This is a genomic window from Streptomyces sp. NPDC005266 (assembly GCF_040607655.1).
Lineage (GTDB): Bacteria > Actinomycetota > Actinomycetes > Streptomycetales > Streptomycetaceae > Streptomyces.
Genome location: NZ_JBEXHC010000011.1, coordinates 1 through 53809 on the forward strand (window position 1 = coordinate 1; position 53809 = coordinate 53809).

The window sequence follows — 53809 nt, forward strand, 5'->3', positions numbered from 1 at the left end:
GGATCGGCGTATACGGCAACGCTCGCGATCCCGGCATCCCGGCAGGCACGGGCAACACGGACAGCGATCTCGCCACGGTTGGCGATGAGCACCTTTTGCATGCTCTCTCTTCCCTCTTCCAGAAGTATCCGTCCCGGTCGAGGACGGTCGAGGACGGTCAGGTTGCTACCCCAGGGCCCGCTTGAGGAAGTTCAGTACCACGGTCGCGTATGCCTCGGGGTCGGTCCGCAGCCCGAGCAGATGCCCGGCCCCCGGCAGGACGTGCGTCTCGGCCTGGGCATAGCGCTCGGCCAGCGCGTCCACCGAGGAAGGCGGCACGATGGCATCGTGCTCGCCCGACATGAACAGCAGCGGGATCTTGGCGAACTTGCCCGTCGCGGGCGGGGGCCACTGGGCCCGGAGCATGGCCGGACCCACCGCGCACAGGGTCCGGGTCACCACCGACCGGGACGGCTCACCGCTGAGCAGGGCGGGCATCGGCAGCGCCTCCGCCTCCAGGAACTTGCGCAGCAGCGGCGGGACGTCGTGCCCCGGCCCGCTGTCGCACACCAGTGCGTCGATCTCGAACCCGTCGTGCGTCAGCGCCCACATGGAGGAGAAGCACGAGAAGGAGAAGCCGTAGACGGCTATGCGCGCCGAGCCGTAACCCTGGCGTTCACGAAGGTGTGACACCACCGCGGTGACATCGCTGGCGAACCGGTCGCCGAGGCCGAGCAGCGCCCGGTCGTCGCTGCTGGCCCCGTGGTTGCGATGGTCGAACAGACAGACGGTGTACCCGGCGTCGTGCAGGAACTTCGCATGGCCCAGGCTGTGGTCCTTGCCCGTCCCCATGCTGTGCCCGAGCACCACCACCTTGTCCGTGGCCCCCGGGCACAGCCAGACGTGGACGTACTTGCGGGCCGCGAAGGGGACCTTCAGCTCCGTGCAGGGCAGCCCGTGGTCCCGCGGATGGTCCTGCTGTGCCCGGCTCCGCGGATGGAAGGCCAGATACGCCAGCGAGGCCCCGTACAGCGGGGCCAGGGGCAGCGCCGCGAGCGAGAGGGCGAGGGCCCCCAGCGGGGTGCGCCGCACCGACTTCTGGTGTGGCTCGGGCATCTGCGTCCTCCAGGAGGGGAAGGAGTGTCCGTCGGCGGTCAGGGCGATCTCGTCTCGGTCGGGACGGGCGGGCGGTCAGGGGGGCACTGTGTGAACGAGCGGACGGCCGAAGAGTCAGCCACACCCCCCGGCATGGCCCTGATCACCCGATCGGGTGACGGCGAAGTCCGTACCGGCCGGTGGCTCGGGGGGCGGCGTATCGCGGGAGCGGGTGCCGGAACCGGAACGGGGCTCCGGCCCGGACCCGGAAGCGGAACGCGAGCGAACCACCTCGGCGAACACGGACAGCCGGTCCACCCCCCAGAACTTCTCATAGCCATGGGTGAAGAACGGAACGCCGAACGCCCCGTCGTCGCTGAGCGCGAGCAGGGCCTGGAGCCCCCGCCCGCCGCGCAGCCCGTCGTCGTCGGCCGCGCCCGCCATGGGGTCGGCCGGAAGGCCGAGCTCCGTGGCGATGGCGGCGATCGTCGCGCGGTCGCAGACGTCGCGCCCCTCCAGCCAGCGCGCCCGGTAGACCCGCTCGATGTACGCGGGGCCGCGGCCCGCGTCCAGCGCGCGGAAGTACGGCAGATGCGGCACCTCCCAGACCGGATCCAGATCCACCGGCCAGGTGACCGCGAGCCCGCGGTCGGCCGTCAGTCGGCGCACATCCTGGAGGATATAGAGATGCTTGTCCCGTGACATCGCCGTGTACGGAAAGCGTCGCCGGTGTTGGGCCATCCGGCGCTCACCGTCCGCGTCCGGTTCCCACCACGGGTGCCATTCCACCACCTGTGCGAGATCCGGATAGCGGTCCATCAGGTCACGGTAGGCGATCCAGCTGTAAGGACTGCGGAAATTGAAATAGAAGCGCGGCGCTTTGCTGCGCTTGGCTGTCACGTCCGTCCCCCTCCCTCATCCGTCTGGTGCGTCAGAGGACGATGCCGCCGTCCACCTGGAACACCGCGCCGGTCACGTACTCCGCCCCGACCAGGTACGCGACCATGTCGGCGACCTCCTCGGGGCGGCCGAAGCGGCGCAGCGGGATGCGCTCCCGCACCTCCTTCCGCACACTGTCGGACAGCTCGGCCGTCATATCGGTTTCGACAAAGCCCGGCGCGATCACATTGGCCCGGATGCCGTACCGTCCGACCTCCTTGGCGAGCGACTTGGTGAAGCCGATGATCCCGGCTTTGGAGGCGGCGTAATTGGTCTGGGTGGCATTGCCGTGCACACCGGCGACCGAGGAGATGTTGATGAGGCATCCGGACTTGCGTTTCATCATTCCGAACACAACGGAACGGCAGAGGTGGTAAGTGCCGTCGAGATTGACGGCCATGACGTCCCGCCACTCCTCGTCCTTCATCAGCAGCAGCGGATTGTCGCGGGTGATGCCCGCGGAGGTGACGGCGACCTCGACGGGGCCGAGCGCCTCCTCGGTCGAGGCGATCAGCTCGCGCACCGCCTCCGCGTCGCCGACGTCCGTCTGCCGGCCGATCACCCGCCCGCCGCCGAGCCGCGCCGCCTCCTCCTCCAGCGCGCGGGCGGCGCCGGAGTTCGAGCGATGGCAGAACGCCACATCGAAACCGTCCCGCGCCAGCCGCAGTACGGTGGCGCGGCCGATGCCGCGCGAGCCGCCGGAGACCAGCGCGACCCGCCGCTCGCTGTCTGGGCCCGGCCCGGGGCCGGGTATTCGGTCGGACATGTCCAACATCAGCGAGATCTCCTCCCTCAGGCGCCGGTCAGCTCGGCTGCCGGACGCATCGTCATCGTCAGCCGTCCGACGGTGAGGACGGTCTCGTCCCCGACCAGGCTCTCGCCCTCGAAGACGTAGGTGTCGCCGACCTGGCGGGCCAGCCGGACCTGGTGCTCCACCACATCGCCGGGGATCACCGGCCGGTGGAACCCGGCGTCCGTGATGCCGCCGAGCAGCATCGCCTTGCCGGTACGCACGTCCGGGTTGGGGCGGTCCCGGGCCACCAGCACCCCGGCCACATGGCACCAGGACTCCAGGAGCACCGTCCACGGGTAGTGGTAGGCATCCTCGGGCGCGCTGTCCGGCACGCTCTCGTACCAGGGCTCATTGCAGGTGACCGCCTTCAGCCCGCGGGCCCGCTCGCCCGGCACCAGCTCGGTGACCCGGTCGACCAGCAGCATGGGGTAGCGGTGCGGCAGTATCCGCTTGATCTCGCCCACGGTGATCACGCGACGGCCTCCCGGCGCTCGAAGCGCAGCCGTATCTGCGCGACCGGGCCGCTTCCGGTCCCGGCCGACGCCCGGCAGCGCCAGGCCCCTTCCGTCCGGGACCAGACGAACTCGCAGCTCAGCGTGGATCCGGGGAAGACTGGGCTGAGAAAGCGGGCGGACTCGACGGCCGCCAGGGCCCACCGCCCGCCCGGTGCGGGCAGGGTGGCGAGGGCACCGCGCTGGACGTACTCGACGACACACACCCCGGGGAAGATGGGGAACCCCGGGAAGTGGCCCGCGAAGACCTTCTCCTCCTTGCCGACCAGGACCTCGCAGCGGGCGGGACGCTCGCCCGGAATGCCCGGGTCGAGGACCGCCACGGCGCCGTCGACCGGTCCGCACGCGGCCGCCGTCATCTCACTTCTCCAGCTTCGAGGCGAGCAGGTCGTAGACCTTCCGCAGACAGGTGACCTCCTTCATCTCCTGCTCCTCCAGCTTGACGGAGTACTTCTTCTCCAGGACGACCATGACCTCCAGGGCCATGAGCGAGTCCACTCCGAGCGTCTTGATGAAGTCGGCGTCGTCGGTGACGTCCTCCTCGTCCACATCGAGCACATCCGCGACGAAAGTGCGCAGCTCTTCCTTGTCCAGAGCGGCGGTGGCGTCAGCCATGCGGGGGTCTCCTTCCGCTGTCAGCGGTCTTGGGGGTGATGAGCCGGCCGTCGTATCGGCCGGCGCATTGTGCTGCCTTGTGCTGCCTTGTGCTGCCTTGTGCTCGTGGACCGACCGGCCCGTCAGCGGATCCGCAGCAGGGCCGCGCCCACCACGCCGTCCCGGTCGGCCGTGGTGACCAGGGCGTGCCCGCCGGGGGCGATCTCCCCGCGCTCGGCCAGCGCGAGGACGGCGGCGATCTGGAAGGCCGCCGAGGCGGCGCAGGTGTCCCCGATCGTGTCGGCGGCCGTGATCGTCGGCGGCTGATGGCCGCCGAGGGCGTCGGCGAGAGCGGCGCGCTCGGCCTCCCCCTCTGCGCCGGGCGCCCGCGAGTCGGCGACGGCGCGGATCTCGCCGGGGGTCACTCCGGTACGGTCCAGCAGCCGGTGGATCGCGTCGCCCAGCACCGTACGGGCCGCCGCCGGGTCCGGGGCGCAGCCGAACTCCAGGCCCGCGACCTCGGCGAGGCCGCCCCGGCCGTGCTCGCGCGCGGAAGCGTCCGGCTCCAGCAGCCAGACGGCCGCGCCCTCGCCGAGTACGGCGGCGCGATCGCCGTCGTCGCGGGCGTGCCACTCCAGCCAGGCGCGGGCGGAGGAGAACTCCTCGACCGCCCCGCACAGCACCGACTCCGCCCGCCCGGCGCGCTGCAGCCGCAGCGCGTACTGGAGCGTGAGCAGCCCGGTGGCGCGGCCACCGGCGATGGTGGTGTTGGGGCCCCGGAGCCCGTGCCAGATGGCGGACTGCCCGGCCGCGCAGTTCATGACCGTATTGGGGAAGCGTGCCGGGTCCACGAAGAAGGGCTTCTCGCCGACCAGGGAGTCACGGGTGAAGTCCATGATGCTCTGGGCGGATCCGGTGCTGGTGCCGAGCGCGAGACCGGTGTGCTCGCCGACGCCGGGCAGTCGCGCACCGGCCCGCTCCTCCCCCCGGTCGCCCCCGCCGCCCCCGTCGTCGCCGTCGAGCAGGCGGCGGAGAGCGATGACGGCGAGACCGGTGGCCCGGTCCATCGAACGGGTGCCCTTACGGCCCAGGATCTGCCGGATGTGGAAGTCGGGCACCAGGCACGCCTCGCGGAACGGCGCGGACCACTCCTCGGGATCCAGCGGCTGCCCGGCGGTGCGGCCCGGCCTCAGCCCGGCGGTGAAGTCCGCCCCGTGCGGTCCCAGGGGCGATACGGCGGTCCAGGCGGAGATGACCGGGCCGGCCGCGGCGGGTGCGTTGACCATGGGTCCGTGGGCTCCTTCGGTGATGGCGTCCGTAGTACGGAGGCCGTGGGCGGTGGGCGCGGTCACAGGAACCACACCTGTTCGTAGGAGGGCCAGCGCGCCGCGAGGCCGCCGCCCTCGACGACGCGTACGCCCGGCAGCAGCCGGTCGGCGGCGGTGGGCCCCAGCGCGGCCAGATCGGCCTCCTCCACCAGGACGGTGACCCCGGCGGCGAGCAGCTTCCGCACCGAGGCGCGCGGATCGGGCACGGTGTCGAGGGTGCGGGCGCCGATGCGCGGCGACGGTGGGGGGCCGGCGTCCAGGGCGTAGCCGACGGCGGGGCCGCGCAGCGCCAGATCGCAGCCGCCGCTCCGCCGGTGCAGATCGGGGACGCAGTACAGCGCGTCGGCGAACTGGGTCTCGACCGAGCCCCGGTAGGCCTTCTCCACGATCAGCAGCCAGCGCGCCTGGGGGGCCATGGCTCAGCACACCCCCATGACCAGGCTCTTGTCCGCCGCGTCGACATGCTCGGCGAAGACGAACGGGGCGCGGGTACGGACCTGCGGGATCTGGGCGGCCACGCCGCGCTCCTCGGCGCAGAAGCGGCAGACGTACCAGTACAGCCGGTCGGGGTGGTCGGCGAGCAGCCCGCGTACGAGACGGGCGGTGGAGGGGTGCGTGCGGCCGAGGTCGGTCAGGTCGCGCGGTTTGGTGTCGCCGAGGGTCCCGCTGGTCAGCCGGGTGGCGTCGCCGCAGGTCCAGATCTGCACCCGGGCACCGCGGTCGAGCAGCGCGGTGGCCAGCCGCAGCGCCGAGGTGACCAGATCGCTCTGGTGGGGGGCGCCGAAGAGGTTGAGCAGGACATCGGTGCGCGGTACGGGCCGGGGCATCAGTGCCACACCGCCCTGACCTGGGGCTCCAGCAGCTTGGCGGCCACATCGTCCATCTCCACCAGCCGGACGGCGGGCAGCAGGTCGGCCGCGGGCAGGGCGCGCTGGGCGGCCGAGAAGGCGTCCACCCACAGCTCACCGCCGCCCGCCAGCAGGGTCTTGACGCCCCGGGAGGCGCCGGGCAGCGCGGCGGTCACCCCGTTCTCGACGAGGAACAGCACCACATGGTGGCCCCCCTCGGCCAGCCGTACCGCGTCGCCGACGAACCGCTCGCAGGCGGGTCCGCTCTGCGGTCCGCCGCTTTCGATGAGCAGATGGTCAGTCATGGCCCGTCCTCGTCCTCAGGTCAGCAGCTCGCCGCCGTCGACCCCGATCACATTGCCGGTGATCCAGGACGAGTCGGTGCGGGACAGCAGGGAGACGGCCTCGGCGACGTCCTCGGGCCGGGTCAGCCGCCGGTGCGGATTGAGCTCCTCCGCGTACGCGGCGAGCCGGTCGCTGTCGGGGATGCGCTCCATGGACGGGGTCCGGGTCACCCCGGCGCGCAGGGCGTTGACGGCGATGGACGAGGGGGCCAGCTCCAGGGCGAGTTGGCGCACATGGGACTCCAGGGCGGACTTGGCCGCGGAGACGGCGCCGTAGTGCGGCATGACCCGCGTCCCTCCGGCGCTGGTCATCGCGTACACCTTGGCGCCCCGGCGGAGCAGTCCCGCGGTGAACAGGTCCTGCGTCCAGTAGACGAGGGAGTGCGCCATGACGTCGAGGGTCATGTTCATCTGGCGCGGGGTCAGCCGCCCCTCGGGGTCGGGGCCGAGGTACGGCAGCAGGGTGCCGAAGGCGAGGGAGTGCACCAGGATGCGGATGCCCGCTCCGCCGGTCAGCCGCTCGAACTCGGGCAGCAGTTCCTCGCGGGTCCGGGTGGAGGCCGCGTTGGCGTTGAAGAAGTGCGCCTGGACGCCCTGGCCGCGCATCTCCTCCCGGGCGACGGCGGCCTTCTCCTGGCCGTCCGCGGTGTCGAAGTGGACGCCCAGGATGCTGACTCCCGTGCGGGCCAGCTCCTGGGCGATGGCCAGGCCCATGCCGCTGGAGGCGCCCAGCACCAGGCACCAGGAGCCGTCGAGTGAGGTGATCATCGGTCGCTCGCCCTCCGTTTTCCGCTCATCGGCTGCTCGCTTCCGCGGTGCGGATATCGCCCGGGGTGACCAGGCAGACGGCGGTGTTCCCCTCGGCCGCCGCGGTGACCACGGCGTGGGCGTGGCCGGGCGGGCCGTCCAGGGCGGCGGCGGCCCGCGCGATCGGCTCCAGCGCGCCCGCGCCGGCCGGGACCCGCTCGGTCCTCCCGTCCTTCCCGTCACCGAACGCGCCCCGGAACGTCTTCTCCTCCAGCGCCGCCGCGACCGCCTCGCCGACCGGGGAGCCGTCGAGCACGGCGGTCACGGTCAGGGGCGTGCCGGGCCGGTGGCCGAGGGCGTCGAGCGCGTCCCGGAGCAGCGCCCCGGTCCGCTCGGCCCCCTGGTCCGGGGCGGCCAGGTGGGGCGGCAGGAAGAACGAGCGGACGCCGAGGCGGCCGAGCGCCCGGCCGCCCCGGGCCGCCACGGCCGCCGCGGGCTCCAGCATCAGGGCGACGGCCCCTGCCTCGGAGCGCTCCGCCCCCGGCTCGTCCTCGGGCAGCGCCTCCTCGGTGGCGCCGGCCAGCAGCCGGCGGGCCCGCCCGGCGGCGACGGCGCGCTGCCCGGTCCGGAGGGCTTCGAGACCCGCGATCCGGGGGCTGGTGAGGGTGAGATTGAAGCCCTTGAGGTCGTGTTCGATGGCCAGCCGGCTGCCGAAGAGATTGATCGAGAAGTAGGGCGCGGTGACCGGGGACAGATCGCCGGCTCCGGTCCCGGTGACCGTACGGTCCATGGCGTGGTGCAGGGCGACGGCCGCGCTGTTGGTGCCCACCGCGGCGGCGCGCTGCTCGGGCCCGACCGCCTCCAGGGCGTCCGGGCCCGCCGCGGCCAGCGCCCGCTTGGCCGCGGCCAGGAAGTACTGCGCGGCGGCGGGCAGGTACTTGTAGCCGCGCCGGCCGAGCGCCGTACGGAAGTCGAAGCCGTCCGCGCTTACCGCCCCGACGCCCGTCACCACCAGGTCCCCACCGCTCATCAGGCGGCCTCCCCGAAGACGAGCGAGATGTTGTTGCCGCCAAAGGCGTACGCGTTGACCAGCCCGTACGGGGCGGTCATGGGGGCGGACGCGAGCGGCAGCGGCACCGGGCAGTCCGGGTCCCGCGCGCCTATGGGCACATTGGGCGGCAGCGTCCTGTGGTGCAGCACCAGGACGGCGGCCAGCGCCGCGAACGCGCCCGCCGCGCCCCCGGTGTGTCCGATGAGCGCCTTGAGGCTGTAGAGGGGCGTACGGCAGGCCGACGCGCCCAGCACCGCGGCCAGGATCCGGCTCTCCACCACGTCGTTGAGGCCGGTGCCGGTGCCGTGCGGCAGCACGAACCCCAGCCCGTCCGGCCCGGCCCCGGCGCCCGCATCCCGCAGCGCCTCGCGCATCGCGCGCTCGATCTGCGCGCCGCCGGGCTCGGGGGCGGTCGCGTGGTGGGCGTCGCAGCTCCAGCCGGTGCCCGCGAGGCGCCCGTAGACGTGCGGCACGCCCCGCGCGCGGGCGTGTGCAGCGGACTCCAGGACGAGGACGGCGGCGCCCTCGCCGAAGACCGTGCCGCGGCGCTCGGCGGCGAACGGACGGCACCGCTCGGGGTCGATCGCGCCCATCCGGTTGAAGCAGGCGAGCGCGGTCCGGGAGTACGCCTCGGTGCCGCCCGCGATGACCACGTCCGCCTCGCCCGAGCGGATCAGGTCGGCGGCGACGGACAGCGCGTAGCCGCTCGCCGCACAGGCGTTGCTGAGGCAGGTGTTGGGCCCCTGCGCGCCGAACCATCCGCCGACCACCGAGGCCACCGGGTAGACCGGCGCCCAGCGGCCGGCCGCGGGGGCCTGCCCGGTCCACCAGCGCTCATGCAGTTCCGTGTCGCCCATACCGCTGCTGAGGGCGACGGCCACCCGGCGCGGGTCCGCGTCGGTCCGTCCCGCGAGCCCGGCGAGCCCCGCGTCCAGGGTTGCCTCGCGCGCCGCCGCGAGCGCGAACCGCGAACCGCGCCCCAGCGGCAGCCCGTCCCACTCCTCGGGCCCGGTCGGCAGATCGGCCTCGGGCACCAGATACATCCGCGGGTGGTCCATATGGGCGAGCGGGTCGGGGACCCGGACCGGGGCGGTGCCGGCCGTGTGCAGGCCGCGCCAGAAGGCGTCCGCGCCCGAGCCCAGCGGGGACAGCGCCCCGACTCCGGTGACCAGTACGTCATCCATCAGGTGCCGCTCGGCTTTCCGGCGAGCGCGTCCAGCACCCGGCGGTCGAAGGGGACCAGCCGCCAGTCCCGGCGGTTCTCTATCACCGCGTAGCCGTGCACGATCCGGCCGGTGGCGGTCTTGACCAGCTTCCCGTCCCGCGGGACATAGGCGTCCAGGCGGGAGGTGTAGGTGAACTCCTTGAAGACCTCCTCGACCGTGTAGACCAGGTACAGGTCCTCCTCCATCAGCGCCTCGTCGAGGATGCGGAGGTCCGAGCGCGGCACCACGGGGATCCACTTGCGGTCGTCCAGCAGTGTCTTGATGGAGATGCCACGGTCCGCGACGAAGCGGTCCTTGGCCTCCTCCATCAGCCGCAGATAGCCGCTCATCTGGAGCCGCTCGGTGAAGTGGCAGTAGGGGTAGGGGATGGTCCACTTCCATCCGTACGCGTTCTCCCCGGCCGTCAGCCGCGCGAGGATGTCCTCGCCCTCGATGGCCGGCGGAGCCTCGGCCGCCAGGTAGGCGCCCAGCCGCTCCACGGCGTACGGGGCGACGTCGGCGGGCACCGCCCCGGCGGCCTCCAGGTAGGTGTCGATGCGCAGCGACGCCCGGACCGTGGACGTGACGGCCTTCAGGGTCTGGCCGCCCCGCTCGATACGGATGGTGACCTTGAAGCCCAGGGTGGCGTCGCCGTCCTTGGTGAACGGCACGACCTCGGCCTCGGCCAGGTCGTCCATGTGGAACGCGTGCAGAATACGAGTGTCGAGGGAGACGATGTCCAGGCCCAGGCCGTATTCCTCGTACAAGGCGCGCGCCGGGAGGCCGGACTGGCAGAAGTGGTCCAGGACCGCCTCCTCAACCAGGTAGTTGACGTGCTTGAACCCGATCCAGGTGCAGATGTTGGAGCCCTCGTAGCGCGGGCGCAGCCGCACGGTGGTGGTATCGGCCAACAGGGCCTTCGTCGATATCGGCGGGGCGGCGGCGGTCATCGGGAACACTCCATCGCGGAAAGGGGGTTGCCAGGGCTGGGCGGGTGGGAGTCGCGGTGCCGCCGGTCGGCCGGGCGGCGCAGCAGCAGTCCGGCCACGGCGTCCGTGGTGTCGTCGCCGCTGGTGAGCAGCGCCTCCCCAGGCCCACGCCCGGCCTCGGCCAGCCAGCCGACCGCCGCCGCGCACTGCAGGACGCCGAGCGCGCCGGAGGCCCGGCCGACCGTGGTGGTGACGTCATACCGGGGCACGGCGTCCGGCACCGGTTCGGGGCCGCCGCCGCTCTCGTGGCGCTCGGGCGTGAACCAGACGCCCGGGGCGGCGGCGCCGCCGTGATACAGGGCCTCGACGCACCGGGCGAGCCCCGCCCGCCGTTCGTACGGGCCCAGCACGGCGGCGACCCGCGCCCCGCGGTCCTCCGCCCACCGGGCGCCCTCGACGACGAGGGCGGCCGCGCCGTCGAGCAGTTCACCGGCCGGCCGGCCCAGCAGGTCCGCCACGACGGTGTTGTGCGTCTCGACGCCGATCACCAGGGCGCGGCGGACGCGGCCGGCGGCCACCAGCGTCGCGCCCCAGTGGACGGCGTCCAGCCCGGACGTGGCCCCGTTGCACAGCATCAGGTTGGGGCCGCGCAGACCATGGCGGATCGCCACCCAGGAGGCGATCACATTGCTGGAGGCGTTGGGCAGGCTCATGGGGCTCAGCCCCATGACCGACTCCCGCGCGATGGCGGCGGTGGTCAGACACGCCGTGTCCAGATTGCCGAGGTTGGAGCTGGCCACCACGCCGACGGTCTCGCCGGGCACCGTCAGCTCCTCGCCGTCGTCCGGGAGCAGGGCGGCGTCCCGCAGCGCGTCGAGCGCGGCGCACAGCGCGAGCCGGGTCGCCCGGTCCTTGTAGCGGTGGCCGCGGCGGCCGATCCGGGCGCCCGTGTCGAACGGCTCGGCGGCGGGGCCGCAGACGCCGCGCAACAGCGCGCCGGGCGTGCTCGCACCGGGCAGGGCCAGCCCGACGCCGGATACGACGACTCCGCCGGGGCCTTGGGTCATCGGCCGGCCCTCTCCACGATGGCGACCGCGTTGACGCCGCCGAAGCCGAACGCGTCGATCTGGGCGACCCGCAGGTCGGGCTGATCGTCGCTTCGTTCGCGGACGAAGCGGAACCCGGCGGCCTCCGGCAGCGGGTCGGTCAGGCCCAGGGTCGGCGGCACCCGGCCGGACGCCAGGGACTTGAGCGCGACGATCAGGCTGAGCAGACCGGAGCCGCCGGCGGTGTGGCCGGTCATGGACTTGATGGCGGTCATCAGCGGCCTGCGGACCTCGGGGCCGAAGACCTCGGCGATGGCGGTCGCCTCGGCCGAGTCGTTGAGCTGGGTGCCGGTTCCGTGCAGCAGCACGAGATCGATGTCGCGGGGTTTGACGCCCGCCCGCCACTGCGCCTCGTGCACCGCCCGGGCGATGCCCTGGGGGTCGGGCGCGGTGACATGACGCGCGTCGCAGTTCATGCTGACGGCGCGCAGCCTGCCGAGCACGCCGGGGTGAGCACCGCCCTCCCGGCGCAGGACGACGGCCGCCGCGCCGTCACCCATCAGCACCCCGCGGCGCGAGCGGTCGAACGGCCGGACACGATCGGGCGGTTCGGCGTTCACCCGGTCCAGCAGCCCGTGCATGGACTCGGTGAGGGTGTCGACACCGGCCACGACGACGGTGTCCTCGGCACCGCTCGCCAGCAGGTCGCTGCCGAGCGCCAGCGCGTAGAGCGAGGCCGAGCAGGCCCCGGCGAAGGTGTGGGTGCGGACCGCGCCGAAACGTGTCCGCAGCGCGGTGCCGAAGTGCAGCCGGCCGGCGTCGAAGGGGACGCCGTCGCGCCAGGCGAGTTCCGCCGAGCGCAGCTCGCGCAGCCCGGTGCCCACCAGCACCGGCACCTCGCTGAGGTCCTCGCCGAGCCCGGCCTGGGCGGCGGCCTCCCCGACCGCGCGCAGCAGCCAGCCGGTGGCCCGGCCGGGGATGTCATGGCCCGGGGCGGGGCGGTCGTCGATCTCGTAGGCGTGGCGGGCCCGGTAGCGCTCCGGGTCGAAGCCGCGCAGGGCGCCCCGTCCGCTGGTGCCGGCGCACAGGGCCCCGAAGACCTCGTCGACGCCCTCGCCCACGCTCGCCACGGCGCCCGCGCCGGTCACCAGCTGACTCATGACCAGTCCGCGCCGCGCTTGCCGAAGATGACGACGGCGTTGTTGCCGCCGAAGGCGAGGCCGTTGTTCTGGACGATCCGCAGATCGGCGTCCACGGCCTGATTGGGTACGCAGTCGAGCCCGCACTCGGGGTCGGTCTCGACATGGTTGATGGTGGGCGGGATGAAGCCCTCGGTGAGCGCGAGGGCGCAGGCGATGGAGGCCAGCGCCCCGGCAGCGCCCATGGAGTGACCGATCATCGATTTGATGGAGACCGTGCGTGGTGGGGCCGCGTCCCCGAAGACCTGGCGGATGGCGCGGGCCTCGGTGATGTCGTTGGCCCGGGTGCCGGTGCCGTGCGCGGAGATGAGGTCGACCTCCTCCGGCTTGACCCGGGCGTTGTCGAGCGCGAGCCGCATACAGCGGGCCACGCTGTCCTGGTTGGGGGCGACGGGGTGGTCCGCGTCGCAGTTGAGGCCGTAGCCGAGGACCTCGGCGTAGATCCGGGCGCCCCGGGCCAGCGCCGACTCCAGGCTCTCCAGCACCAGAATGCCCGCGCCCTCGCCGGTGAGGATGCCCTTGCGGTCCTTGTCGAAGGGTCGGCAGCGCTCGGGGGCTATGGTGCCGAGGCGGTAGAAGCCGGTGAAGGTCTTACGGCACAGGGCGTCGGCGCCACCGCACAGCGCCATGTCCACGTCCCCGGCGCGGATGGCGTCGAAGCCGTAGCCGACCGCGTAGTTCCCGGCCGCACAGGCGGTGGGGAGGGTGACCGCCTCGACCCGGGTCAGCCCGAACTCCCGTGCGATCGCGGCCGACAGCCTTCCCGCGGACACCCGGCGGGCGACGGCGGGCTCCATCCGCTCGGGCCCCATATCCACCTCCACCTCGACCAGATGGTCCAGGTCTCCCGACTCCCCGTCGGTCGTGCCGACGGAGACCAGACAGGGGGCGTCGCGCAGCGCGCTCTCCGCAAGGCCGGCGTCGGCCACCGCCATCCGCGCCGCCGCCACCGAGAACTGGCTCGCCCGGCCCAGGCCCCCCACGTCAAGATTCCGAATCCACCGCGCCGGGTCGAAATCCTTGACCTCGCACCCCGTCGCATGGTCGAAGCCCTCGGTGTCGAAGACGGTGATCGGCCCCGCCGCGCTCTTCCCCGCGCGCAGCCCGGCGAGGAATTCCGCCGCGCCGACACCTATGCCGGACACCGCCCCGAGGCCCGTGACGACGACCCTGCGACCCGGCTCACCACGCATATCGCCCTGCCTTCCGAGGAGTACTGCGAGGGGGTACGAGGACTACGGGGCGTACGCCGAGAGCTGCCCGTCACCAGCCCGCCGCGTCCGAAACCACCTCGTAGACGCCTCGCAGGTTCACCATCCGGCTCAGCTCGGACTGGTCGATGACGACATTGAAGGTTTTCTCCAAGGCCGCCAGGATTTCAATGGCCCGCAGTGAATCCGCGTCGTGCTCTTCCTTGAAGAGACTGGTCTCGGTGACCTCGTCGGGCTCTATCTCAAGGATATCCGTCACGATTTCCTTGATGGTTTCCCGACGCTCTTCGACGATGGCGGACATTACCGCGCACCTCCATTTTTGGCATGGGCAAAGCGGCGAAGCTGCCGTTGACGCTATGGGCCGCTTCCGGAGCCGACAACCCCAGAGTCCACTACCTGTCACACACCCCGCCGACACCACCGATCAAGAACCACGGCTGTCATAAAGCTGCAATGGACAGCCGGTACCGAGGGGGCAGTGCATGGAATCTGCAGGAAGATGTCACGAAGACAGCAAACGGCAAGCAGCCCACGCCGAATCACTCCGGAAAGCGACTGCCCAGCCCTGCGGCGACTACTCGGGATCGGCCTCCATGAGCCCCGCGCGCACGGCGCGCACTCCGGCCTGGAACCGGGATTCGACGTTCAGATCCCGCATGATGTCGGCGACATAGCGACGGTAGGTACGCACCGAAAGGCCCAGCTTCCGGGCCGCCGCGTCGTCCTTGTAGCCCTCCGCCATCAGCGTCAGCACCTCACGCAGCACCCGACCGCGCGCCCCGCCCTCGAAGGACAGCGGCCGCATCGGGCGCTGTGCCGTGTCCCACATACCGCACAGCAGTCGGTGGAGCATGTCGGACACGGTCGAGTTCTGGATCATCGAGGCCCGGGAGCCGCCGGGCTCGCCCGGCGAGGCGTCGGGCGCGATGACCGCCGCGCCGTCCACGACCACCAGCTCCTGCCCCACGCCCTCGAAAACGCGCAATTCCAGCCCCGCCACCGCCCCCACCGAGCGCTGCCACGCGGCCCCGCGGATCACCCGCGGCGGGCAGAGCATCCGGGTGCGCACCCCCTTGCCCGCGAGCTGGGCGAGCGTCTGCCCGATCAGCCGGGCATGCTCCTCGCAGGTCACCTCGGGCAGGCTCCAGATCACATCCCGCTCGGCGCGCAGCACCAGCCGCGCCACCCATCCGGCCACCGGCTCGCCGGACACCGGCAGTTCGGCGGTGGCGCAGGCGAGCGTGGAGCGCCGGTGATGGTGCACCGCGGACTCCAGGAGGCGTAACGCCTGCCCCAAAGCCTCTTCCAGATTGTCCGACCTCACGTCCGGCTCCCTGTGAACCGCTCCCCTCGCGCCCGCCTCCCCGTCAAAACCGTCAATAGGCGCACGGTCATTTGGTTGAATTACGAAATGGCTCAAAGGGCACCCCCGGCTCCTTTGCGGAACAGTAACGAGCCACCTGCCGGACGGCAAGGAAGATGGTTCGACAGGGAACAGTTCTCGCCGGGTAATACCCTCGTGTGCCGGCCGCTGAACCGCCCCGGACGCCAAGGGGGTGCGCCCCGGCTCGGCCGATTGGTAACTTCCTCTTGAGCCAGCAAGCCGTCCCTTGCCGTACGACGCGGACCCCCGCACTCCCGTGGTCCCGAAAGGCGCCGCCCACATGGCCGCACAGAACGCCGCGACGACCGATGCCACTCCGGCCGATCCCACGCGGTCTCCGACCGGCCGCCAATGGCTCGCTCTCTCGGTACTGGTCCTCTCCCAACTGGCGGTGTGGCTGGACAACACCGTCCTGAACGTGGCGCTCAAAACGCTGTCCGACCCCGACGAGGGGCTGGGCGCGACCCCCAATCAGCTCCAGTGGTCCATCAGCTCCTACACGCTGGTCTTCGCCGTTCTGCTGTTCACCGGCGGGGTGCTGGCCGACCGTTATGGCCACCGCCGGCTGTTGCTGACCGGCATGCTCGTCTTCGGCGCCGCCTCCGCCTGGGCCGGATACGCGGGCTCGGCCACCGAACTCATCGTCGCCCGCGGGGTGATGGGCATCGGCAGTGCCCTGATCATGCCGGCGACCCTCGCGCTGATCGCCCAGGTGTTCGACGAGCGGCACCGCGCGACCGCCATCGCCATCTGGTCGGGTTCCAGTGGTATCGCCATCGCGACCGGACCGATGCTCAGCGGAGCGCTGCTCGACCACTTCTGGTGGGGATCGGTCTTCCTGGTGAACGTTCCGATCGTGGCGCTGTGCGTGGCCGGTTCGTTCGCCTTTCTGCCCGGTGTCGTCACCCGGGTGCGGCAGAAATTCGACCCGCTGGGCGTGGTGCTCTCCACCGCCGGTCTCTTCGCGATCGTCTGGGGCGTCATCGAGGGCGGCCATCGCAACGACTGGACGGATCCGGCCATTCTCGGCGCGCTCGCCGGCGGCGCGGCCCTCGTCGTGGTCTTCGTCCTCGTCGAGCTGCGCGTCGCCAACCCCAGCTTCGACGTCCGGCTGTTCCGCGACATCCGCTTCACCGGCGCCAGCGTCGCCGTCATGCTGACCTTTTTCGGACTCAACGGCTCGATGTACTACACCAGCTTCTACCTCCAGGGCGTCCACGGCCAGACGCCGCTGGAGTGCGGGCTGTCCATCGCCCCCGTCGCCCTCGGCGTCCTGGTGGGCGCGCCGCTCTCGGCCAAGCTGGTCCGGGCCCACGGGGTGCGCCGCGTCGTCGGAGCCGCCATGCTCATCGCCACGGTGGGCTTCTTCTGCTACGTCTTCCTCGACGAGCACAGCGGACTTCCGCTGTTCTGGGTCTTCCTCGTCCTCCAGGGGCTCGGCATGGGCGCCGCCGTCGCCCCCACCACCGAGGCCATCATGGCCGTTCTGCCCGCCGAGCGGACCGGCGCCGGCTCCGCCGTCAACAACGCGATGCGGCAGATCGGCGGCGTCCTGGGGGTGGCGGTCCTCGGCTCCGTCCTGGTCAGCGTCTACCGCGACCGGATCACGCCCAAGCTCGGCGGGCTGCCCCCGCGCTCGGCCGACGCGGCCGCGGAGTCGCCCGAGGCCACCCGGCTGCTGGGCGCCAGGCTGCGGCTGCCGCGGCTCTCCGACGCCGCCGACCAGGGGTTCGTCCAGGCCATGCATGTCGCCTCCGTCGTCGGCGCGATCGCCGCCGTGGCGGGAGCCGTGATCATCTGGTGGACGTTCCGCCGGTCGTCCCGCACCACGTCCCCCGAGCCCGGCTCCGGCCTCTGATCCAGGTCCAGCCTCTGATCCACGGTCCAGCCTCTGTTCGTTTCCTTGTCTCCGTGGGCGCCGGGCACAGCCTCCGGATACAACTCCCCCCACGCGGAAGGCGGTTCCCGGAACGGGACGAGCAGCGGCTGGCCGCCAGCGCCGCGGCCGGCGCCGACGCGGCCGTCACCCCAGAGAACATCGCCGATCTCCCCACCGCGGACGTCGTCTTCGTAACCATCGCGCCCAAGGAGGCCATCGCCTCCGTACTCGCGGCGGTCGCCGACGGCGCCACCATCGTCCTCTTCGGCGGCGGCCCCGGCGGCCCGCCCGGGGCCGCCGGGGCCGCCGGAGCCGCCGGCCCGCCCGCCGAGGTGCCCGGCTATGAGGTGCACCGCCGTCAGCTGACCGTCACCGGCCCCTTCAGCCATGAGCCCGACGACTGGCGCGCCGCCACCGAGCCGCTGCGCGGCGGGGAGCTGACGGGGCCGCTGGCGACACTGATCACGGCGCGGTACGCGCTGGACGAAGTCGAGAAGGCGCTCCAGCAGGCCGCGGAGACCCCGGTGTACCGCGTGGTCGTCACCCCGTGAAGCGATCTTTCCAGGGGCTCCGCCCCGGACCCCGCTCCTCCGTCGGCCCGCCGGACCGCTTCCGCTGCTGATCGGCGGCGCCGGGCGGCGGCGGGCGGCTGAGCACCGGGCGGCGGCGGGCGGCTGAGCACCCGCCGCCACGGCGGCGTCACGACTTGGGCAGGTAGCCGTTGTCGTAGGCGTCCTCGGGGGCGACCATCTTCTCCAGCAGCCCCTGGTTGTACATGAAATCGGCCATCCGGGACCAGGTCTGCGGGTCGTTCACGCCCACCTCGCCCTGATCGGTCTTGAGCAGCGGCACCGTGGCCTTGAGCACCGCCCGTGCGTTCTTACGCTGCTTGTCGCCGCGCAGCCCCGGCACATACTTCTCGCTGAGCTTGATGGCGTCGTCCGGGTGGTCCATCACATAGCGCAGCCCGCGCAGCGAGGCGTCCACGAACTTCCTGATGTCTTCGCCGCGCTTGTCGAGCGTCTTCTCCTTGGCGCCCAGGCCCACGCCCACCAGCGGATCTCCGGCGTCACCGGAGTCGAGAACGATCGACCGGACCTCCTTGCCGGCTTCCTTGAAGGAGATGGCGTCGTTATTCAGATAGCCCATCACGCCCTCGACCCTTTTTCCGGTCAGGGCCGCCTGCTGGGTGAAGCCGATGTTCTGCACCTGGGCGTCCTTGGCGGAAAGTCCGCCCTCCTTCAGGAGCGCCAGCAAACCGAAATAAGTCTCACCAAAGGGACCGGGTGTGCCAATCTTTCGGCCCTTGAGGTCGGCCGGTTTCCGGATGTCGGAATCCTTGGGCACGATCAGGCCCACCGGGTATTTCTGGTAAAAGGTGGCGATGTCCACGACCGGCACATTCTTGGCGCGGGCCTGCAGCATCTCATCGCCGCCCGCGTAGACCACATCCTCCTTGTCCGACGACAGGGCGCCGAAAAGGTCTTCGGCGGCGCCATGGTGACGCAGAGTCACCTTGAGTCCGGCGTCCTTGTAGTAGCCCTTTTCGGCCGCGGCGTAGAACGGCGAGAACTGGATGTTGGGCGTGTACGTCAGCCCCACTGTGATGCCTTTGCCGCCTTTGCCCTCCCCGTCCTTCGGCTCCTCGGCGCATGAGGTCAGGGTGGCCAGTGCCACCACGGACGCGAGAGCCGCCCCCACGACCCGCTGTCTGCGAGCACGCCCCATGGGCGTCTGCACGAAACGCACGTACTTCTCCTCCTCGAATGAAAGATGTCAGTCGCGCTGAACGAGCCGCTCTACCAGGCGGACCACTCCGTAGAGGCCGGCGGCGAGAAGGGCGAGCATGACGATCGTGGAGAACAGCCCGATGGTGTCGGCCTCCTGGCGCTGCACCGACAGCAGCTGCCCCAGCCCCTCGCCGCCCATCACGAACTCGCCGACGACCGCGCCGGTGATGGAGAGCGTGAGGCCGTTGCGCACCCCCGCGAGGACGCTGGGCAGGGCGAGCGGAAGCTCGATGTACCAGAGCATCCCCCACCACCCCACGCCGTCCACCCGCGCGGCCCCCATCACGTCCGGGTCCAGTGAGCGCAGGCCCAGGACGGTGTTGACGAGGATGGGGAAGAAGACCAGCAGTGCGCACAGCACCGCGATGGGCAGCAGCCCGTAGCCGAGCCACAGGGCCAGGAGCGGGGCCAGCGCCACCGCGGGCACGGCCTGAGAGGCGGCCACATACGGCTGGAGCGCCGCGGCCGCCAGGTCGCTGCGGGCGATCAGATATCCGAGGGGCAGCGCCACCCCGATCCCCATGCCACCGCCCGCCATGGCTTCCCACACCGTCTGCTTCGTGTACTCCACGAGGTCACCGTGGAGCAACTCGTCGGTGAAATGCCGCGCCAAGTCGGCCGGGCCCGGCAGATAGAACTCCGCGACGGCGCCGGTCCGGGTGACGGTGTCCCAGACGGCAAGTACCAGCAACCCGAATGCGAGCGGCGGAAGGACGGCGCGCGGCAGCGTTCTCCGCCGGGCGTCGGGAGACCGGCGGCCATGGCCTCCGGGGTTTTCCCGCCCGGTCGCGCCATACCTCGGCTTTTTGCCGTTCTCGCGGGTATCGCCGGTCTTTCGCGCCTGTCCCGGGCGGGGTGAATGCGACGGCGCCGTGTCCGGCCCGCCGCCCGCGCCCGCCGTGGCGGTCGCGCCCCTTCCGTGCCCTACGGTCATCCCCAAATCCCCTTGCATTACCGGCTGTTGCCAGGTCACGGCACGCCCGCCTGCAACCTATCGCCAGCACGCTCCGGATCACAATGTCGATCGGGAAAACGAAATTATCACCTCGAGATATTTCCACGTTAAAGCGCAGGCGGGAGCGGAGGTACGGGGAGGCCGTCCCACGGCGGTCAGCGGTCGCCGAGGATGCCGAGCTCGGTGGCGCGTACGCCCGCCTGGAAGCGGGAGTTCGCCGCCAGCAGCTCCAGGATTCCGGTCACATAGCGGCGGTACGTGCGCACCGAGATCGCCAGGTCGCGGGCCGCCGCCTCGTCGGTGACCCCGTCCCGCAGCCGGGCGAGCACCCGGCGCACCATCTCGGTGCGGGCGCGGTTGCCGAAGTCGAGCGGGCGGGCGGCGGGCACCGCGCCGCCCCAGATCGAGCCGAACATGCCGTGCATCGTGGCGACCACCACCGGGTCCAGGACGACCGAGGTCTGCCGTCCCTGCGCCGTTTCCGTGCACACCAGCGCCGTCCGGCCGTCGGCGATGACCGCCGTGGGCAGCGGCACGGCCGCGATCCGCACCTGGGGAAGGCCCGGGGCAGCGGGCGGGGCTGGGACCCGCGCCTCGAGGTCGGCCGCCGGCCCCGGGATGGGGACGGGCGCGGGCCCCGGGATGGGGACAGGCGCGGGCCCCGGGATGGGGACGGGCGCGGGCCCCGGCGGCGGCACCGCGGCGGGACCGGGGCCGGGTCTGCCCCGCAGCACTCGCACCCGCACACCGGCGTCCCGATCCTCCAGCAGCGCGGTCAGCGCCGCGTGCCCCGCCGCCATCCGGGCCGAGGGCTCCGGGAACACGGCGTCCAGGCTGCGCCCCGCCTGGCCGATCACCTGCTCGGCGGCGGCCAGGAACGCGGCGTCCTCCCGCCCCACCTCGGCGAACTGCTCGCTCCGCGAGCGGCGGGCGCGGTGCTGGACCACGGTGGACTCGATGAGGCCGCGCACCTCCCGCAGGGTGTGCTCCAGCGCGTCCACCGGGCTCGCTGGCTCCGGCCCCGGATCGCGTCCGCGGTCGTCCATGTCCCCATTCCTGCCCCGTGACGTGGTCGGAAATCCCGAGCGCCGTCAGGGACGGCTGGGTAACAGCCCCATTTCCACCGCCCGTACCCCCGCCTGGAACCGGGAAGTGGCCCCCAGCTCCCGCATGATCTCCGCGACATACCGGCGATAGGTGCGCAGGGAGACCTGCATATCGCGCGCCGCGACCTCATCGGTGTGGCCGGTGCGCAGACATTCCAGAATCCGCCGCGCCGACTCCGGGCACAGCCGTCCGCCCAGCCGCGGGTGGTCGGCGAGCGCCACGGCGTTCCCCCAGGTCCCGGCGAACATCAGCTCCAGGGCCTGCACCGTGGCGGGGTCCTCGACCAGCGACGCCTGCCGGCCGCCCCGCACCGGGTCCGGCTGTCCGTTCGTGACGTAGACGATCTGTCCGTCGACCAGCAGCGCCTCGGATAACCCGCCGTCGCAGACCCGGGCCTGGCAGCGTGGATCGGTGCGCGCGAGCGCCCGTATCCCGCTCGCGGCGGCCGCCCGCTCCCCGCACAGCAGCCGGACGGCGACGCCCCGGCGGTGGCCCGTCACCGGTCGGGCCAGCGCCGCGCACACGGCGTGCGTCTGCTCCTCGCCGCCCGAGAGGATCACGCTCACGGTCCGTTCCGCGCCGGCGATCAGAGTGTCGACGACCTCCGCGAGCGGCACCTTGCCCAGAGCCGCCCCCGCCCAGGAGTCCTGGGCCAGCTCCCGCCGGTGTCTGATGACCGTCGACTCGATCAGGTCATGTGCCGCCAGAAGCGCCTGCTCGACATAGTCGCCGGCCGCCGTCGAGGGAGCGGCCGCGCACTCAGGAGAAGGCTCGGACATCCTGACAAGACCAACCATGACTTCCCCCGCAGGGCGACAGTGACCTAGTTTTTCGAATACCGGCCTGGTTCGTGATGTCACTGCCTCCCATACGCACGGGCAGCATGGTGCGAAACCTCGACGACAGTAATTCGCGCAGAGCGACGACGTCAACGCGGCGCGTGAGGTAAAGAGTTGGCCAAACCCCGGGTGCGGGGGCGGGACGCGTCGCCGTGGCGCCGGCGCGCCGGGCGCATATGTCAGCAAGTTGCGGGTGCTCGCCCCGTCGAGCCCCGCGCGGACACGGAGCGCAAGGGATCCGCATCACTCGACGACAGCCCGTGCACGAGGGTGTCCGGTAGCTGCCAAGCGCCGAGCTCCCCCTGACCGGGATTTGGTGTCAGCGGCGCGCGGTCACTCGCGCGGTCATTGCGGACCGAAGCTGATCGGTCCCTGGAAGTCCCGGCCCTGGATGACCGGTCCGGTAATCCGGGCGTCGCCGGAGACGGAGTTGTACACGGCGCCCGGCTCCGGTTCCGCGCCGCCGTGCTCACGCATCCACGCGGCGAGATCGCGGCCGAACTCCGGGTCCTGCCGGGCACGTTCGGCCAGCACCTCGGCCAGTTGGCGCAGCCGCTGGGGGTCGTCGTACGGAACGGTGACCGGCTCGGGCCCACCGCCCGGGTCGCCGTCGCCGCGCCGCAGCACTCTGCGGGCCAGCGCGCCGAGCGACTCCACCGCCCGCCGGCCGGCCTCTCCCCCGGCGCCCGAGACCGCCGCGTTGACCGTCGCGATCAGCGCCCCCGCTGTCACCGGATCCATGCCTCGCCCTTCCGTCCGTCGGCCGACCGCCCCACGCTACCGGCGGCCCGGGTCACGGTTCCACCGCTTCGGCATGGAGGGTGAACCAGACCGTCTTGCCGGTCGGGGTGCGATCCGTGCCCCACTCGTGCGCCGTCTTGCTGAGCAGGAACATCCCGCGTCCGCTCTCGGAGAGGAAGTCTGGCTCCTTGACCACGGGCAGCGCGGACTCGGTGTCGCTGACCGCCGCGTATATCCCGTGGCGCAGGTTGTGCAGGGTCAGGGCGCACTCGGGGGAGGCGGCGTGCTTGTGGACGTTGGACAGCAGCTCGGTGACGCACATCCCGGCAGCGGTGATCAACTCTTCGCGCCCCCACAGCCGTAACCGCGCGCCGACGGCGCGCCGTACGTCGGCGAGGGTCTGCGGATGGACGCGGAGGCGCAGTTCATATCGCTGCGGGATGTTCTCAGCCATGTGGTTCCGGGCCCCTCCAAAGCACGGCGCACTGCCGTGTCTCCTGAGCGATCCTGGCTCATGCGCGTCGCACTCGCAATGTTTCGACCCAGTCAGGCAAGACTGGCATATGCCGCCTGGCAGGCGTAGTTGGCGATACGACAGACTGGCGACATGTCCTACCAGCCAGTGCCCACCGTTCGGCGCAGGCGCCTGGGGTCCACGCTGCGCAGGCTGCGCACCGAAGCGGGGATGACGCTGGACGCGGCGGCCGAAGCCCTGAACGCTGCGGGAAACGGAGCCGCGGACGCCCGCCGCTGGACCGCGCCGAAGCTCTCCCGGATCGAGAACGCCAACGCGACGATCCGCACCACCGAGGTCGCCACCCTGCTGCGGGCCTACCGGATCACCGACGGCGACATCCGTGCCGTCCTGGAGGGCCTGGCCAAGGACGCGGGCAAGCGGGGCTGGTGGCAGACCTACCGCGGCGTCGTCGCCCCCGCCTACGCCGACTACATCTCGCTGGAGTCCGACGCCGACACCGTCCGCGACTACGCCCCACTCGTCATCCCCGGACTGCTGCAGACACCCGACTACGCACGCGAGACGATCGCCGCGAACGCCATGGCACGCAGCGCCGCGGAGGTCGACGCCCTCGCCGAGGTGCGCCTCGCCCGCCAGGCCGTCCTCACCCGCCCGGCCGCCCCGCTGAAGCTGTGGGCCGTGATCCACGAGGCGGCACTGCGCCGCCGGTTCGCCGACCGCCCGTCCATCATGACCGCGCAGCTGCGGCGGCTGCTGGACGTCGCGGAGTGGCCGACGGTGACGCTCCAGGTGATGCCGATCGATGCGGCGCCCAACCCCGGGGACGCCGGCGCGTTCACACTCGTGGGCTTCCCGGGTCCGATGCCGGATGTGGTCACCCAGGAGAACCTGCGCGGCCCCATATACGTCGAAGGAGTCGATGACGTGAACGTCTTCGCCGACGCCTTCGGCCACATCGCGGACAGCTCGCTGTCCGCGGATGCGACGAAGGCCCTCATAGCTGGTCTCGTATGAGAAAGAGGGCCCCACATATGAACACCTCTGACACCACCGAGAACCATCCCCACCGACGGCCGCACTGGCGCAAGTCCTCGTACTCCGCGGGCGAGGGTCAGTGCGTGGAGGTCGCCGCCTCGGCGGGCATCGTCCGCCTGCGCGAGGGCGACGACCCCGGGGTCGTCCTCACCACCGAGCCGGCGGTCCTGGCCGCCTTCCTCCGTGGCGTGAAGGCGGGCGCGTTCGACGCGTGATGTGACGTACGTACGTCGGTGCGGTGCCGTCCCGGGACGGCACCGCACCCAGCGCCGTCAGAACTCGACGTCAGCTAGAACTGGACGTCCGAGCAGGCGTAGAAGGCATTCGGGGTGTCCGCGATGGTCCATACGGCGAGGATCAGATGCCTGCCGCTCTTCCCGCTCGGGATGGTGCCCGTGTGGGAGAGCGTGGACGGCGGACGCTGACCGTTGTAGGGGACGGTCAGGAAGGGCTGGGACTCCAGGCTCGCACGGGTCAGCTTCTGGCTCGGGTTCCAGCCGTTTCTGGTGATGTAGTACTTGAAGTCCGTGGTCGCGTGCGAGGCGGTGAAGCGCCAGTTGAAGGTGTAGCCCTGGCCGCCGGTCACCTTGGTCGCGGGCCACTGCCCGCCCCTGGGATCGTCGAGCTGGGCGAACCGGCTGTTCCCGCCCGCACAGATCGACCCGTCCGCGGGCCCGCCCGACGGGAACCCCTTGGGGCCCTCGACGCTCTGCGGTTCGTACTGGATTTCGCCGCAGCCGGTCATGGTGCCGTTGGCGCACAGCTTCTGGCGGCTGATGGGCGAGTCGGTGTAGCCGTGGCTGGAGGCGCTGCCGCCGGTCGCGAGGACGGAGACCGCCGCGAGACCGATGCCGATGACAGCAGCGCTGATCTTCTTGCGCATGCTTCGCTCCTGAAGACGTGGGGAGTGCTTCGACGAGCCGTGCACGGCGGTCTAGACCAAGTCGAGAGTAGCCAGCGCGCAATGGTCATGTCCATACCAATGACACCGGGGGTTGGGTCGCTGGTCACCAGCACCCAGCGGGGTCCGGTAACATTCATCCGTCAGCAGGCGCCGCTAGCTCAGTTGGTTAGAGCAGCTGACTCTTAATCAGCGGGTCCGGGGTTCGAGTCCCTGGCGGCGCACCGTGGCTTCTCAGCCACTGACCTGGGGTTTCTCGGTTCACCGAGAAACCCCGGTGGTGTTTTCGGCGGCGTTGTACGCGGCGAGCCAGCCGGTGGCGAGGTGATCGCCCCGGGTGAAGACCACCGCCCCGACGCGGCCCGAGGAGGGGTCGTCGGGGGCCGCGATCCCGCCCCGCGCGGCTGCCCAGGAATCGGTGGCCATCGCCCCGACCACCGTGATTCCCCCGGCCAGCATCATTTCCTCCAGCATCATGCCCCCTCGCCCGAAGCCGTTCATGAACGCCGCCCTGCAAGGAGACTGCCTCTCGCAGAGATCGACGCACGCGAACAGGGTGTACGACGCGGGCGAGCCCCGGCGCGGTCGAGTCGCGCCGGGGCTCGCTTTCCGCTCCGGTCCTGTGGTCAGCAGGACGGACACGGGGTGCAGTCGCGCACCAGGACGTCGTCGATGACCGGGCCCCCGGCGCTGGTGGTGGTGCTGGCGAACGCCAGCGTCGTGGAGGTGCCGGTTGCCACGAAGGTCACCTCCCGGGTCACATAGCCCATGTTCGCGTTCGTCCTGCCCGTGGTATCGAAGCTGAAGTCCTGGAAGTTCTGCCCATTGACCAGCACCTTCCCGGTCTTCACGGCCGGACCGCCCTGGGGGTTACCGGCGAGGGAGTACGTCACCGTGTACTTCTTCCCCGGGACCGTCGTGAAGGTCTGGGACACCGTTCCCGGGCCATTGCCATTGAGGTCGACGGACTGATCACCCTCGGCCGCCTGCCAGTATCCGGCCCCGATCAGATCGACATTCCCGGCCGTGACATCCCACGGACCGACGGAACCCCCCGTCCCCACTGTCTGGAACGAGTTGGCCGCCACCCGGGGCGTCTCGAAGCTGCCGTCGTCGAAGCGGCTGACGGCGGCTGCCATCGCGGCCGCTGTGCTGGTACCGGCAAGGACGCCGGCCGCAATGACTGATGCGACAAAGGTGCGAATACGCAAGATGGTTCCCTCCTGGGCGAAAGCTGTGCTTGGTCCGAATTGGGCCGCGCAGCTGAATCTCCCGCACCCCCAGGTGGGCCGCCAAGGCCGGACCCCCGGCGCACCGGGGTGCGGGCCGGGCCAGACGCTCTCGGCGCGCCGGACCGCTGATCCAACCGCCCCTCCGCCTTCGACCAGGGCTCAAGCACACGGGGCGGCCTTTGCCCGTCCACGGGCACGGCGCACTCGGGCAGTGTGAGCGGTTGGACCTGGGCCGCCTTCTCGGCTGCATGGTCGACGGCCTCACGGCCCGTCTGGCGTCCGGCGGCCCTGGGTGACCAGGGCCCATACGGTCTTGCCCGGCCCCCGGCGCTCCTTGACGCCCCAGCGGTCGGCCAGCGCCTCGACCAGGAGCAGACCCCGGCCCTGCTCGTCGTTCGATGTGGGCGCCTTCGGGGTGGGCTGCCGGTCGTGGGTGTCGGACACCTCGATCTCCAGGACGCCGCCCTGCTCGTCGTACCGGAGCCGGACGCCGAAGTCCCGTCCTGGTACGCGTCCGTGCAGTACGGAGTTGGCCGCCAGCTCGGCGACCACGAGGATCGCGGCGTCGTAGCCGCCCACTCCGGGAGACAACCCCCACGCGGAGAGCTGATGCACGGCCAGCAGCCGGGCGAGCCGGGCGCCGCGCCGGGTGGCGGAGAATCGCTGCGCGAACGTACGTACGGTGACGGGGGCTTGGTCCTGTGGTGCGGTCATGGCGGAAGCGTTGCGATGGGCCGACGGCCCTGCCAGGCACGACACCCACCCAGTTTGCGTTGTGTCAGTGCACGCACTGGACCGGGTCAGTCACCGCCCGTGACGATAAGGGGATGACAACGGACAGCGAACCCGAAACGTCGGAGAGCCTCAAGACCTTTGGTGCGGTGTTAAAGGCGCTACGGGACGAGGCAGGGCTCACCCAGGAGCAGTTCGCCCCACGGGTGCGGTACTCGGCGACCTACGTCGCCAAGGTGGAGCAGGGCAGGCGCTTCCCGCCGAGGGAGTTGATCCCGCGTTCAGAGGAGGTCCTGGGCGCCCCGGCCGCCCGCGTGCTGGGGGCGGCCTACCGGACGTTGACGCGGAAGGTGGGGCTCGCGTCATGGTTTCTGCGCTGGGCAGGAATCGAGGAGGAAGCGGTGTCGCTTCTCACGTACGAGTGCGCCGTCATCCCGGGCCTGCTGCAGCCGGAGCCGTACATCCGCGCGGTCTTCAACCGTTACATCCCGCACGTCTCAGTGGAGCAGTGCGAGCAGCAGGTGGTCGGGCGACTAGCTCGGCAGAGGTTATTCCAGGAGCGACCGAACACATCGTTCTGCTTCGTGATTGAACAGGCTCTGCTGGAAAGGGGCTTCGGGGGCATCGAGGTTACCGAGGCGCTTCTCGACCACCTACTTGAGCAGCAGCTCCGCTGGAACGTGGAGATCCAGGTCATGCCATTGCGGCAGGAGGATCACTCCGGCTTCGAGGGCCCGATGTGCCTCGCGGAGACGCCGGACCACCGGTGGGTGGGCTACATCGAAGCGCACGACAGCAGCGTCCTGATCAACGACCCAAAAGCCGTCAGTGCCATGCACCAGCGCTATGGCAAACTGCGCTCACAGGCTCTGAGCCCTCAGGCCACCACGAGCCTGCTGCAGCAGATGCGAGGAGCGCTATGAGCGGCAGCACCACCGAACTGAACTGGTTCAAGAGCAGCTACAGCGGCGGCGGGGGCGGCAACTGCGTCGAGGTCGCGATACGCACCGACACCGTCCACATCCGCGACTCCAAGGAGCCCCAGATCGGCTCCCTGATCGTCTCCCGCGAGGCATGGTCAGCCTTCGCCGGAGCGCTATGAGCAACGCCGGACTCGAATGGTTCAAGAGCAGCTACAGCGGAAGCTCCGGCGACAACTGCGTCGAGGTCGCGATACGTACCGACGCGGTCCACGTCCGCGACTCCAAGGACACCGACACCGGCCAGCTCACCGTCTCCCGCGAAGCGTGGTCGGCCTTCATCGCGCAGGTCTGATCACCGCCCGCCGCTGCCGCTAAGCTGTTCGGATCGGAGGTGGCGGTGGCGGTGGTGGCGCACACGGGTGGGATGGCGAGCGACATCCAGGAACGCATCAAGCGGCTGATCGTCGACCGGCGGCTTCCGTCCGGGGCCCCGCTGCCCACCGAGACCGAGCTGATGGAGTTGCTCGGCGTCAGCCGTAACTCGGTGCGCGAGGCGCTCAAGGCGCTGCAGGCGATGGGGATCGTGGAGATCCGGCATGGCTTCGGGACGTACGTCGGGCCCATGTCGATGGCGCCGATGATCGAGGGGCTGATCTTCCGTACCGTCGCCGGGCACTACCGCGGCGAGGACAGCCTGCTGGAGCTGCTGGAGCTGCGCGAGGCGGTGGAGACCGGGCTGATCGCGCGGCTGGCGGGGCGGATACCGGAGGCCGACCTCGCGGAGCTGGACGCGATCGTCCGGCGGATGGAGGCGGAGGCGGTCGAGGGTTCGGTGCGGGCGGAGACGGACCGGGCGTTTCATGCCGCGCTGTATGGAAGTCTGGACAATTCGCTGCTGGGCGAGGTGCTGGAGGCGTTCTGGGACGCCTTTCACCGGGTGCGTACGGATCTGGTCGACATCCCGACCGATCCGAAGGTCACCTGCAAGCAGCACCGGCAGATTCTGGAGTCGGTGCGCTCGGGCGACGCCCTGCGGGCCGAGGAAGCCATCCGCGACCACTTCGGGAACATCCGCATACGGCTGCGGTCGCCGCATCACGAGTAACAGCAGCGCGGCGGCATCAGGCACTTCCGGTTCAGGTGACCAGGAACCGGAAAGCAATCGTCCATGTCTTCCATGTCCGGAGAGTCGGCTACCTCCACTATCGCGCCGTTACGGCCGAAAGGGCGGCTGGCGGGTCGCCACCGGGCTCCACGGCGGCCCCTGCCGAGGTACGACTACGAGCACTACAGCAGGCTCGCCGGGCCGCTCACCGAGCCCGGCCGGCCCTACCGGGTGCGCTACCGCGGTCTGCTGGCGGATGAGCCGCACCGGGTGGGCGCGGCGCTGCTGCTCGGCGCGGCGCCGCTGGTCTCGTTTCGTGGTGACCCCCAAGGGCGGCTCATCGAGCCCCGACACCCTCTTCGGTACGTTCCGGATCCATCTTTTCTTCCTGGTGGTCTTCGGCGGGTCGCTCGCCTCTTCCTTCTACTTCGGCCACAGTCATCCAGCGATGACCGTTTGGGCATCACTTGCCCTGGCTGTCACAGCCGCGCCGATCATCGCCTGGCGGTGGACCGTCCGCCAGGAGAAACGGAACCCGCAGCTTGGGGGATGAGAAGTGAAGTACCGACCGAGTCGCCGCACCCGCCGCTTCGGGCTCGGTGCGGCGTCTGTGATTGTGCTGGCCGGGATGAACGGCCCGGCGCTCTACCGCTTCAGTTCCCAGCGGTATGAGGCGTACAGGATCAACCAACCGGAGTACAAGGCCGAGAACGGCCACTGGGATGTGGTGAACGTCCCCGAGCGCTACCGGATCAATACGATCCACGCCGCCCTGCTGCACACCGGAAAGGTGCTGCTGGTAGCCGGCTCCGGGAACAACGCCAGGAATTTCGCCGCCAAGTCCTTCCGCAGCGTTCTGTGGGACCCGGAGAAGAACACCTACAAGAACATCCCCACCCCCAGGGACCTCTTCTGCGCCGGACACACCCAACTCCCGGACGGCGCACTGCTGGTGGCGGGCGGGACCCAGCGCTACGAGAGGCTCAAGGGCGATGTGGAGAAGGCGGGCGGACTGATGTTCGTCCACAACGAGAACCCCGACAAGCCGAAGACCTTCCCCGCCGGCACCCGCTTCACCGGCAAGGAGAACGGCAAGACCTTCGAGTCCAAGGACCCGGTCCTGGTCCCGCGTGCCAAGAAGACCAAGGTCGGCAAGTCGGGAAAGGTCAGGGTCGGCGTCAGCACGGCACGGGTGTATGTGGAGGCGCTGCGCAAGGGCAAGAAATACCAGACCGGAACCGAGGACAATTACCGGATCGCCGGGCTGAAGGGCAAGGACCGGCAGAACTTGTACGGCATCGCACAGAAGCTCTCGTTCGACAAAAAGGACTTCCAGGGAATCAAGGAAGCCTTTGAATTCGATCCGGTGGCCGAGCGCTATCTCACGGTCGGCCCGATGCACGAGGCCCGCTGGTATCCCACCCTGACCACCCTCCAGGACGGCAGGGTGCTCTCGGTCTCCGGGCTCGATGAGATCGGCCAGGTCGTCCCGGGGAAGAACGAGATCTACGACCCGAAGACCCAGCGGTGGACGTACCTGCCCAAGCAGCGGTTCTTCCCGACGTACCCAGCGCTCTTCCTCACCGGGAAGGGCCGGATCTTCTACACCGGCTCCAACGCCGGATACGGGCCGGACGACAGGGGCCGCACCCCCGGCGTCTGGGATCCGAAGAGCAACCGGTTCGATGTGGTGCCCGGCATCAGCGACCCGGACGTCCTGGAGACGTCGATGTCCGTCCTGCTGCCGCCGGCGCAGGACCAGCGGTACATGGTGCTCGGCGGCGGCGGGGTCGGCGAGGACTCCACCTCCACCGCCCGGACCCGGATCGTCGATCTGCACGACGCCGAGCCGCGCTTCAGGAACGGGCCCGATCTGTATGCGAAGGTCCGCTACCCGAGCAGCGTCATCCTGCCCGACGACACCGTCCTGACCACCAACGGCTCGGGCGACTACCGCGGGCGCGGCGCCAGCAACGTCCTCAAGGCCGGGCTCTACGACCCGAAGACCAACACCGCACGCCGGGTCGCCGACCCGCTGGTGGGCCGCAACTACCACTCCGGCGCACTGCTGCTGCCGGACGGCCGGGTCATGACCTTCGGCTCCGACTCGCTCTTCCGCGACAAGGCCAACACCGAGCCGGGCGAGTTCCAGCAGCAGATCGACCTCTACACGCCGCCGTATCTCTACCGCGGGCCCCGGCCGACGCTGGAGGACGCCGCACCCCGGACGGTGAGGCTCGGCGCGAAGGCCACGTACCGGACCGCCGATGCCGCGGTGATCAGGAAGATGCGGCTGATCCGGCCCGGCTCCTTCACCCATGTGACCAATGTCGAGCAGCGGTCCATCGCTCTGGACTTCACCCGGACGAAGGACGGGCACGGCATCACGGTGACCGTGCCGAAGGACGCCTCACTGGTGCCGCCCGGCTGGTACATGCTCAACGCGGTGGACGAGCGGGGCACACCGTCCGAGGCGGTGTGGGTGAAGGTGCCCGCCGGAGCGGACACCCCCGGCAAGGAGTGAGGCGATTCGGCGATACCGGTCATTCGGCGATACCGGTCATTCAGCGTGGCGATACCGGTCATTCGGCGTTACGGATCATTCGGCGTTACGGGCGAGATCGAGCGCGTACCGCGGCCACCACCGACCCGCCTTGGGGCCGCCCTTGCAGGTGCCGTCCGACTCGCCCGGACGCTTGATCCACAGATACGCGTCGACCAGCTTGTCGCCTGTCTCGGTGGTCGGCCGCCGGCCCAGCGCCCGGCCCGTCGGATTGCACCACGCCTGCGGGTCGTCCTTGCCCGGGGCCGGGCCCTTGCCGTTACGGCTGGTGTCGATGACGAAGGGCTTGCCGCCGACCAGCGCGGACAGCCGCTTACCGTACGCCGCGTTCTCCTCGGTCGTCTGGTAGTTGGCGGTGTTGAGCGCGAAGCCGTCGGCCTTGGCGATACCGGCCCGCTTCAGCGGCTGGACCATCCGGTGCGGGTCCCTGATCCAGTGCGGATTTCCGGCGTCCAGATAGACCTTGGTGTGCCGCAGCGCCTTGAGCTTGTCCACGGCCCCGGTCAGCAGGTCGTACCGCTCCTCGTGGAACTGCCTGGGCGTACAGCCGTCCACCACATGCGGCAGCGCGTCCGGCTCCAGGACGACCGTCGCCGGGCGGTTCCCGATGCCCCGGACCGCCTTGTCCACCCAGGCGCGGTAGGCAGCGCCGTCAGCCGCGCCGCCTTTGGAGTACTGCCCGCAGTCGCGGTGCGGGATCTCGTAGAAGACCAGCAGCGCATGGCGGTTGGCCTGGGCGGCGGCCTCGGTGAACCCGCGCGCCTGCCCCTCCGGATCGTCCACCCCCAGCCACTCCGCGGCCGGCTGCTCGGCGATCTTCTCTATCAGCTGGGCGTCGTCCCGCTCGCCCTTCCTCCGGTACGCCACGACCTGCTTGGCCGCGCTGCCGTCCGGATTCACCCAGTACGGCACGGTCGACTTGGGCCGCTGCTTCGGCCGTCCGGCCGAGACGGCGCGATCGCTGTCGCCACTGCCCGAGGAACCGAAGCAGCCGGACAGCGAGGCGAGCGACAGCAGGACTCCCATGGCGGGGATCGCGCGGACAACGTGACGTCGACGGCCGGTGCAAATGCCGTACATCCACTCCCCCTTGGGTGCACGCTCCGGGGAACTCCAGGCGGGACAAGACCGGTCGAATCAATCCTTACACACCAGGCCGGGATGGGTCGCGCTAACGCGCGGCCCGGCCGCCGGCGGCGATCGTGTGGGCCGGGCCCGCCGTGCCCGTCAGGTAGGCCGAGACGACAACATTCGCCGAATACGTCCGCGCCTTCCGGTCGAACTTCCCGCCGCAGGTGATCAGCCGCAGCTCCGCCCGGTCGCGCGACCTCGCCCCGTACACCCGTCGCGCGTCGAACCGCTTGCTGGCCACCACCGCGACGTCCTCCACCGTGAACTCCGCCGTCGTGCCGTCCGAGCGCCCGACCATCACCCTGTCGCCTCGTTTGAGGTCGCCCAGCCCGTGGAAGACAGCCGGCTTGGACTTGGTGTCGAGGTGACCGACCAGCAGAGCCGCGCCCGGGGAGCCCGGTTCAGGGCCCGCGCGGTACCAGCCGACCGTGCCTGGGCGGCTGAAGGGGGGCGGCTTCACCGCGCCCGAACGGTCGAGACCGCCCGCGACGACCGGGGCACGCACCCCCGCCGCCTTGATCACGACACTCTTCGGCTGAGCGGATGTCAGAGGGGCGTGCGCCGGGGGCAGCGGATGCGCGAGCGGGCGCCCGACCGCGGCCACGTCGCCGGTCATCGGCACCGCGCCGCCCGTCCCCTCGGTGGTGTCACGGCCCCACATCCACAGGCCCAGCAGCAGTGCCACCCAGGCCGACCCCATGGCCAGCCGCCCGAGACCGGCGAAGCGCTTCCCGTTCCCGTACTCGTACTCGTACTCGCCCATCGCGATCAGCCCGCCCCCGTCCCGGCGGACGGGCGGCGTCGGCGCCGCTGTACCGCGAGTGCGCCGACGGCCAGCGCCGTACCGCCCGAGAGCACCAGGCCGTACGCCTCGGCGCCGCCGAAGTCATCGCGCAGCCGCCCCTCGGCGGGGGCGGTGCCACCGCCGCCCGCGTGGACCGGAGGGACGGGCGAGGGCGGGCGCTCCACGGCGATGACCACCTTTCCCTTGGCCTCTCCCTTGGCCTCGTCGTCGCCCTCGCCCGCGTACGCCGGGGCGCCGCCGCAGTCGACCGTCACCAGATGCGTGCCCACCTTGGCGGTGGAGCGGATCGTCGCCTCGCTGAAGAGCGCGTCACCGTCGGGGGTGAGCTGGGCGTCGTCGACGAACACCGGCGACGAGACCGTAGCCGCTTCGCTCGGGCAGCCGAAGACCCGTACCTCGACATCGGCGCCTGGCGCCAGGGCGTTCCGGCTGACCCGGATCGTGGCGGCGCCGGAGTGCCGGTGGTCGGCGAGGGCGGCTGGGGCGGCGGCGCACAAGGCAGCCGTACTCAGGGCCACCGTACAGAGAGTGAGAGCGACTGAGCGCATGGTGAACCTCCTGATACCACGAGGCTCACGCGCCCGGCCGGGGCCCGCATCCGCTGCGGGCCCCTGCTACGCCATACAGGTCAGGCGAAGATCGGGCCCGGGGTCAGACGATGCGGTCGACGAGGTCCGCGATGGAGTTGACGACCGTGGACGGCCGGTACGGGAAGCGGTCGACGTCCTCGGGCTGAGTAAGCCCGGTGAGCACCAGGAACGTCTCCATGCCCGCCTCAAGGCCTGCCCGCACATCCGTGTCCATCCGGTCGCCGATCATCGCGCTGCTCTCGGAGTGCGCGCCGATGGCGTTCAGCCCGGCCCGCATCATCAGCGGATTCGGCTTGCCGACGAAGTACGGCTCCCGGCCGGTCGCCTTGGTGATCAGCGCGGCCACCGAGCCGGTGGCGGGCAGGGCGCCCTCGGCGGACGGCCCGGTCTCATCGGGGTTGGTGGCGATGAACCGCGCACCGTCGTTGATGAGGCGGATGGCCTTGGTGAGCGATTCGAAGCTGTACGTACGGGTCTCACCGAGGACGACGTAGTCCGGTTCGACGTCCGTGAGGACGTAGCCGATGTCGTGCAGGGCGGTGGTCAGCCCCGCCTCCCCGATGACGTACGCGGTGCCGCCCGGGCGCTGCTCGTCCAGGAACTGGGCGGTGGCCAGCGCCGACGTCCATATGTTCGCCACCGGCACATCGAGACCGATCCGGGACAGCCGGGCCTGGAGGTCGCGCTGGGTGTAGATGGAGTTGTTGGTGAGCACGAGGAAGGGCCTGCCCGACTCGCGCAGCCGCTTGATGAAGGCGTCGGCACCGGGCACCGGGATGCCCTCGTGCATCAACACCCCGTCCATGTCGGTGAGCCACGACTCGATCGGCTTGCGCTCTGCCACTGATTGCTCTCCGCTCGGATTGACCATCTGGCGACGACCTCAGCCTAACCGGGCGGGCGGCGGACGGAACCGGCTCGTCCGCGATGCTCCGCTGCTCGCGGGGTTCCAGCGCGACAGACCAGCACACCTGTCCGATCCTGAGTGGAGGGGTGGCTTCCGCCCCTGCAATGAGCCGGACCCGTAAGGAGACCGCCATGGGCATCAAGGACAAGCTGAAGGACGCGCTCGGCAAGCACCCGGAGAAGACCAGGCGTGCCGCCCGCAAGGGTGGCGAGACCGCGGACAAGAAGATGGGCGGCAAGCACTCGGAACAGGTCCAGACCGGCTCGGACAAGATCGACGACGAGCTGCGCCGCCGGGGCGAGGGGCCCCGGGGCCAGTAATCGCCGCCGCTGCCCCCAGCACCCCGGGCCTCTTCAGCGCCCCGGGCGCCGGGACTTCACCACAAGGACGGTGCCGCAGGTCAGGAGCGCGACGCTGAGGACGCCGAGCCCGGCGAGCAGGGCGCCGTGGCCGCCCGTCCTGGCGAGCTGGGGCTCCATCTGGTCGGAGCGATCGGAGTCGTAGCCCTCCTCGCCCTGACGGCCGCCGTCCTCGTTGCCGTCCTCGTTGCCGTTCTCGTAGCCGGCATCGGCGCTGGGATCGGTACCGGTGTCCGTGCCGGTCTCGGTGCCGGGATCGGTTCCCATGTCGGTTTCGGTGCCGGTGTCGGTTTCGGTGCCGGTGTCGGTTTCGGTGCCGGTGTCCGTACCGAGGTCGGCGCCGGTGCCCGTTTCGGTGCCGGATTCGGTGTCGGTGTCCGTACCGAGGTCGGTGCCGGTGCCGGTGCCGGTTTCGGTTTCGGTGCCTGGGTCGGTGCCGGTGCCGGATTCGGTGCCGGTGTCCGTACCGAGGTCGGTGCCGGTGCCCGTTTCGGTGCCTGGGTCGGCGCCGGTGCCGGTGCCGGATTCGGTGCCGGTGTCCGTACCGAGGTCGGTGTCAGTGTCGGTGCCTGGGTCGGCGCCGGTGCCGGTGTCCGTACCCAGGTCGGTGCCGGTGTCGGTGCCTGGATCCGTGCCGGTGTCGCTGTCGGCTTCGAGGTCCTCGCTGGGGTCAGCGCTGGCCTCGGGGTCGGTCCCGGCTTCCGTGTCGGCGTCGACTCCGGCGTCGGCGCTCGGGACGGCATTGGGCACGGCGCCGTCTTCGGTGTCCTCACCGGCGTCGCCTTCGGCTTCGGTGCCGGCGTCGCGGCTGGGGGCCGCGCTGGGCGCTGCCTCAGCGGGGTTGCCGTCCTTTTGACCGACACCGGGGGTCCTGCTCGGTGCGGCGGGCCGCTCCTGCTCCTGGTCCGTCCCGCTGTCTGCGGTGTCGCCCGTGCCGTCAGCGCTGGGCGCGGCCGTCGGGCCGACCGTGGGCCCGGCCGTGGGCCCGGCCGTGGGCCCGGCCGTGGGCCCGGCCGTAGAGCCGGAGTCCCGGGCGGGCGTTCCGCCCGTCTCCGCACCGGCGTCGTCCGTAACGGCGTCATCCGAAGCGGCGTCATCCGTGGTGGCGTCCGTCCCGGTCTTCGGTTCGGTCTTCGCCGCCGTCGCGGCGTCGTCGATCCGGAAGTCGTAGTCGTTCGACTGCCCGACCCAGTCGCCGTCGTCCGCCCGCCGCTGTACGGCGATCACGTTGGCGGTGACCTCACCCCGGGGCGCGTCGGCCGTGAAGCTCGTCCGCACCTGTACGTCGACGGTCTTGTGCGCGGGCACGGCGAAACCCTTGAAGTGGTCGTCGAACACACCGATGTTCTCGTCCTCGTCGGTCGTCTCGAAGGAGACGGGCCGCCAGGTGCCGCCGTTCGCGGACGGGTCGAGGAACTCGAGGCGGATGTGGCGGGGCTTCAGCGCATGGCCCTTGTCGACGAAGACCGCGATCGGGTGGATCGCGCGGCACCCGCTGTCCGTGGTGTTGCGCAGTTCCAGGTGCCAGCCGTGCCAGCCGCCGCCCCGCGCGTAGTGGTCCGGTCCGTCGCGGAGGTGGGCGTCGATCGGGAAGTCGGAGGAGTTCCTGTCCCCGCAGACCGGCTCGGCCGCCTCGGCCGCGTCGGCAGCCCCGGCCGACGGGGCAGACCCGGTCGGCGCGGTCGGCGCGGTCGATCCGGTCGGCGCGGTCGATCCGGTCGGCGCGGTCGATCCGGCCGGCTCCGTCGGCTCGGCCGCCGTGGCGTGCGGCGTGAGCCCGTACAGAGCGGGGGCGAGCGCGAGCGCGGCCGCCGGCAGGGCGGCTCGCAGGGAGAGTGCGGTGGGCAAGCGCATGAGTGACCTCTGCTGTTGCTGCGGCGTATCCCCGAGCGCTCCCTACATTCCGCGTCCGCATGGCGACACACCGCCGGGGCGGCCTATTGCCCTCGACTGGCCGTCAATAACCCCCTCGATCGGACCAGCCCGGCTCCCCGGCTCCCCGGCTCCCCGGCTCCCGCGGCGCCGCGGGCAGCCCCGTCATCCCAGGGCGAAGAGCGGCGCGAGCACCAGCTGCGCCGCGCCCTCCACCACCGCCCGGCCACCCCGCTCCACGACGGCCACCGGGACCGGGGGGCGGCTGGCGCGTGCCGCGTCCTCGGCGAGCTGTGCGGCCACGCCCTGGACGTACGGTCCGGGGTCGGCCAGGACCGCCCGACCGCCGAGCAGGACGCGGTCGATGTCGAGCAGCCGTACGAGGTTGGCCGCGCCGACGCCGAGCAGCCGGGCCGCCCCGGCGCCGTCGCCGCGTGCGACGGCGGCGAGGCACAGCGCCTCCAGGCAGCCGTGGTTGCCGCAGCCGCAGGGCGGCCCGTCCAGCTGGACGACCTGGTGCCCGAACTCCCCCGCGTCGGTGCGCGCCCCCCGGTACACGCCCCCGCCGAGCACCAGACCGGCGCCGAGACCGGTGCCAAGGTGCAGGTACGCGGAGGACTCGGCGGTCGCGAGGCCCAGCGCGGCGGCGTTGGTGTCCTTGTCGAGGGTGACGGGCAGGCCGAGCCGCTGGGCGAGCGCGTCGCGCAGCGGGAAGCCGTCCCAGTGGGGGAAGCCGGTGACGCGGTGGAGGACTCCGGAGCCGTGGTCGAGCGGTCCGGGCGCGGCGACGCCGACGCCGAGCAGCCCGCCGCCGAGCAGCCGGCCGCCCGGCGGCCCGTCCCCCGGCGGCCCGTCCCCCGGCGGCCGGTTGTCCGGCGGCCCGTCGCCCGGCGGACGGCCGCCCGGCGACCGGCGGTCCGTCCCCGCGTCCTCGATGAGGGCCTCGACCTCCCGGGCAGCGGCCGCGATCGCCTCGTCCGCCGCCGCGCCGAAGTCGAAGGGCGCCGTCCGCTCGGCCACCGGTATGCCCGCGAGGTCGACGAGGACCGCCGTGAGCTCATCGCGGTCGAGGTGCAGCCCGACCGCGTGGCGGGCGCCCGGGACCAGGCGGAGCACGGTCCGCGGCTTGCCGCCGGTCGAGGCGCGGTGGCCGGCCTCGGTCGCCAGGCCCTCCGTCCGCAGCCGCGCCGTGATCTTGCTGACGGCCTGCGGGGTGAGGCCGGTGTGGGCGGCCAGCTCCAGCCGGCTGACGCCGTCCGCGCCCGCGTCCCGCAGCAGGCGCAGGACCAGGGCGGCGTTGTGGCTGCGCAGGGCGGAGAGATTGGCGCCGGGTCCGACCGCCCCCGTCATGGTGCTGTTCACCCACCCATTGTGGTCATCACTTGCGCTTTGGCAACAGCGTTGTCAAAGTAGGCGCCATGGACGCCACCCACGACAGCACCCCCGCTCGGGTCGGGCTCATCGGCTACGGCCTGGCCGGCTCGGTCTTCCACGCACCCCTGATCGCGGCCACCGAGGGGCTCGTCCTCGACACGATCGTCACCTCCAGCCCGGAGCGGCAGCGGCAGGCCCGCGCCGAGCACCCCGATGTGCGGCTTGCCGACTCCGCCGACGAGCTGTGGGGCCGCGCCGATGAGCTGGACCTGATCGTCATCGCCTCCCCCAACCGCACCCACGTCCCGCTCGCCCGCGCCGCCCTCGAAGCGGGGCTGCCGGTCGTCGTGGACAAGCCGCTCGCCGCGACCGCCGCCGAGGCCGAGGAGCTCGCCGCCCTGGCCGACGCCCGCGGGCTGCTGCTGAGCGTCTTCCAGAACCGCCGCTGGGACAACGACTTCCTCACCCTGCGGAAGCTGATGGCCGACGGCGCGCTCGGCGAGGTGCAGCGCTTCGAGTCCCGCTTCGAGCGCTGGCGGCCTCAGCTCAAGGGCGGCTGGCGGGAGTCCGGCGACCCGGCCGAGGCCGGCGGGTTGCTGTACGACCTGGGCAGCCATCTGGTCGACCAGGCGCTCACCCTCTTCGGGCCCGTCGTCTCCGTCTACGCCGAGGTCGACGTACGCCGCCCCGGGGCGCAGACCGACGACGACACCTTCGTCGCCCTCACCCACGCGAACGGCGTCCGCTCCCATCTGTGGATGAGCGCGATCACGGCCCAGCTCGGCCCGCGCTTCCGGGTGCTGGGCAGCCAGGCGGGCTATGTGAAGTACGGCCTCGACCCCCAGGAGGCCGCCCTGCGCGAGGGGCTGCGCCCGGGCGCCCCGGCCGCCGAGCCGTGGGGCGCCGAGCCCGAGTCCACCTGGGGCCGGCTGGGCGCGGGAGAGTCCCCGCTGACCGGCGGCGGCGTCCCGGTCCCGACCCTCCCCGGCGACTACCCCGCCTACTACGCCGCCATCGCCACCGCCCTGCGCGAGGGCACCCCGCCCCCGGTGACCGCCGCCGAGGCGGCTGCCGCCCTGCGCGTACTGGAGGCGGCCCGCCAGTCGGCCGCCGAGACCCGTACGATCCGGATCGAGGACCCGGCATGACCACGCCCACCGATGAACTCGCCGGCCTGATCGAGCGCCTGGAGGACCAGGAGCGGCGACTGCGCCTCCCCCATCTCGACAACGACGACGCCTGGCGCCTCGGCTCCCTCGTGGCCTACCTCGCCAAGGAGCGCGACGCCGCCGTCACCATCTCCGTGCGCCGCTCCGGCCAGCGCCTCTTCCACCGCGCCCTCCCCGGCACCTCCGTGGACAACGACGCCTGGCTGGACCGCAAGTGCCGGGTCGTCGACCGCTACGCCGCCAGCTCCTACCTGGTCGGGACCCGCTTCCGGGCCAAGGGCACCACCTTCGAGGCGTCCTCCCGCCTCGACCCCGACCTCTACGCCGCCCACGGCGGCGCCTTCCCCCTCCATCTCGAGGGCACGGGCGTCATCGGCACGGTCGCGGTCTCCGGCCTTCCCCAGGCGGACGACCACGCCCTGGTGGTGGAGGCCCTGGAGCGCTATCTGTCCACCGCACCCTGACGCCCCGCGCCACGGCCGGCGCCGCCCGATCCCGCGAGAAGGTCCAGGCCGAGGGGCGTGCAGGAGTGCCAGACGGCCTTGCCGTCCCGCTCCGTGGTGATCAGGCGGGCCGCGCGCAGCGCCTTGGCGTGCTCGGACGCCGAGGACCTGGCGACGCACAGCTCGGCGGCCAGATCGGTCGTGGTGCGCTGCCGGGTGAGCAGGGTGAGGGCGGCAGCGCGGGTGGAGCCGAGCAGTGCGGCGAGCGGGTCGGCGGTGGCCGGCCGGTCGAGCAGCGGCAGCGGGCTCACCGCCGGGTAGATGAGGACGCCGGGCTCCCCGGGCCGCAGGGCGAGCATCGGCCAATCGCGCCACACCGTCGACGGCAGCAGGGTCAGCCCCCGCCCCTCCAGCGCGATGTCGGCCTCCCCGGGCCAGTCGAACTCCAGTGTCGTACCGCACCACCTGGCCCCGGGGGCCAGTCCGGCCAGGGTGGTACGGATGCCCTGCTCGGCCAGGAGCCGGGTGCGCCAGGCGCGTTCGGCGTCGAACGCGGCCTGCACGCTGCTCCACGAACCGGCCAGCACGCTGTCGTACGCCGCGCGCAGGGCCTCGGCGAGGGTCAGCCAGGCGCCCCCGTCCTGCTCGACCAGATCACGCATCCACCGCGTCACCGGCCGGCGGCCGATCGCGCACACCCGGTCGAACTCCGAGCGGACGAAAACGGCCGGGGTCGAGAGCACCACCTCCAGCCCGTCCTCCAACCCATGGCTGAGCGGATCCAGGAACAGGGGCCCCCGCCCCGAGGGCGGCACCAGCTCCGACAGCGGCCGCACCGCATGCGGAAGCGTGCGCCGCAGCGACTGCTGCCATCTGGCGAAGACGGGCGGCAGATCGCACCGCCGCAGGGCGGCCAACGCCAGCCCCAGCTCCATCAACGGCGCAGGTTCGCGGGCGAAGGTCACCCGCAACAGGTCCTCGGCCGTACACCGCACACGCAACATCCCGTATCCCCCAAGAGCCCGGTCTCCCCCGGTGTCCGGTCCGCGACGGCCACGGTTCGGTCAGGACCGAAACCATCGCGGGCCCCAGGGGATCGCCCCGATTCTTGGCGGTGTGACCGGTGACGCGTAAGGAGCGAACCGGACAAGCCTCAGGAAAGGTATGGCCCAGTGACGCACGCAACCACCCGCCGCGCGGGGATCCGCCGCACCGCCCTCGTCGCGGGCGCGTTCCTCGCCCTGGCCACGGCCACGGGCACCGCCCAGGCCTCCGTCTCCGCCGCCGACCGGCCCACCTCGGGCCCGCGCATCGCGGCGGCACCCTCCAACTGTCCGAAGTACTACTTCTGCGGCTACAAGAGCACGAACTACCGGAACCTGTCGTTCAAGTTCAAGGACTGCTACATGCAGGCAATCCCCACCGACCTGATCAGCGGGGGTTCCTGGTACAACAACCAGTCGCGGGGCACCAAGGCCAAGATGTACGACTACAACAAGCACCTCGTCTACACGACCCCTGGCGCCCCCTATGGCGACCCGTCCGGCGACTGGAGCGGCGTCTGGTACGTCGACGCCTGCTGACCTGCCGTCACCATGCCGGGAGGCGGCCCCCACCGGGGCCGCCTCCTTCCTGGTCAGGCGTCCTTGAACTCCGTGGTGCCGTCCTGCCGAGCGGGTTGGAGGTCTCGCGGTTCTTGCCCTTGTCCCAGAGTCAGGCGCCCAGCGCCCTCGAGACGGTGTAGATCACCAGCCCGGCCAGGGCGCCGACCACGGTGCCGTTGATCCGGATGAACTGCAGATCCCGGCCGATATGCGCCTCGATCTTCCGCGAGGTGTGCTCCGCGTCCCAGCCGGCCACCGTCTCGGTGATCAGCGAGGTGATCTCGTCCCGATAGGTCGTCACCACATAGACGGCGGCGTCCTCCAGCCAGCCGTCGACCTTGCCGCGCAGCCGCCGGTCCGTCACCATCCGCGTACCCAGCGACAGAATCGCCGCCCGCGCCCGCTGCCGCAGCTCGCTGTGCTCGTCCTCGGCCGCAGAGACGATCAGCGACCGCACCGACGCCCAGGCCGAGGCGATCAGGTCCTGCACCTCGTCGCGCCCCAGCACCTCGGCCTTCAGCCGCTCCACCCGGGCCCGGGTGTCCGTGTCGGACTGGAGATCGACGGCGAAGTCGGCGAGGAAGCGGTCGACGGCGCCACGCGCCGGATGGTCCGGCATATCACGCATCTCGGTCACGAACCGCAGCAGTTCCTTGTAGACGCGCTCGCCCACCTTGCGGTCCACGAACCGCGGCGTCCAGCCGGGCGCGCCACCGGTCACCGCCTCCATGACCGAGTCGTTGTGCTCGGCCAGCCAGTCATGGGCGCGCAGACACACCAGGTCGACGGCGCGCCGGTGGCCGCCGTCCGCGACGACGCGCTCCAGCAGCTTGCCGAGGCCCGGCGCGATCTCCTGGGTCTCCGCGCGGCGGGTGATCGCCTCGCCCACCACCGCCTGCACATCGGAGTCGCGCAGCACCGTGAGCGCGCCACGCAGCGCGGTCGCCAGTTCGGCGGTTACCCGGTCGGCGTGTGCGGGTTCGGCCAGCCAGGCGCCGAGCCGGCTGCCGATGCCGACCGCGCGCAGTCGCAGCCGTACGACATCGCCGGACAGGAAGTTCTCCCCGACGAACTCCCCGAGACTCACCCCGAGCTGGTCCTTCTTCGTCGGGATGATCGCCGTGTGCGGAATGGGCAGCCCCATCGGCCGCCGGAACAGCGCGGTGACCGCGAACCAGTCGGCCAGCGCGCCGACCATGCCCGCCTCGGCCGCCGCGGCGACATAGCCGCTCCAGCCGCCCGCCCCGGCGGTCCGCCCCCAGGCGGCGAGGGCGTAGACGAGGGCGACGGCGAGCAGCAGGCCGGTGGCGAGCACCTTCATCCCGCGCACGCCGCGCCGCCGTTCCTGGTCAAGGGGGGTTTCGGCGGAGAAACCGCCCGCCGCGCCCGACGGCGGCGCGGGCGGCGTGCCCGCCGTGTCACCCATGGTTGTCCGGTCCATACGCTCCACCCGCTCGAGCCGTCCCCTTATGCATTGTCTCTTTCCTGTCTCACTCGCCCACTTGTGGAACGAATGGCGAGTTCCCGTCGTCTGTCCGGGGGAGCGACCCTGCACACTGGGAGCAGGCCGACGGGCGGACCCGTACCACGCCATGGGATCATGGGAGACCGACCGGACCGCATCGGCGCTGCTGAAGCACTCGCAGTTCCCGTCAACTCTCGGAGCCTCGGGCTCCGTCCGCCCGAGGAGAAATCCCCCCATGAGCGTGTCCCCTATGCCCAGACGCACGGGTTATGCCGTGCTCGCTGCGCTGGCGGCCGTGGTGATCCTCGTCTCGACCGCGATATTCATCGGGGTCGGCGGCGGCAAGAGCGACAAGGACGAGAGCGCACAGGGCACCCGCGGCTCCGCCGCCCCGGCCTCGGCCGGGTCCTGGATCGGTACCTGGTCCACCTCGGCCGCCGCGGCCGAGCCGAACACGCTCCGCGGCCTGTCGGGCATGTCGATACGGAACGTCGTCCACACCAGCATCGGCGGCACCGGGGCCCGGATCCAGCTGTCCAACTTCTACAGCACGCGCCCGCTGACGATCACGCACGCCTCGATGGCTCTGGCCGCGGCCCCCAGCAACCCGACCGCGGCAGCCGGCACCATGCGCCGGCTGACCTTCGACAACCGCCCGTGGGTGACCATCCCGCCGGGCGGGGCGGCCACCAGCGACCCGGTGCGGCTCACCGTCCCGGACGCCGCCGATCTGCTGGTCACCACCTACACCCCGCAGCCGTCCGGCTCGGTCACCTACCATCCGCACGCCCGCCAGACCTCGTATCTGGCGCGCGGCGACCGTACGGAGGACACCGCCGGCGCGGCGTACACCGAGCAGAGCCCGTACTGGCGCTATCTGACCGCCGTGGACGTGTGGTCCAAGGAGGCGCAGGGCGCGGTCGCCGTGCTCGGCGACTCGATCACCGACGGCATCACCTCCACCGCCGGGGCCAACCACCGGTGGACCGACTTCCTCGCCGAGCGGCTGCGCACCGAGCCCGGGGCGCCCCGCTTCGGCGTGCTCAACCAGGGGATCAGCGGCAACCGGGTGCTCAGCGACGGCACCCAGTTCCCGCCCAACAACCCCAGCGCACTGTCCCGCTTCAACCGCGATGTGCTCTCCCGTACGGGAGTGAAGGCCGTGATCATCGAGCTGGGCGTCAACGACATACTGCGCATTCCGCATGTCACCGACCCGAACAAGATCGTGTCCGGGCTCAAGCGGCTGACCGAGCAGGCCCATGCCCGCGGCCTGAGGGTCATCGGGTCCACCGTGACGCCGTTCTACGGCCACCGGGGCTACACCCCCCAGCTCGACGCCGTCCGCGAGCAGATCAACACGCAGATCCGCGCCGGAAGGGTGTTCGACGAGGTCGTGGACTTCGACAGGGCGCTGCGCGACCCGATCAGCCCGCTGCGGCTGCGCCCGACGTACGACTCGGGCGACCATCTGCACCCGAGCGACGAGGGTTACCGGACGATGGCGCGGGCGCTGGACCTGCACGACCTGCGGGGCACCGCGGCGGCGACACTGTAGGCCCGCCGGCCCTCCGCGGACCTCCCACGGCTCCGCTGTTCATCGACAACGCTGATGGCCTCGACGCCCTCACATCGGCGGACGAGGCGGATCACCCTAAGCGGATGCGGTGAAGTTCGCCGCTGATCCCTCGCCGTTCGGCCTCGCCGAGGGCTTGGACGCCGAGAAGGATCAGCACTTGACTTCGCCGTAACCGCTTAGTCGCCCCTAGTCGCCCCTAGTCCCATCCTTCGCACGTCGCTGGATTGAGTGGCGTCCACCGCGAAAAGGCCCGGTCACACTAGTGATGCAGGTCACGTTTCTGCCATGTCACAGGGCGGCGGGCTGCCTCGTCTCGGGTGTGTAGCCACTCACGAGCACGGAGGAACACACCATGGACGCGCGACTGGACTTCATGGCCGAGCCGAGCACCGGCAAGGCCCTCAAATACCTGATGTCGGCGGGCAAGGCGCTCAGGGACACAGCGCTGCCGATCACCACGCAGGAGCTCGTGTCGGTGCGAGTGAGCCAGATCAACGGCTGTGCCGCCTGCCTCGACATGCACACCAAGGAGGCCCTCGCCGTCGGCGAGGACCCGGTGCGGCTAGGTCTGGTGGCGGCGTGGCGGGAAGCCACGGTCTTCACCGACGCCGAGCGGGCTGCGCTGGAGCTGGCCGAGGAGGGAACCCGGCTCGCGGACGCGGCCCACGGCGTCAGCGACGAGGTGTGGGCGAACGCCGCCAAGCACTACGACCAGCAGCAGCTTGCCGCCCTGGTGCTGCTGGTCGGCTTCATGAACCTGGCGAACCGGATGAACATCATCACCCGGCAGCCCGGGGGCGACTACCAGCCCGGGAACTGGCACTGAAGCACGGAGGCTACGGAAGCGACTGCGAAGTCGCGGATATCCGTAGCCGACCGGCCAGCGGGACGTACGCTGACCGGTCGGCGGGCCGAATGATCACCGGACGGCTGGAAAGGGGTCAGGTTGTGGGCAGGGTCGAGGAGTTCGCAGAACTGCGACCGCTGTTGTTCTCGATCGCCTACCGGATCCTGGGCAGTGTCAGTGAGGCCGAGGACGCGGTTCAGGAGACCTGGCTGCGCTTCGAGGCCGGCCCGACGCAGCCCAGGTCGACCAAGTCCTTCCTGTCGGCCGTGGTCACCCGGATCTCGATCGACGTGCTGCGCTCGGCGCGCGTCCGGCGGGAGGAGTACGTCGGGCCGTGGTTCCCGGAGCCGCTGCTCGCCGATCCCTACGAGGACCCGGCGCGCTCGGCCGAGCTGGCCGACTCGGTGTCGACGGCGGCCCTGTTGCTGCTGGAGCGGCTCAGTCCGCTGGAGCGCGCGGTCTTCGTGCTGCGCGAGGTGTTCGACTTCGGCTTCTCCGAGGTCGCCTCGGCGGTCGGGCGATCGGAGGACGCGTGCCGCCAGCTCACGGTGCGGGCCCGCCGGCACATGAGCGCGGGCCGGCCACGCTTCGAAGCCGACCGCAAGGAGCGCGAGGAGCTCGCGGGCCGGTTCTTCGACGCGCTGCGCGAGGGCGACGTCGACGGCCTGCAGCAGCTGCTCGCCGCCGACGTCTCCATGGTCGGCGACGCCGGTGGCAAGGCCCCGCAGCTGGCCAGGGCGATCATCGGCGCCGAGAAGGTGGCCCGGCTGCTGGCCGCTGTCTTCCCGGCGATGGCCCGCATCGACGTCACCACCGAGCCCCACGCGATCAACGGTCGGCCCGGTGCGATCTTCCGCGACAGGGACGGCAAGGTCCTGCACACCCTGGGGCTCGATGTGCTCGACGGGCAGATCCAGACGATCCGCCTGGTGCTCAACCCCGACAAGCTGGGTCACGTCGGCCCCGTCGCGGACGCCTGGGCGGTCTCCCGCGAGCTGAAGGAGTCACGTCGACCCGCGGAATGACTGCGGACCGGGTCGGCCTCAGGCGTGGTCGAACCAGGCGACCGCGGTCCCGGCGGGGCGTCAGTCCGCGGTCGCCACCACTCCACCGGGCTGGGCGGGTCGACCTCGGATGCCGCAGGTGGCGCTGCAGGACGAGGTGCGCGACGCGGTCGCGGACGCCGTGCGGCACGAGACAGTGAGCAGGTCGGGATCAAGCTCCATGACCTCCTTGACCGCCCAGGTCCGCGCCCAGTCCTCCACACGGACCAGAGGCCGGGGGCTGGTGAGCCGGTTGGCGACCAGGGCCTCGATCACCTCGCCGTGCGTGGCCAGCGCCAGATCGCGCACCGGACACAGCCCATCGACGGTCTGGGCCACCTGCAGTCGATGCAGAAACTCCGCGACCACGGGACCATGGGCAGAGCGCCCAGACGCTTGGTCACCACCTGGGTCACTACCGCGCGCACACGCAGCGGGGCACGCTCACGCCGGACAGCGACACGGCGGGCAGGAGGCGGAGTCATCAACATGCTCAGACAACACCGACACCCCGCCCACCGGCACGGCCCACCAGCGGATTCAACCGATACCGCTACGTGCGGAGGATGGGCCTAGTCGCGCAGCTCACCGCGGTCGCGGCGGGCGGCGCGCAGCCGCTCGCGGCGCTCCCCCCGCACCCGGCGCCGCTCCGCCTTCAGCCGCTTGTGCTCCTCCTTGCGCAGCTTGCGCTCGACGCTGACCCCGCCGAAGAGCGCGAGGCCGGTGACGGCCACACGCGGCGCGCCCGGCTCGCCGTCGGCGGTACCCGAGTGGTCGAAGCCGCCCATGATGCCGATGCCACCGACATGCGTCTCGACGTCCGGCGGCACGATGACGTTGACCCCGCCCATGAGGGCGAAGCAGCGGATCACCGTCTCCCGGCCCTCGAAACGGGCCTCCCGCAGATCGATCTCGCCGCCGCCCATAAGCGCGAAGGCGGTGAAGTTCCGCGGGGCGGTCCAGGTGCCCTTGCGCTGGAAACCGCCGAGGATCGCGATCCCCACCCGGGACGTCGGCGTGCCACCGATCCGCTGCCGCCAGCCGGTGCGGGCCGCGGCGGACGCGGGCAGCGGGTCGGGGGCGGCCGAGCCGGGCACCGGAAGGTCCCGTACCAGCGGCTCCAACTGGGCGTGGGTGCGCGCCTTGTACGCCGCCTCCAGCCGCTCCTCGAACTCCTCCATGTCCAGGCGGCCCTCGGCGAGGGCCTCGCGCAGCGCCTCGGCGACACGCTCCCGCTCGGCGTCGGAGGCCCGCATCTGGGCGTCGCCGGGAAGGTCGGGGCTCGCCCCGGGGGAAGAACCAGCGCTCGTCATACGGACAGACTAACGGCGGTCGCCCGCCCTGGGCCGTCTCACATCCCCGGCTGCCGCGAGAACAGCATTCTGGCGATGACGTCCTCGATGTCCGGCTCACGCACCGACAGATCCACCAGCGGACAGCCGGCGGCCACCGCCGCGACGATCGGCGCCGCGCTGCTGGTCGCCGGGAACGCCAGCCACTGCCGGGGCCCTTCGACCTTCACCGTCCGCGCGCCGGGAATCTCGATGGGCGGCATCTCCCGTTCCAGATCGACCACCAGGGTGCGCTCGCTCTCGCCCACCGCGTGCAGCCCGTCGAGACCGCCGTCGTAGACCAGCCGGCCGTGGTCGATGACCATCACCCGCTTGCAGAGCTGCTCGATATCGGTCAGATCGTGGGTGGTGAGCAGCACGGTGGTGCCCCGCTCGGCGTTCACCTCGCGCAGGAACTCCCGCACCTTGGCCTTGCTGACCACATCGAGCCCGATCGTCGGCTCGTCGAGGTAGAGCACCTCGGGGTCGTGCAGCAGGGCGGCCGCGATATCGCCGCGCATCCGCTGGCCGAGCGAGAGCTGACGGACCGGCACCTCCAGCAGCGCGCCAAGGTTGAGCAGTTCGACGCAGCGGTCCAGATTCTCCCGGTAACGGTCGTCCGGGATCCGGTACATCCGCCGCACCAGCGCGTACGAATCGCGCAGCGGCAGATCCCACCACAGGGTCGTCCGCTGTCCGAAGACCACCCCGATCCGGCGCGCGAGCCGCGTCCGCTCACGCGAGGGGTCGATGCCGGCGACCCGCAGCCGCCCGCCGCTGGGCACCAGGATCCCGGTCAGCATCTTGATGGTGGTGGACTTCCCCGCGCCGTTCGGGCCGATGTAGCCGACCATCTCGCCGCGCGTCACCCGGAAGCTGATGCCGTCCACGGCGCGCACCTCGCGCCGCTCACGGCGCAGCAGCCCGGCCCTGCGCCGCACCTCGAACACCTTCTCGACGCCGTCGAGTTCGATGAGATCATCCATATCGCGGTCCCCTCAGCTTCCCGTGGACTGATACGCCCGCAGCCCCGCCCGCCACGCCAGCCCCGCCACCGCGCAGCAGCCGAGCGCGACCAGCGGGGCGGCGAAGCCGATCCACCCCGGCAGCCCCAGCGGATTCGGCCGGCCCAGGATGTGCAGGGCGGGCAGCCAGTTGACGAAGGCCAGCGGGATGACGAAGGTGACGCCGCGCAGCACCTCCTTGCCGAAGACCGTCGGCGGATACTCCAGCAGGGTGGTCCCGCCGAAGGTGAAGGCGTTCTGCACCTCGGTGGCGTCCTTGGCCCAGAACTGGAAGGCGCCACCGAGCACGAACAGTGCCCCGAAGATCGCCCCGCCGCTGAGCAGCATCACCGGCACCAGCGCCACCCGGTCCACCGTCCAGTCGATGTCTATGTGCGTCAGTGACCAGCAGAGCAGCACCGTCCCCTGGCCGGCCCGGCCGAGCCGGCGCAGCGCGAAGCGGTCGGCGGCGACCTGGGCGAGGATCGGCACCGGCCGCACCAGCAGGGTGTCCAGCGTCCCGTCCCGCACCCGCAGTCCCAGCCGGCCCACATTGCCGAGCACCAGATCGGCGAGGCCGAAGGCGGTGCTGGTGGTCCCGTAGAGAAAGGCCACCTCGGCGAGGGTGAAGCCGCCGAGCGCATCGATGTGGGAGAACATCAGCGCGATCGCCACGAAATCCAGCCCCGTCCCCACGAAGTTGCCCACGGTCATGAGCAGGAAGGAGGTGCGATACGCCATCGTGGAACGCACCCACATCGCCACGATCAGGGCGTAGGCGCGCAATCCCTGATACACGCCGGCCACGGCGGAGTCAGCCACCTTGGACGACCACCTTCCGGGTGGCGGCCGACTGCAGCACACGCCCGGCCGCGAACAGCGCCACCGCCCACCCCGTCTGGAACGCGAAGGCCGCCAGCAGCCCCGGGCCCCGGCGCTCCTCCAGGAAGACGTCCGCGGGCACCTGGAGTATCGCCGCCCACGGCAGCGCGCGGGCCGTCTCGCCGAGCTGCCCGGGGAACACATTGAGCGGCAGGATCATCCCCGAGAAGAAGAGACACAGCAGGCCGCTCATCATGGCCAGTCCCGACGCGTCGAGCAGCCAGAAGGCGGCGAGCGCGACCAGATAGCGCACCGCGAAGCCGACGCAGACACCGAGCGTCACGGACAGCAGAAACCACAGCCAGGTCACCGGGGCGTCGGGCAGGTCGAGGTCGAAGACGAGCGCGCCGCAGGCCATTGGCGCGATACCGCGCCCGAGCAGCTGGAACAGGGCCCGGCCGAGCTCCCCGGCCAGCCACCACAGCTGGAGATCGACGGGGCGGTAGAGATCGACGGCGATGTCGCCGGAGCGGATGCGCTCCTGAAGCTCGTCCTGGAAGCCGCCGCCCATCAGCGCGGCGGCGGCGAGAAGCGCCTGGCCGAGCCAGACGAAGGTCAGCGCCTGGGAGAGGTCGTAGCCGCCGAGATGCGGCCGCTCGTCCCATAACGCCGTGTAGGTGTAGGCGAGGATGAAGCCGAAGACGGTGTTGGTGAACACCCCGGCCACGGTGGCGACCCGATACGTCGCATAGCGTTTGAACCCGCTCACCGCGACGGCCACGTACAGCCGCATTCGCCCGCCTCTCCCTCCACGCCAAAGCACAGGAGCCTAGTCCCAGGGCTGAGGAGACGGCCAAGCATTATTCACCGGATGGTGTGAGGGAAATCATTCATTCGGCCGGTCACAGACCAGTCACGGGTGCGCGCCACGACCCCGGCCCGGAACGGATGATGCGACAGTGTTTTCTGGGGCGTACGACGCGAATCGCCCGACCGTGTACGATTCCGCCGCGGCGCAACCCTCGACGGCGGCCGAGGAGTCTCAGGAGACATGAGCGACGAGCCCCAGCTGATCGACGGCGACGCCGCCGGAACGGGCGACCGGCACCACACCCACAGCACAGACGGCGACACCCCCACCACCCACGGCATGGACGGCGTGGTCGGCATGGACCGCGCGGACGGGAAACCCGCCAAGGGCGGAACGGGCCGGCCCCGCCGCACCGGCTGGCACCGCCTCCTCCCCACCTGGCGCATGCTGCTCGGCGGCTTTCTGCTCATCGTCCTGCTGGTCGCCGGCGGGCTCGTCACCGGCTATCTGCTCGTCGACATCCCCGCGGCCAACAAGGCCGCCCTCGCCCAGAGCAATGTCTTCCTCTACTCCGACGGCTCCCCGCTGGCCCGCGAGGGCCAGGTCAACCGGGAGAACGTCCAGCTCAGCCAGGTGCCCAAGCGCACCCAGCACGCGGTGCTCGCGGCCGAGGACCGGGACTTCTACTCCGAGTCCGCCATCAACCCCGAGGCGATGGTCCGCGCCGCCTGGAACACCGCCACCGGCAAGGGCAAGCAGTCCGGCTCCACCATCACCCAGCAGTATGTGAAGAACTACTACCTGGACCAGGAGCAGACGGTCAGCCGCAAGATGAAGGAGTTCTTCATCGCGATCAAGCTGGACCGCGAGGTGAGCAAGGACAAGATCCTCGAGGGCTACCTCAACACCAGCTACTTCGGGCGCAACGCCTACGGAATCCAGGCCGCCGCCCAGGCCTACTACGGCAAGGACATCGGCGAGCTCAACACCGCCCAGAGCGCCTATCTGGCGACCCTCCTCAACGCCCCCAGCGCGTACGACATCGTCTCCCATCCGCAGAACAAGCGGCAGGCGGTGGCCCGCTGGCACTACGTACTCGACGGCATGGTCAAGAAGGGCTGGCTGAGCCGGGCCGAGCGCAACAGGATGACCTTCCCCGCGCCCTCCGACGCAAAGGCACCCTCCGGCATGTCCGGGCAGCGCGGCTATCTCGTCGAGGCGGTCGAGGACTACCTCACCAGCAACGGAATCATCGACGAACAGACCCTGGCACGCGGCGGCTACCGCATCACCACCACGATCAGCAAGAAGAAGCAGCACGCCTTCGCCGAGGCCGTGCGGGACCGGCTGATGAGCAAGCTCAGCAAGGACCGCAAGGTCGACCGGTACGTCCGGGCGGGCGGCGCCTCCATCGACCCCAGGACCGGGAAGGTGGTCGCCCTCTACGGCGGGATCGACTACACCAAGCAGTTCGTCAACAACGCGACCCGCCGTGACTACCAGGTGGGATCCACTTTCAAGCCATTTGTCTTCACCTCGGCGGTGCGCTATGGGGCCACCACCCAGGACGGACAGACCATCACCGCGGACACGCTCTACAACGGTGACAACAAGCGCGAGGTCATCGGCGCGGACGGCCCCACCGGCTACGCCCCCGCCAACGAGGACGACGTCGACTACGGCGACATCGACGTCACCACGGCCACCGACAACTCGGTGAACTCCGTGTACGCACAGATGGCCGAGGACGTGGGCCCCGCCAAGGTCAAGCGGACCGCCATCGACCTCGGCATCCCCGAGGACACCCCCGACCTGCACGCCTCCCCCTCCATCGCGCTCGGCCCCGCCACCGCCAGCGTGATGGACATGACCGAGGCATACGCGACCCTCGCCAACCACGGCGAGCACGGCAGGTACAGCCTGGTCGAAGAAGTCACCAAGGACGGAGCGCAGATCAAGCTCCCGGCCCGGGACAGCCGGCAGGCCATCCGCCGCAGCGCCGCCGACGCCACCACCTCGATACTGCAAAGCGTGGTCGACGGCGGCACCGGCACCGCCGCCCAGGCAGCCGAGCGCCCGGCGGCCGGCAAGACCGGCACCGCGGAGGAGGACAAGGCCGCCTGGTTCGCGGGCTACACCCCGGATCTGGCGACCGTGGTCGCCGTGATGGGCCAGGACTCCACCACGGGCGTACAGAAGTCGCTGTACGGGGCGACCGGCCTGGACCGCGTCAACGGCGGCGGCTACCCCGCCGAGATCTGGGCCCAGTACACCGCGGGCGCGCTGGACGGAAAGCCGCCGGCCGACTTCGACCTGCGGCTGGAGGACGGCACGGACACCCCGTACGAGCCGCCGTCCACCCCCGAGGCCCCCGCCACTCTGCCGCCGATCGTCACCACTCCCCCGGCCACGGTCCCGACGGACCCCACGCTCCCGACCGAGCCCACCTCCAGCCCGCCCACCGAACCCACGGAGGACGACCCGACGGCGACCCCGCCGACGGACGACTTCCCCACCGACGACCCCACCTTCGACCCCGGGGGGCCGGGCGGGGCGGGTGACCCGGAAGACCCCGGAGACCCCGGGAGCGGCTGACGCACGGCAGAGGGTGGTGACGCCGAAACGTCACCACCCTCTGCCGTATCTCTTCCGCCCTGAGGCGCTACAGGCACAGACCTCACCTACAGGTAAAGACCTGTGGAGTCCTCGGCACCCTCCAGCCGCTCCGCGGCCACCGCATGCAGATCGCGCTCCCGCATCAGCACATAGGCCACCCCGCGGACCTCGACCTCCGCCCGGTCCTCCGGGTCGTAGAGCACCCGGTCGCCCGGCTCCACGGTCCGCACGCTCTGCCCGACCGCGACCACCTCGGCCCAGGCCAGCCGCCTGCCGACCGCCGCGGTCGCCGGGATCACAATGCCGCCGGTCGACCGGCGCTCGCCCTCCGGAATATCGGTACGGACCAGCACACGGTCGTGCAGCATCCGGATGGGCAGCTTGTCATGGGACGTTTTCGCACTCACGTCATGACCGTACCTGGCCGGGCGCCGTACCGGCGCCTCAGGTCGGCCACAGCCCCGCGGGCCTGAGCGGATGCGGTGAAGTTCGCCGCTGATCCCTCGCCGTTCGGCCTGGCCGAGGGCTTGGACGCCGAGAAGGATCAGCA

General features: G+C 71.2%; 61 protein-coding genes, 1 tRNA gene and 1 pseudogene. 19 read left to right on the top strand and 44 right to left on the bottom strand.

Features of this window, described 5'->3' with window-relative positions; translation table 11 throughout:
• From ABZU99_RS20470 to ABZU99_RS20565, 20 genes are all read right to left on the bottom strand, one after another.
• On the bottom strand, positions 1–101 hold a 101-nt coding region (locus ABZU99_RS20470; RefSeq protein ID WP_344316556.1), incomplete at its 3' end, for a biotin carboxylase N-terminal domain-containing protein.
• Positions 102–165: 64 nt separating this feature from the next.
• Positions 166–1095: an alpha/beta fold hydrolase gene (locus ABZU99_RS20475; RefSeq protein ID WP_355953600.1), complete on the bottom strand. Its 930-nt coding sequence runs from the start codon at positions 1093–1095 to the stop codon at positions 166–168.
• Positions 1096–1209: 114 nt separating this feature from the next.
• On the bottom strand, positions 1210–1974 hold the full coding sequence (locus ABZU99_RS20480; RefSeq protein WP_355953598.1) for a DsbA family protein: 765 nt from the start codon (positions 1972–1974) through the stop codon (positions 1210–1212).
• A 31-nt stretch (positions 1975–2005) separates the two neighbouring features.
• Positions 2006–2779: a 3-oxoacyl-ACP reductase FabG gene (gene fabG, locus ABZU99_RS20485; protein WP_355953616.1), complete on the bottom strand. Its 774-nt coding sequence runs from the start codon at positions 2777–2779 to the stop codon at positions 2006–2008.
• Between the two features lie 26 nt (positions 2780–2805).
• Complete coding sequence (locus tag ABZU99_RS20490; RefSeq protein ID WP_355953595.1) at positions 2806–3279, bottom strand: beta-hydroxyacyl-ACP dehydratase; 474 nt, start codon at positions 3277–3279, stop codon at positions 2806–2808.
• Positions 3276–3677 (bottom strand): 3-hydroxyacyl-ACP dehydratase, encoded by a 402-nt coding sequence (locus tag ABZU99_RS20495; RefSeq protein WP_355953593.1) that lies wholly within the window; start codon positions 3675–3677, stop codon positions 3276–3278. Before ABZU99_RS20495 ends, ABZU99_RS20490 begins: the two co-directional genes overlap by 4 nt.
• Before the next feature lies 1 nt (position 3678).
• Positions 3679–3933, bottom strand: coding sequence for an acyl carrier protein (locus ABZU99_RS20500; protein WP_355953590.1), 255 nt, complete (start codon positions 3931–3933; stop codon positions 3679–3681).
• A 122-nt stretch (positions 3934–4055) separates the two neighbouring features.
• Positions 4056–5198: a beta-ketoacyl synthase N-terminal-like domain-containing protein gene (locus tag ABZU99_RS20505; RefSeq protein ID WP_356050432.1), complete on the bottom strand. Its 1143-nt coding sequence runs from the start codon at positions 5196–5198 to the stop codon at positions 4056–4058.
• 62 nt (positions 5199–5260) lie between these two features.
• On the bottom strand, positions 5261–5656 hold the full coding sequence (locus ABZU99_RS20510) for a hypothetical protein (protein ID WP_355953584.1): 396 nt from the start codon (positions 5654–5656) through the stop codon (positions 5261–5263).
• A gap of 3 nt (positions 5657–5659) precedes the next feature.
• Entirely contained in the window at positions 5660–6067 is a 408-nt protein-coding gene (locus ABZU99_RS20515; protein WP_355953613.1) for a hypothetical protein, read from the bottom strand.
• A complete protein-coding gene (locus ABZU99_RS20520) occupies positions 6067–6393 on the bottom strand; it encodes a hypothetical protein (RefSeq protein ID WP_355953582.1) in 327 nt (108 codons plus the stop codon). Before ABZU99_RS20520 ends, ABZU99_RS20515 begins: the two co-directional genes overlap by 1 nt.
• A gap of 15 nt (positions 6394–6408) precedes the next feature.
• The gene (locus tag ABZU99_RS20525) at positions 6409–7200 is read right to left on the bottom strand and encodes an SDR family oxidoreductase (RefSeq protein ID WP_356050433.1); all 792 of its coding nucleotides are present in this window, start codon (positions 7198–7200) and stop codon (positions 6409–6411) included.
• 25 nt (positions 7201–7225) lie between these two features.
• On the bottom strand, positions 7226–8209 hold the full coding sequence (locus ABZU99_RS20530) for a beta-ketoacyl synthase N-terminal-like domain-containing protein (protein WP_356050434.1): 984 nt from the start codon (positions 8207–8209) through the stop codon (positions 7226–7228).
• A complete protein-coding gene (locus ABZU99_RS20535) occupies positions 8209–9414 on the bottom strand; it encodes a beta-ketoacyl-[acyl-carrier-protein] synthase family protein (protein ID WP_356050435.1) in 1206 nt (401 codons plus the stop codon). The genes ABZU99_RS20530 and ABZU99_RS20535 overlap by 1 nt, the downstream gene beginning before the upstream one ends.
• On the bottom strand, positions 9414–10385 hold the full coding sequence (locus tag ABZU99_RS20540) for a hypothetical protein (RefSeq protein WP_356050436.1): 972 nt from the start codon (positions 10383–10385) through the stop codon (positions 9414–9416). The genes ABZU99_RS20535 and ABZU99_RS20540 overlap by 1 nt, the downstream gene beginning before the upstream one ends.
• On the bottom strand, positions 10382–11431 hold the full coding sequence (locus ABZU99_RS20545; RefSeq protein WP_356050437.1) for a beta-ketoacyl synthase N-terminal-like domain-containing protein: 1050 nt from the start codon (positions 11429–11431) through the stop codon (positions 10382–10384). Before ABZU99_RS20545 ends, ABZU99_RS20540 begins: the two co-directional genes overlap by 4 nt.
• Positions 11428–12570, bottom strand: coding sequence for a beta-ketoacyl synthase N-terminal-like domain-containing protein (locus ABZU99_RS20550; RefSeq protein WP_356050438.1), 1143 nt, complete (start codon positions 12568–12570; stop codon positions 11428–11430). Before ABZU99_RS20550 ends, ABZU99_RS20545 begins: the two co-directional genes overlap by 4 nt.
• Complete coding sequence (locus tag ABZU99_RS20555; RefSeq protein ID WP_355953563.1) at positions 12567–13802, bottom strand: beta-ketoacyl-[acyl-carrier-protein] synthase family protein; 1236 nt, start codon at positions 13800–13802, stop codon at positions 12567–12569. Before ABZU99_RS20555 ends, ABZU99_RS20550 begins: the two co-directional genes overlap by 4 nt.
• A 70-nt stretch (positions 13803–13872) precedes the next feature.
• On the bottom strand, positions 13873–14124 hold the full coding sequence (locus ABZU99_RS20560) for an acyl carrier protein (RefSeq protein ID WP_355953560.1): 252 nt from the start codon (positions 14122–14124) through the stop codon (positions 13873–13875).
• A gap of 273 nt (positions 14125–14397) precedes the next feature.
• Positions 14398–15147 carry a LuxR C-terminal-related transcriptional regulator gene (locus tag ABZU99_RS20565; protein ID WP_355953557.1) on the bottom strand — a complete coding sequence of 250 codons (750 nt, stop codon included), beginning with the start codon at positions 15145–15147 and terminating at the stop codon, positions 14398–14400.
• A gap of 340 nt (positions 15148–15487) precedes the next feature.
• Between ABZU99_RS20565 and ABZU99_RS20570 the strand changes: the two genes are divergently transcribed.
• Positions 15488–17065, top strand: a complete 1578-nt coding sequence (locus ABZU99_RS20570) for an MFS transporter (protein ID WP_355953555.1) — start codon at positions 15488–15490, stop codon at positions 17063–17065.
• 53 nt (positions 17066–17118) lie between these two features.
• On the top strand, positions 17119–17637 hold the full coding sequence (locus ABZU99_RS20575) for a zinc-binding dehydrogenase (RefSeq protein WP_355953552.1): 519 nt from the start codon (positions 17119–17121) through the stop codon (positions 17635–17637).
• A gap of 148 nt (positions 17638–17785) precedes the next feature.
• Here the strand turns inward: ABZU99_RS20575 and ABZU99_RS20580 are convergent, their stop codons facing one another.
• The 6 genes from ABZU99_RS20580 to ABZU99_RS20605 all read right to left on the bottom strand — a co-directional run bounded on the left by ABZU99_RS20580 (position 17786) and on the right by ABZU99_RS20605 (position 22972).
• A complete protein-coding gene (locus ABZU99_RS20580) occupies positions 17786–18763 on the bottom strand; it encodes an ABC transporter substrate-binding protein (RefSeq protein ID WP_356227928.1) in 978 nt (325 codons plus the stop codon).
• Positions 18764–18862: 99 nt separating this feature from the next.
• Complete coding sequence (locus ABZU99_RS20585; protein ID WP_355953611.1) at positions 18863–19426, bottom strand: ABC transporter permease subunit; 564 nt, start codon at positions 19424–19426, stop codon at positions 18863–18865.
• Between the two features lie 560 nt (positions 19427–19986).
• Positions 19987–20877, bottom strand: a complete 891-nt coding sequence (locus ABZU99_RS20590) for a DNA-binding response regulator (RefSeq protein WP_356048782.1) — start codon at positions 20875–20877, stop codon at positions 19987–19989.
• 45 nt (positions 20878–20922) lie between these two features.
• Positions 20923–21717, bottom strand: coding sequence for a hypothetical protein (locus ABZU99_RS20595; protein WP_356048780.1), 795 nt, complete (start codon positions 21715–21717; stop codon positions 20923–20925).
• 405 nt (positions 21718–22122) lie between these two features.
• Positions 22123–22518 (bottom strand): hypothetical protein, encoded by a 396-nt coding sequence (locus ABZU99_RS20600; RefSeq protein WP_355953540.1) that lies wholly within the window; start codon positions 22516–22518, stop codon positions 22123–22125.
• A 52-nt stretch (positions 22519–22570) separates the two neighbouring features.
• Entirely contained in the window at positions 22571–22972 is a 402-nt protein-coding gene (locus ABZU99_RS20605) for an ATP-binding protein (protein WP_355953537.1), read from the bottom strand.
• A gap of 153 nt (positions 22973–23125) precedes the next feature.
• Here ABZU99_RS20605 and ABZU99_RS20610 point away from each other — a divergent pair, with 153 nt between their 5' ends.
• Together ABZU99_RS20610 and ABZU99_RS20615 are read left to right on the top strand one after the other, a co-directional pair.
• Complete coding sequence (locus tag ABZU99_RS20610; protein WP_355953535.1) at positions 23126–24010, top strand: DUF5753 domain-containing protein; 885 nt, start codon at positions 23126–23128, stop codon at positions 24008–24010.
• A gap of 17 nt (positions 24011–24027) precedes the next feature.
• Positions 24028–24246 (top strand): DUF397 domain-containing protein, encoded by a 219-nt coding sequence (locus ABZU99_RS20615; protein ID WP_355953533.1) that lies wholly within the window; start codon positions 24028–24030, stop codon positions 24244–24246.
• Positions 24247–24320: 74 nt separating this feature from the next.
• Here ABZU99_RS20615 and ABZU99_RS20620 read toward each other — a convergent pair whose 3' ends face one another.
• Positions 24321–24914, bottom strand: coding sequence for a lytic polysaccharide monooxygenase (locus ABZU99_RS20620; protein WP_355953530.1), 594 nt, complete (start codon positions 24912–24914; stop codon positions 24321–24323).
• A 168-nt stretch (positions 24915–25082) separates the two neighbouring features.
• Between ABZU99_RS20620 and ABZU99_RS20625 the strand changes: the two genes are divergently transcribed.
• Positions 25083–25156, top strand: a tRNA-Lys gene (locus ABZU99_RS20625).
• 37 nt (positions 25157–25193) lie between these two features.
• On the opposite strand, the gene ABZU99_RS20630 is transcribed toward ABZU99_RS20625, so the two are convergent.
• The 3 genes from ABZU99_RS20630 to ABZU99_RS20640 all read right to left on the bottom strand — a co-directional run bounded on the left by ABZU99_RS20630 (position 25194) and on the right by ABZU99_RS20640 (position 26878).
• Positions 25194–25433, bottom strand: coding sequence for a hypothetical protein (locus tag ABZU99_RS20630; protein ID WP_355953528.1), 240 nt, complete (start codon positions 25431–25433; stop codon positions 25194–25196).
• A 125-nt stretch (positions 25434–25558) separates the two neighbouring features.
• Complete coding sequence (locus ABZU99_RS20635; protein ID WP_355953608.1) at positions 25559–26146, bottom strand: choice-of-anchor C family protein; 588 nt, start codon at positions 26144–26146, stop codon at positions 25559–25561.
• 279 nt (positions 26147–26425) lie between these two features.
• Positions 26426–26878, bottom strand: a complete 453-nt coding sequence (locus tag ABZU99_RS20640; protein ID WP_355953525.1) for an ATP-binding protein — start codon at positions 26876–26878, stop codon at positions 26426–26428.
• A 113-nt stretch (positions 26879–26991) separates the two neighbouring features.
• On the opposite strand from ABZU99_RS20640, the gene ABZU99_RS20645 reads away from it, so the two are divergent.
• From ABZU99_RS20645 to ABZU99_RS20670, 6 genes and pseudogenes are all read left to right on the top strand, one after another.
• A complete protein-coding gene (locus tag ABZU99_RS20645; RefSeq protein ID WP_356048776.1) occupies positions 26992–27819 on the top strand; it encodes a helix-turn-helix transcriptional regulator in 828 nt (275 codons plus the stop codon).
• The gene (locus ABZU99_RS20650; RefSeq protein WP_356048774.1) at positions 27816–27998 is read left to right on the top strand and encodes a DUF397 domain-containing protein; all 183 of its coding nucleotides are present in this window, start codon (positions 27816–27818) and stop codon (positions 27996–27998) included. The genes ABZU99_RS20645 and ABZU99_RS20650 overlap by 4 nt, the downstream gene beginning before the upstream one ends.
• Positions 27995–28171 carry a DUF397 domain-containing protein gene (locus ABZU99_RS20655; protein ID WP_356048772.1) on the top strand — a complete coding sequence of 59 codons (177 nt, stop codon included), beginning with the start codon at positions 27995–27997 and terminating at the stop codon, positions 28169–28171. The genes ABZU99_RS20650 and ABZU99_RS20655 overlap by 4 nt, the downstream gene beginning before the upstream one ends.
• 72 nt (positions 28172–28243) lie before the next feature.
• On the top strand, positions 28244–28924 hold the full coding sequence (locus ABZU99_RS20660; protein ID WP_355953606.1) for a FadR/GntR family transcriptional regulator: 681 nt from the start codon (positions 28244–28246) through the stop codon (positions 28922–28924).
• 298 nt (positions 28925–29222) lie between these two features.
• A pseudogene (locus tag ABZU99_RS20665) lies at positions 29223–29477 on the top strand (glycosyl transferase); the annotation flags it as partial.
• Between the two features lie 3 nt (positions 29478–29480).
• Positions 29481–31448, top strand: coding sequence for a kelch motif-containing protein (locus ABZU99_RS20670; protein ID WP_356048770.1), 1968 nt, complete (start codon positions 29481–29483; stop codon positions 31446–31448).
• A 75-nt stretch (positions 31449–31523) separates the two neighbouring features.
• Here ABZU99_RS20670 and ABZU99_RS20675 read toward each other — a convergent pair whose 3' ends face one another.
• From ABZU99_RS20675 to ABZU99_RS20690, 4 genes are all read right to left on the bottom strand, one after another.
• On the bottom strand, positions 31524–32567 hold the full coding sequence (locus ABZU99_RS20675) for a glycoside hydrolase family 6 protein (protein WP_355953511.1): 1044 nt from the start codon (positions 32565–32567) through the stop codon (positions 31524–31526).
• Positions 32568–32658: 91 nt separating this feature from the next.
• Positions 32659–33381 carry a class F sortase gene (locus ABZU99_RS20680; RefSeq protein ID WP_355953508.1) on the bottom strand — a complete coding sequence of 241 codons (723 nt, stop codon included), beginning with the start codon at positions 33379–33381 and terminating at the stop codon, positions 32659–32661.
• A 5-nt stretch (positions 33382–33386) separates the two neighbouring features.
• The gene (locus tag ABZU99_RS20685; protein ID WP_355953506.1) at positions 33387–33941 is read right to left on the bottom strand and encodes a hypothetical protein; all 555 of its coding nucleotides are present in this window, start codon (positions 33939–33941) and stop codon (positions 33387–33389) included.
• 133 nt (positions 33942–34074) lie between these two features.
• Positions 34075–34857 (bottom strand): HAD-IIA family hydrolase, encoded by a 783-nt coding sequence (locus ABZU99_RS20690; RefSeq protein ID WP_355953503.1) that lies wholly within the window; start codon positions 34855–34857, stop codon positions 34075–34077.
• Between the two features lie 194 nt (positions 34858–35051).
• Between ABZU99_RS20690 and ABZU99_RS20695 the strand changes: the two genes are divergently transcribed.
• Positions 35052–35240, top strand: coding sequence for an antitoxin (locus tag ABZU99_RS20695; RefSeq protein WP_355953500.1), 189 nt, complete (start codon positions 35052–35054; stop codon positions 35238–35240).
• Positions 35241–35273: 33 nt separating this feature from the next.
• On the opposite strand, the gene ABZU99_RS20700 is transcribed toward ABZU99_RS20695, so the two are convergent.
• On the bottom strand, positions 35274–37133 hold the full coding sequence (locus tag ABZU99_RS20700; protein ID WP_356048767.1) for a hypothetical protein: 1860 nt from the start codon (positions 37131–37133) through the stop codon (positions 35274–35276).
• A 183-nt stretch (positions 37134–37316) separates the two neighbouring features.
• The gene (locus tag ABZU99_RS20705) at positions 37317–38501 is read right to left on the bottom strand and encodes an ROK family protein (protein WP_356048786.1); all 1185 of its coding nucleotides are present in this window, start codon (positions 38499–38501) and stop codon (positions 37317–37319) included.
• Positions 38502–38569: 68 nt separating this feature from the next.
• Between ABZU99_RS20705 and ABZU99_RS20710 the strand changes: the two genes are divergently transcribed.
• Together ABZU99_RS20710 and ABZU99_RS20715 are read left to right on the top strand one after the other, a co-directional pair.
• The gene (locus tag ABZU99_RS20710) at positions 38570–39673 is read left to right on the top strand and encodes a Gfo/Idh/MocA family oxidoreductase (protein ID WP_355953495.1); all 1104 of its coding nucleotides are present in this window, start codon (positions 38570–38572) and stop codon (positions 39671–39673) included.
• Positions 39670–40158: a heme-degrading domain-containing protein gene (locus ABZU99_RS20715; protein ID WP_355953494.1), complete on the top strand. Its 489-nt coding sequence runs from the start codon at positions 39670–39672 to the stop codon at positions 40156–40158. The genes ABZU99_RS20710 and ABZU99_RS20715 overlap by 4 nt, the downstream gene beginning before the upstream one ends.
• Here the strand turns inward: ABZU99_RS20715 and ABZU99_RS20720 are convergent.
• Positions 40137–41141: an ArsR family transcriptional regulator gene (locus tag ABZU99_RS20720; RefSeq protein ID WP_355953491.1), complete on the bottom strand. Its 1005-nt coding sequence runs from the start codon at positions 41139–41141 to the stop codon at positions 40137–40139. The two genes, ABZU99_RS20715 and ABZU99_RS20720, sit on opposite strands and share 22 nt — an antisense overlap.
• Before the next feature lie 168 nt (positions 41142–41309).
• Between ABZU99_RS20720 and ABZU99_RS20725 the strand changes: the two genes are divergently transcribed.
• Positions 41310–41720 carry a hypothetical protein gene (locus ABZU99_RS20725; RefSeq protein ID WP_355953489.1) on the top strand — a complete coding sequence of 137 codons (411 nt, stop codon included), beginning with the start codon at positions 41310–41312 and terminating at the stop codon, positions 41718–41720.
• Between the two features lie 130 nt (positions 41721–41850).
• Here ABZU99_RS20725 and ABZU99_RS20730 read toward each other — a convergent pair whose 3' ends face one another.
• Positions 41851–43167 carry a DUF445 domain-containing protein gene (locus ABZU99_RS20730; protein WP_356048764.1) on the bottom strand — a complete coding sequence of 439 codons (1317 nt, stop codon included), beginning with the start codon at positions 43165–43167 and terminating at the stop codon, positions 41851–41853.
• Positions 43168–43456: 289 nt separating this feature from the next.
• Between ABZU99_RS20730 and ABZU99_RS20735 the strand changes: the two genes are divergently transcribed.
• The 3 genes from ABZU99_RS20735 to ABZU99_RS20745 all read left to right on the top strand — a co-directional run bounded on the left by ABZU99_RS20735 (position 43457) and on the right by ABZU99_RS20745 (position 46657).
• A complete protein-coding gene (locus ABZU99_RS20735; protein WP_356048762.1) occupies positions 43457–44764 on the top strand; it encodes an SGNH/GDSL hydrolase family protein in 1308 nt (435 codons plus the stop codon).
• Between the two features lie 373 nt (positions 44765–45137).
• Entirely contained in the window at positions 45138–45611 is a 474-nt protein-coding gene (locus tag ABZU99_RS20740) for a carboxymuconolactone decarboxylase family protein (protein ID WP_356048760.1), read from the top strand.
• A gap of 122 nt (positions 45612–45733) precedes the next feature.
• Positions 45734–46657, top strand: a complete 924-nt coding sequence (locus tag ABZU99_RS20745; RefSeq protein WP_355953480.1) for an RNA polymerase sigma-70 factor — start codon at positions 45734–45736, stop codon at positions 46655–46657.
• Between the two features lie 60 nt (positions 46658–46717).
• Here ABZU99_RS20745 and ABZU99_RS20750 read toward each other — a convergent pair whose 3' ends face one another.
• From ABZU99_RS20750 to ABZU99_RS20770, 5 genes are all read right to left on the bottom strand, one after another.
• The gene (locus ABZU99_RS20750; protein ID WP_355953477.1) at positions 46718–47044 is read right to left on the bottom strand and encodes a DUF4277 domain-containing protein; all 327 of its coding nucleotides are present in this window, start codon (positions 47042–47044) and stop codon (positions 46718–46720) included.
• Positions 47045–47247: 203 nt separating this feature from the next.
• Positions 47248–47988: a DUF1707 domain-containing protein gene (locus tag ABZU99_RS20755; RefSeq protein ID WP_355953475.1), complete on the bottom strand. Its 741-nt coding sequence runs from the start codon at positions 47986–47988 to the stop codon at positions 47248–47250.
• Positions 47989–48026: 38 nt separating this feature from the next.
• Positions 48027–48992, bottom strand: coding sequence for an ATP-binding cassette domain-containing protein (locus tag ABZU99_RS20760; protein WP_356048757.1), 966 nt, complete (start codon positions 48990–48992; stop codon positions 48027–48029).
• Positions 48993–49004: 12 nt separating this feature from the next.
• On the bottom strand, positions 49005–49832 hold the full coding sequence (locus ABZU99_RS20765; protein WP_355953469.1) for an ABC transporter permease: 828 nt from the start codon (positions 49830–49832) through the stop codon (positions 49005–49007).
• A complete protein-coding gene (locus tag ABZU99_RS20770) occupies positions 49825–50625 on the bottom strand; it encodes an ABC-2 family transporter protein (protein ID WP_356048755.1) in 801 nt (266 codons plus the stop codon). Before ABZU99_RS20770 ends, ABZU99_RS20765 begins: the two co-directional genes overlap by 8 nt.
• 258 nt (positions 50626–50883) lie before the next feature.
• Between ABZU99_RS20770 and ABZU99_RS20775 the strand changes: the two genes are divergently transcribed.
• Positions 50884–53238 (top strand): transglycosylase domain-containing protein, encoded by a 2355-nt coding sequence (locus ABZU99_RS20775; RefSeq protein WP_355953463.1) that lies wholly within the window; start codon positions 50884–50886, stop codon positions 53236–53238.
• Between the two features lie 86 nt (positions 53239–53324).
• Here the strand turns inward: ABZU99_RS20775 and ABZU99_RS20780 are convergent, their stop codons facing one another.
• The gene (locus tag ABZU99_RS20780) at positions 53325–53627 is read right to left on the bottom strand and encodes a co-chaperone GroES (RefSeq protein ID WP_049719557.1); all 303 of its coding nucleotides are present in this window, start codon (positions 53625–53627) and stop codon (positions 53325–53327) included.
• Positions 53628–53809: the final 182 nt, after the last annotated feature.

Excerpts from the sequence above, each read along its gene's own strand:
- ABZU99_RS20475 (WP_355953600.1), bottom strand. The coding sequence starts at position 1,095 with ATGCCCGAGCCACACCAGAAGTCGGTGCGGCGCACCCCGCTGGGGGCC.
- fabG (WP_355953616.1), bottom strand. The coding sequence starts at position 2,779 with ATGTCCGACCGAATACCCGGCCCCGGGCCGGGCCCAGACAGCGAGCGG.
- ABZU99_RS20495 (WP_355953593.1), bottom strand. The coding sequence starts at position 3,677 with ATGACGGCGGCCGCGTGCGGACCGGTCGACGGCGCCGTGGCGGTCCTC.
- ABZU99_RS20500 (WP_355953590.1), bottom strand. The coding sequence starts at position 3,933 with ATGGCTGACGCCACCGCCGCTCTGGACAAGGAAGAGCTGCGCACTTTC.
- ABZU99_RS20505 (WP_356050432.1), bottom strand. The coding sequence starts at position 5,198 with ATGGTCAACGCACCCGCCGCGGCCGGCCCGGTCATCTCCGCCTGGACC.
- ABZU99_RS20510 (WP_355953584.1), bottom strand. The coding sequence starts at position 5,656 with ATGGCCCCCCAGGCGCGCTGGCTGCTGATCGTGGAGAAGGCCTACCGG.
- ABZU99_RS20515 (WP_355953613.1), bottom strand. The coding sequence starts at position 6,067 with ATGCCCCGGCCCGTACCGCGCACCGATGTCCTGCTCAACCTCTTCGGC.
- ABZU99_RS20520 (WP_355953582.1), bottom strand. The coding sequence starts at position 6,393 with ATGACTGACCATCTGCTCATCGAAAGCGGCGGACCGCAGAGCGGACCC.
- ABZU99_RS20525 (WP_356050433.1), bottom strand. The coding sequence starts at position 7,200 with ATGATCACCTCACTCGACGGCTCCTGGTGCCTGGTGCTGGGCGCCTCC.
- ABZU99_RS20530 (WP_356050434.1), bottom strand. The coding sequence starts at position 8,209 with ATGAGCGGTGGGGACCTGGTGGTGACGGGCGTCGGGGCGGTAAGCGCG.
- ABZU99_RS20535 (WP_356050435.1), bottom strand. The coding sequence starts at position 9,414 with ATGGATGACGTACTGGTCACCGGAGTCGGGGCGCTGTCCCCGCTGGGC.
- ABZU99_RS20540 (WP_356050436.1), bottom strand. The coding sequence starts at position 10,385 with ATGACCGCCGCCGCCCCGCCGATATCGACGAAGGCCCTGTTGGCCGAT.
- ABZU99_RS20545 (WP_356050437.1), bottom strand. The coding sequence starts at position 11,431 with ATGACCCAAGGCCCCGGCGGAGTCGTCGTATCCGGCGTCGGGCTGGCC.
- ABZU99_RS20550 (WP_356050438.1), bottom strand. The coding sequence starts at position 12,570 with ATGAGTCAGCTGGTGACCGGCGCGGGCGCCGTGGCGAGCGTGGGCGAG.
- ABZU99_RS20555 (WP_355953563.1), bottom strand. The coding sequence starts at position 13,802 with ATGCGTGGTGAGCCGGGTCGCAGGGTCGTCGTCACGGGCCTCGGGGCG.
- ABZU99_RS20560 (WP_355953560.1), bottom strand. The coding sequence starts at position 14,124 with ATGTCCGCCATCGTCGAAGAGCGTCGGGAAACCATCAAGGAAATCGTG.
- ABZU99_RS20570 (WP_355953555.1), top strand. The coding sequence starts at position 15,488 with ATGGCCGCACAGAACGCCGCGACGACCGATGCCACTCCGGCCGATCCC.
- ABZU99_RS20590 (WP_356048782.1), bottom strand. The coding sequence starts at position 20,877 with ATGGACGACCGCGGACGCGATCCGGGGCCGGAGCCAGCGAGCCCGGTG.
- ABZU99_RS20595 (WP_356048780.1), bottom strand. The coding sequence starts at position 21,717 with ATGTCCGAGCCTTCTCCTGAGTGCGCGGCCGCTCCCTCGACGGCGGCC.
- ABZU99_RS20600 (WP_355953540.1), bottom strand. The coding sequence starts at position 22,518 with ATGGATCCGGTGACAGCGGGGGCGCTGATCGCGACGGTCAACGCGGCG.
- ABZU99_RS20605 (WP_355953537.1), bottom strand. The coding sequence starts at position 22,972 with ATGGCTGAGAACATCCCGCAGCGATATGAACTGCGCCTCCGCGTCCAT.
- ABZU99_RS20610 (WP_355953535.1), top strand. The coding sequence starts at position 23,126 with ATGTCCTACCAGCCAGTGCCCACCGTTCGGCGCAGGCGCCTGGGGTCC.
- ABZU99_RS20615 (WP_355953533.1), top strand. The coding sequence starts at position 24,028 with ATGAACACCTCTGACACCACCGAGAACCATCCCCACCGACGGCCGCAC.
- ABZU99_RS20620 (WP_355953530.1), bottom strand. The coding sequence starts at position 24,914 with ATGCGCAAGAAGATCAGCGCTGCTGTCATCGGCATCGGTCTCGCGGCG.
- ABZU99_RS20630 (WP_355953528.1), bottom strand. The coding sequence starts at position 25,433 with ATGAACGGCTTCGGGCGAGGGGGCATGATGCTGGAGGAAATGATGCTG.
- ABZU99_RS20640 (WP_355953525.1), bottom strand. The coding sequence starts at position 26,878 with ATGACCGCACCACAGGACCAAGCCCCCGTCACCGTACGTACGTTCGCG.
- ABZU99_RS20645 (WP_356048776.1), top strand. The coding sequence starts at position 26,992 with ATGACAACGGACAGCGAACCCGAAACGTCGGAGAGCCTCAAGACCTTT.
- ABZU99_RS20650 (WP_356048774.1), top strand. The coding sequence starts at position 27,816 with ATGAGCGGCAGCACCACCGAACTGAACTGGTTCAAGAGCAGCTACAGC.
- ABZU99_RS20655 (WP_356048772.1), top strand. The coding sequence starts at position 27,995 with ATGAGCAACGCCGGACTCGAATGGTTCAAGAGCAGCTACAGCGGAAGC.
- ABZU99_RS20660 (WP_355953606.1), top strand. The coding sequence starts at position 28,244 with ATGGCGAGCGACATCCAGGAACGCATCAAGCGGCTGATCGTCGACCGG.
- ABZU99_RS20675 (WP_355953511.1), bottom strand. The coding sequence starts at position 32,567 with ATGTACGGCATTTGCACCGGCCGTCGACGTCACGTTGTCCGCGCGATC.
- ABZU99_RS20680 (WP_355953508.1), bottom strand. The coding sequence starts at position 33,381 with ATGGGCGAGTACGAGTACGAGTACGGGAACGGGAAGCGCTTCGCCGGT.
- ABZU99_RS20695 (WP_355953500.1), top strand. The coding sequence starts at position 35,052 with ATGGGCATCAAGGACAAGCTGAAGGACGCGCTCGGCAAGCACCCGGAG.
- ABZU99_RS20700 (WP_356048767.1), bottom strand. The coding sequence starts at position 37,133 with ATGCGCTTGCCCACCGCACTCTCCCTGCGAGCCGCCCTGCCGGCGGCC.
- ABZU99_RS20705 (WP_356048786.1), bottom strand. The coding sequence starts at position 38,501 with ATGACGGGGGCGGTCGGACCCGGCGCCAATCTCTCCGCCCTGCGCAGC.
- ABZU99_RS20710 (WP_355953495.1), top strand. The coding sequence starts at position 38,570 with ATGGACGCCACCCACGACAGCACCCCCGCTCGGGTCGGGCTCATCGGC.
- ABZU99_RS20715 (WP_355953494.1), top strand. The coding sequence starts at position 39,670 with ATGACCACGCCCACCGATGAACTCGCCGGCCTGATCGAGCGCCTGGAG.
- ABZU99_RS20720 (WP_355953491.1), bottom strand. The coding sequence starts at position 41,141 with ATGTTGCGTGTGCGGTGTACGGCCGAGGACCTGTTGCGGGTGACCTTC.
- ABZU99_RS20730 (WP_356048764.1), bottom strand. The coding sequence starts at position 43,167 with ATGGGTGACACGGCGGGCACGCCGCCCGCGCCGCCGTCGGGCGCGGCG.
- ABZU99_RS20735 (WP_356048762.1), top strand. The coding sequence starts at position 43,457 with ATGCCCAGACGCACGGGTTATGCCGTGCTCGCTGCGCTGGCGGCCGTG.
- ABZU99_RS20740 (WP_356048760.1), top strand. The coding sequence starts at position 45,138 with ATGGACGCGCGACTGGACTTCATGGCCGAGCCGAGCACCGGCAAGGCC.
- ABZU99_RS20755 (WP_355953475.1), bottom strand. The coding sequence starts at position 47,988 with ATGACGAGCGCTGGTTCTTCCCCCGGGGCGAGCCCCGACCTTCCCGGC.
- ABZU99_RS20760 (WP_356048757.1), bottom strand. The coding sequence starts at position 48,992 with ATGGATGATCTCATCGAACTCGACGGCGTCGAGAAGGTGTTCGAGGTG.
- ABZU99_RS20770 (WP_356048755.1), bottom strand. The coding sequence starts at position 50,625 with ATGCGGCTGTACGTGGCCGTCGCGGTGAGCGGGTTCAAACGCTATGCG.
- ABZU99_RS20775 (WP_355953463.1), top strand. The coding sequence starts at position 50,884 with ATGAGCGACGAGCCCCAGCTGATCGACGGCGACGCCGCCGGAACGGGC.
- ABZU99_RS20780 (WP_049719557.1), bottom strand. The coding sequence starts at position 53,627 with ATGCTGCACGACCGTGTGCTGGTCCGTACCGATATTCCGGAGGGCGAG.